Annotated in this window: 57 protein-coding genes (2 of these 57 running past the window's edge); 42 read left to right on the top strand and 15 right to left on the bottom strand. The window is 40.9% G+C overall.

Annotated elements, in window-relative coordinates; translation table 11 throughout:
- From gyrA to dnaA, 6 genes are all read right to left on the bottom strand, one after another.
- Positions 1 to 1,692 carry the 5' portion of a DNA gyrase subunit A gene (gene gyrA, locus CSV64_RS05405; RefSeq protein WP_099633759.1) on the bottom strand. It extends 843 nt beyond the left edge of the window, so the window shows 1,692 of its 2,535 coding nt (coding positions 1-1,692); it begins with the start codon at positions 1,690 to 1,692; its stop codon lies beyond the left edge, outside the window.
- 69 nt (positions 1,693 to 1,761) lie between these two features.
- Positions 1,762 to 3,684: a DNA topoisomerase (ATP-hydrolyzing) subunit B gene (gene gyrB, locus CSV64_RS05400; protein ID WP_199168423.1), complete on the bottom strand. Its 1,923-nt coding sequence runs from the start codon at positions 3,682 to 3,684 to the stop codon at positions 1,762 to 1,764.
- A gap of 48 nt (positions 3,685 to 3,732) precedes the next feature.
- A complete protein-coding gene (gene recF, locus CSV64_RS05395; protein WP_099633757.1) occupies positions 3,733 to 4,851 on the bottom strand; it encodes a DNA replication/repair protein RecF in 1,119 nt (372 codons plus the stop codon).
- Positions 4,841 to 5,080, bottom strand: coding sequence for a S4 domain-containing protein YaaA (yaaA, locus tag CSV64_RS05390; RefSeq protein WP_099633756.1), 240 nt, complete (start codon positions 5,078 to 5,080; stop codon positions 4,841 to 4,843). The genes recF and yaaA overlap by 11 nt, the downstream gene beginning before the upstream one ends.
- A 120-nt stretch (positions 5,081 to 5,200) precedes the next feature.
- Positions 5,201 to 6,337: a DNA polymerase III subunit beta gene (gene dnaN, locus CSV64_RS05385; protein WP_099633755.1), complete on the bottom strand. Its 1,137-nt coding sequence runs from the start codon at positions 6,335 to 6,337 to the stop codon at positions 5,201 to 5,203.
- A 171-nt stretch (positions 6,338 to 6,508) separates the two neighbouring features.
- Positions 6,509 to 7,858, bottom strand: a complete 1,350-nt coding sequence (gene dnaA, locus CSV64_RS05380; RefSeq protein ID WP_099633754.1) for a chromosomal replication initiator protein DnaA — start codon at positions 7,856 to 7,858, stop codon at positions 6,509 to 6,511.
- 505 nt (positions 7,859 to 8,363) lie between these two features.
- On the opposite strand from dnaA, the gene rpmH reads away from it, so the two are divergent.
- The 11 genes from rpmH to CSV64_RS05325 all read left to right on the top strand — a co-directional run bounded on the left by rpmH (position 8,364) and on the right by CSV64_RS05325 (position 18,662).
- Complete coding sequence (rpmH, locus tag CSV64_RS05375; RefSeq protein ID WP_029054388.1) at positions 8,364 to 8,498, top strand: 50S ribosomal protein L34; 135 nt, start codon at positions 8,364 to 8,366, stop codon at positions 8,496 to 8,498.
- Between the two features lie 119 nt (positions 8,499 to 8,617).
- Complete coding sequence (gene rnpA, locus CSV64_RS05370; protein ID WP_099633753.1) at positions 8,618 to 8,956, top strand: ribonuclease P protein component; 339 nt, start codon at positions 8,618 to 8,620, stop codon at positions 8,954 to 8,956.
- 94 nt (positions 8,957 to 9,050) lie between these two features.
- A complete protein-coding gene (gene yidC, locus CSV64_RS05365) occupies positions 9,051 to 9,827 on the top strand; it encodes a membrane protein insertase YidC (RefSeq protein ID WP_199168421.1) in 777 nt (258 codons plus the stop codon).
- The gene (gene jag / locus CSV64_RS05360; protein ID WP_099633752.1) at positions 9,824 to 10,621 is read left to right on the top strand and encodes an RNA-binding cell elongation regulator Jag/EloR; all 798 of its coding nucleotides are present in this window, start codon (positions 9,824 to 9,826) and stop codon (positions 10,619 to 10,621) included. The genes yidC and jag overlap by 4 nt, the downstream gene beginning before the upstream one ends.
- Before the next feature lie 453 nt (positions 10,622 to 11,074).
- On the top strand, positions 11,075 to 12,460 hold the full coding sequence (gene mnmE / locus CSV64_RS05355; RefSeq protein ID WP_099633751.1) for a tRNA uridine-5-carboxymethylaminomethyl(34) synthesis GTPase MnmE: 1,386 nt from the start codon (positions 11,075 to 11,077) through the stop codon (positions 12,458 to 12,460).
- A 30-nt stretch (positions 12,461 to 12,490) separates the two neighbouring features.
- Positions 12,491 to 14,380 carry a tRNA uridine-5-carboxymethylaminomethyl(34) synthesis enzyme MnmG gene (gene mnmG, locus CSV64_RS05350; RefSeq protein ID WP_099633750.1) on the top strand — a complete coding sequence of 630 codons (1,890 nt, stop codon included), beginning with the start codon at positions 12,491 to 12,493 and terminating at the stop codon, positions 14,378 to 14,380.
- A gap of 51 nt (positions 14,381 to 14,431) precedes the next feature.
- The gene (gene rsmG / locus CSV64_RS05345; protein ID WP_099633749.1) at positions 14,432 to 15,154 is read left to right on the top strand and encodes a 16S rRNA (guanine(527)-N(7))-methyltransferase RsmG; all 723 of its coding nucleotides are present in this window, start codon (positions 14,432 to 14,434) and stop codon (positions 15,152 to 15,154) included.
- A gap of 77 nt (positions 15,155 to 15,231) precedes the next feature.
- Positions 15,232 to 16,104: a nucleoid occlusion protein gene (gene noc, locus CSV64_RS05340; RefSeq protein ID WP_099633748.1), complete on the top strand. Its 873-nt coding sequence runs from the start codon at positions 15,232 to 15,234 to the stop codon at positions 16,102 to 16,104.
- A gap of 194 nt (positions 16,105 to 16,298) precedes the next feature.
- Positions 16,299 to 17,060 (top strand): ParA family protein, encoded by a 762-nt coding sequence (locus CSV64_RS05335; RefSeq protein WP_099633747.1) that lies wholly within the window; start codon positions 16,299 to 16,301, stop codon positions 17,058 to 17,060.
- The gene (locus CSV64_RS05330; protein WP_099633746.1) at positions 17,053 to 17,886 is read left to right on the top strand and encodes a ParB/RepB/Spo0J family partition protein; all 834 of its coding nucleotides are present in this window, start codon (positions 17,053 to 17,055) and stop codon (positions 17,884 to 17,886) included. The genes CSV64_RS05335 and CSV64_RS05330 overlap by 8 nt, the downstream gene beginning before the upstream one ends.
- Before the next feature lie 71 nt (positions 17,887 to 17,957).
- Positions 17,958 to 18,662 (top strand): DUF554 domain-containing protein, encoded by a 705-nt coding sequence (locus CSV64_RS05325; protein WP_099633745.1) that lies wholly within the window; start codon positions 17,958 to 17,960, stop codon positions 18,660 to 18,662.
- Here CSV64_RS05325 and yyaC read toward each other — a convergent pair.
- Complete coding sequence (yyaC, locus tag CSV64_RS05320) at positions 18,573 to 19,214, bottom strand: spore protease YyaC (RefSeq protein WP_099633744.1); 642 nt, start codon at positions 19,212 to 19,214, stop codon at positions 18,573 to 18,575. The genes CSV64_RS05325 and yyaC overlap by 90 nt on opposite strands.
- 113 nt (positions 19,215 to 19,327) lie before the next feature.
- On the opposite strand from yyaC, the gene CSV64_RS05315 reads away from it, so the two are divergent.
- From CSV64_RS05315 to ychF, 3 genes are all read left to right on the top strand, one after another.
- Entirely contained in the window at positions 19,328 to 20,263 is a 936-nt protein-coding gene (locus CSV64_RS05315; protein WP_099633743.1) for a mechanosensitive ion channel family protein, read from the top strand.
- Positions 20,244 to 20,441 (top strand): DUF951 domain-containing protein, encoded by a 198-nt coding sequence (locus CSV64_RS05310; RefSeq protein WP_083034454.1) that lies wholly within the window; start codon positions 20,244 to 20,246, stop codon positions 20,439 to 20,441. The genes CSV64_RS05315 and CSV64_RS05310 overlap by 20 nt, the downstream gene beginning before the upstream one ends.
- A gap of 94 nt (positions 20,442 to 20,535) precedes the next feature.
- Positions 20,536 to 21,636, top strand: a complete 1,101-nt coding sequence (gene ychF, locus CSV64_RS05305) for a redox-regulated ATPase YchF (protein WP_099633742.1) — start codon at positions 20,536 to 20,538, stop codon at positions 21,634 to 21,636.
- Positions 21,637 to 21,823: 187 nt separating this feature from the next.
- On the opposite strand, the gene CSV64_RS05300 is transcribed toward ychF, so the two are convergent.
- A complete protein-coding gene (locus CSV64_RS05300) occupies positions 21,824 to 22,366 on the bottom strand; it encodes a DUF3267 domain-containing protein (RefSeq protein WP_099633741.1) in 543 nt (180 codons plus the stop codon).
- A gap of 155 nt (positions 22,367 to 22,521) precedes the next feature.
- Here CSV64_RS05300 and rpsF point away from each other — a divergent pair, with 155 nt between their 5' ends.
- The 14 genes from rpsF to rlmH all read left to right on the top strand — a co-directional run bounded on the left by rpsF (position 22,522) and on the right by rlmH (position 36,642).
- A complete protein-coding gene (gene rpsF / locus CSV64_RS05295) occupies positions 22,522 to 22,809 on the top strand; it encodes a 30S ribosomal protein S6 (protein ID WP_029054372.1) in 288 nt (95 codons plus the stop codon).
- 48 nt (positions 22,810 to 22,857) lie between these two features.
- Positions 22,858 to 23,379 carry a single-stranded DNA-binding protein gene (gene ssb / locus CSV64_RS05290; RefSeq protein WP_099633740.1) on the top strand — a complete coding sequence of 174 codons (522 nt, stop codon included), beginning with the start codon at positions 22,858 to 22,860 and terminating at the stop codon, positions 23,377 to 23,379.
- A gap of 45 nt (positions 23,380 to 23,424) precedes the next feature.
- A complete protein-coding gene (gene rpsR / locus CSV64_RS05285; protein ID WP_029054370.1) occupies positions 23,425 to 23,661 on the top strand; it encodes a 30S ribosomal protein S18 in 237 nt (78 codons plus the stop codon).
- A 234-nt stretch (positions 23,662 to 23,895) separates the two neighbouring features.
- Positions 23,896 to 24,852 carry a DUF2232 domain-containing protein gene (locus tag CSV64_RS05280; RefSeq protein WP_099633739.1) on the top strand — a complete coding sequence of 319 codons (957 nt, stop codon included), beginning with the start codon at positions 23,896 to 23,898 and terminating at the stop codon, positions 24,850 to 24,852.
- Between the two features lie 11 nt (positions 24,853 to 24,863).
- A complete protein-coding gene (locus tag CSV64_RS05275) occupies positions 24,864 to 26,837 on the top strand; it encodes a DHH family phosphoesterase (protein ID WP_099633738.1) in 1,974 nt (657 codons plus the stop codon).
- The gene (gene rplI / locus CSV64_RS05270) at positions 26,837 to 27,283 is read left to right on the top strand and encodes a 50S ribosomal protein L9 (RefSeq protein ID WP_099633771.1); all 447 of its coding nucleotides are present in this window, start codon (positions 26,837 to 26,839) and stop codon (positions 27,281 to 27,283) included. Before CSV64_RS05275 ends, rplI begins: the two co-directional genes overlap by 1 nt.
- Positions 27,284 to 27,307: 24 nt before the next feature.
- Positions 27,308 to 28,657: a replicative DNA helicase gene (dnaB, locus tag CSV64_RS05265; RefSeq protein WP_369802918.1), complete on the top strand. Its 1,350-nt coding sequence runs from the start codon at positions 27,308 to 27,310 to the stop codon at positions 28,655 to 28,657.
- A 278-nt stretch (positions 28,658 to 28,935) separates the two neighbouring features.
- Positions 28,936 to 29,646 (top strand): response regulator YycF, encoded by a 711-nt coding sequence (yycF, locus tag CSV64_RS05260; RefSeq protein ID WP_099633736.1) that lies wholly within the window; start codon positions 28,936 to 28,938, stop codon positions 29,644 to 29,646.
- Positions 29,647 to 29,652: 6 nt separating this feature from the next.
- On the top strand, positions 29,653 to 31,476 hold the full coding sequence (gene walK, locus CSV64_RS05255; RefSeq protein WP_099633735.1) for a cell wall metabolism sensor histidine kinase WalK: 1,824 nt from the start codon (positions 29,653 to 29,655) through the stop codon (positions 31,474 to 31,476).
- Positions 31,467 to 32,801, top strand: a complete 1,335-nt coding sequence (locus tag CSV64_RS05250; protein ID WP_099633734.1) for a YycH family regulatory protein — start codon at positions 31,467 to 31,469, stop codon at positions 32,799 to 32,801. Before walK ends, CSV64_RS05250 begins: the two co-directional genes overlap by 10 nt.
- Entirely contained in the window at positions 32,788 to 33,600 is an 813-nt protein-coding gene (locus tag CSV64_RS05245) for a two-component system regulatory protein YycI (protein ID WP_099633733.1), read from the top strand. Before CSV64_RS05250 ends, CSV64_RS05245 begins: the two co-directional genes overlap by 14 nt.
- 11 nt (positions 33,601 to 33,611) lie before the next feature.
- On the top strand, positions 33,612 to 34,400 hold the full coding sequence (locus CSV64_RS05240; RefSeq protein WP_099633732.1) for an MBL fold metallo-hydrolase: 789 nt from the start codon (positions 33,612 to 33,614) through the stop codon (positions 34,398 to 34,400).
- A 106-nt stretch (positions 34,401 to 34,506) separates the two neighbouring features.
- The gene (locus tag CSV64_RS05235) at positions 34,507 to 35,751 is read left to right on the top strand and encodes a S1C family serine protease (RefSeq protein WP_099633731.1); all 1,245 of its coding nucleotides are present in this window, start codon (positions 34,507 to 34,509) and stop codon (positions 35,749 to 35,751) included.
- Positions 35,752 to 36,162: 411 nt separating this feature from the next.
- Complete coding sequence (gene rlmH, locus CSV64_RS05230) at positions 36,163 to 36,642, top strand: 23S rRNA (pseudouridine(1915)-N(3))-methyltransferase RlmH (RefSeq protein ID WP_029054359.1); 480 nt, start codon at positions 36,163 to 36,165, stop codon at positions 36,640 to 36,642.
- A gap of 199 nt (positions 36,643 to 36,841) precedes the next feature.
- Here rlmH and CSV64_RS05225 read toward each other — a convergent pair whose 3' ends face one another.
- The 4 genes from CSV64_RS05225 to CSV64_RS05210 form a co-directional block, all read right to left on the bottom strand.
- A complete protein-coding gene (locus CSV64_RS05225) occupies positions 36,842 to 37,693 on the bottom strand; it encodes a 5'-methylthioadenosine/S-adenosylhomocysteine nucleosidase (RefSeq protein ID WP_099633770.1) in 852 nt (283 codons plus the stop codon).
- Positions 37,694 to 38,580: 887 nt separating this feature from the next.
- Complete coding sequence (gene gshAB / locus CSV64_RS05220) at positions 38,581 to 40,842, bottom strand: bifunctional glutamate--cysteine ligase GshA/glutathione synthetase GshB (protein ID WP_099633730.1); 2,262 nt, start codon at positions 40,840 to 40,842, stop codon at positions 38,581 to 38,583.
- 241 nt (positions 40,843 to 41,083) lie between these two features.
- Positions 41,084 to 41,917, bottom strand: coding sequence for an S-formylglutathione hydrolase (fghA, locus tag CSV64_RS05215; RefSeq protein ID WP_099633729.1), 834 nt, complete (start codon positions 41,915 to 41,917; stop codon positions 41,084 to 41,086).
- A gap of 4 nt (positions 41,918 to 41,921) precedes the next feature.
- Positions 41,922 to 43,040, bottom strand: coding sequence for an S-(hydroxymethyl)glutathione dehydrogenase/class III alcohol dehydrogenase (locus CSV64_RS05210; RefSeq protein WP_099633728.1), 1,119 nt, complete (start codon positions 43,038 to 43,040; stop codon positions 41,922 to 41,924).
- 125 nt (positions 43,041 to 43,165) lie between these two features.
- On the opposite strand from CSV64_RS05210, the gene CSV64_RS05205 reads away from it, so the two are divergent.
- From CSV64_RS05205 to CSV64_RS05195, 3 genes are all read left to right on the top strand, one after another.
- On the top strand, positions 43,166 to 43,528 hold the full coding sequence (locus CSV64_RS05205; protein WP_099633727.1) for a winged helix-turn-helix transcriptional regulator: 363 nt from the start codon (positions 43,166 to 43,168) through the stop codon (positions 43,526 to 43,528).
- A 74-nt stretch (positions 43,529 to 43,602) separates the two neighbouring features.
- Positions 43,603 to 44,115: a YehS family protein gene (locus tag CSV64_RS05200; RefSeq protein ID WP_099633726.1), complete on the top strand. Its 513-nt coding sequence runs from the start codon at positions 43,603 to 43,605 to the stop codon at positions 44,113 to 44,115.
- Positions 44,116 to 44,166: 51 nt separating this feature from the next.
- A complete protein-coding gene (locus CSV64_RS05195) occupies positions 44,167 to 44,850 on the top strand; it encodes a peptidylprolyl isomerase (RefSeq protein ID WP_099633725.1) in 684 nt (227 codons plus the stop codon).
- Between the two features lie 131 nt (positions 44,851 to 44,981).
- On the opposite strand, the gene CSV64_RS05190 is transcribed toward CSV64_RS05195, so the two are convergent.
- Positions 44,982 to 45,770, bottom strand: a complete 789-nt coding sequence (locus CSV64_RS05190; protein ID WP_369823498.1) for a DUF817 domain-containing protein — start codon at positions 45,768 to 45,770, stop codon at positions 44,982 to 44,984.
- A gap of 121 nt (positions 45,771 to 45,891) precedes the next feature.
- On the opposite strand from CSV64_RS05190, the gene CSV64_RS05185 reads away from it, so the two are divergent.
- On the top strand, positions 45,892 to 46,668 hold the full coding sequence (locus tag CSV64_RS05185) for a TatD family hydrolase (protein WP_099633724.1): 777 nt from the start codon (positions 45,892 to 45,894) through the stop codon (positions 46,666 to 46,668).
- Positions 46,669 to 46,719: 51 nt separating this feature from the next.
- On the opposite strand, the gene CSV64_RS05180 is transcribed toward CSV64_RS05185, so the two are convergent.
- Complete coding sequence (locus CSV64_RS05180) at positions 46,720 to 47,208, bottom strand: hypothetical protein (protein WP_099633723.1); 489 nt, start codon at positions 47,206 to 47,208, stop codon at positions 46,720 to 46,722.
- A gap of 337 nt (positions 47,209 to 47,545) precedes the next feature.
- Here CSV64_RS05180 and isdC point away from each other — a divergent pair, with 337 nt between their 5' ends.
- The 9 genes from isdC (at position 47,546) to CSV64_RS05135 (ending at position 55,905) form a co-directional block, all read left to right on the top strand.
- Complete coding sequence (gene isdC / locus CSV64_RS05175) at positions 47,546 to 48,208, top strand: heme uptake protein IsdC (protein WP_233190406.1); 663 nt, start codon at positions 47,546 to 47,548, stop codon at positions 48,206 to 48,208.
- A gap of 2 nt (positions 48,209 to 48,210) precedes the next feature.
- The gene (locus CSV64_RS05170) at positions 48,211 to 49,617 is read left to right on the top strand and encodes an NEAT domain-containing protein (RefSeq protein ID WP_099633721.1); all 1,407 of its coding nucleotides are present in this window, start codon (positions 48,211 to 48,213) and stop codon (positions 49,615 to 49,617) included.
- An 89-nt stretch (positions 49,618 to 49,706) separates the two neighbouring features.
- A complete protein-coding gene (locus CSV64_RS05165) occupies positions 49,707 to 50,918 on the top strand; it encodes an NEAT domain-containing protein (protein WP_099633720.1) in 1,212 nt (403 codons plus the stop codon).
- Between the two features lie 48 nt (positions 50,919 to 50,966).
- The gene (gene isdE, locus CSV64_RS05160) at positions 50,967 to 51,845 is read left to right on the top strand and encodes a heme ABC transporter substrate-binding protein IsdE (protein ID WP_099633768.1); all 879 of its coding nucleotides are present in this window, start codon (positions 50,967 to 50,969) and stop codon (positions 51,843 to 51,845) included.
- A 33-nt stretch (positions 51,846 to 51,878) separates the two neighbouring features.
- Complete coding sequence (locus CSV64_RS05155) at positions 51,879 to 52,844, top strand: FecCD family ABC transporter permease (RefSeq protein ID WP_099633719.1); 966 nt, start codon at positions 51,879 to 51,881, stop codon at positions 52,842 to 52,844.
- Between the two features lie 6 nt (positions 52,845 to 52,850).
- Positions 52,851 to 53,621: an ABC transporter ATP-binding protein gene (locus CSV64_RS05150; protein ID WP_099633718.1), complete on the top strand. Its 771-nt coding sequence runs from the start codon at positions 52,851 to 52,853 to the stop codon at positions 53,619 to 53,621.
- 11 nt (positions 53,622 to 53,632) lie between these two features.
- Entirely contained in the window at positions 53,633 to 54,406 is a 774-nt protein-coding gene (gene srtB, locus CSV64_RS05145; RefSeq protein WP_099633717.1) for a class B sortase, read from the top strand.
- Between the two features lie 109 nt (positions 54,407 to 54,515).
- On the top strand, positions 54,516 to 55,136 hold the full coding sequence (locus CSV64_RS05140; protein WP_099633716.1) for an NUDIX hydrolase: 621 nt from the start codon (positions 54,516 to 54,518) through the stop codon (positions 55,134 to 55,136).
- Between the two features lie 19 nt (positions 55,137 to 55,155).
- Positions 55,156 to 55,905 (top strand): alpha/beta hydrolase, encoded by a 750-nt coding sequence (locus CSV64_RS05135; RefSeq protein ID WP_099633715.1) that lies wholly within the window; start codon positions 55,156 to 55,158, stop codon positions 55,903 to 55,905.
- A 92-nt stretch (positions 55,906 to 55,997) separates the two neighbouring features.
- Here CSV64_RS05135 and CSV64_RS05130 read toward each other — a convergent pair whose 3' ends face one another.
- The gene (locus tag CSV64_RS05130; RefSeq protein ID WP_099633714.1) at positions 55,998 to 56,420 is read right to left on the bottom strand and encodes an organic hydroperoxide resistance protein; all 423 of its coding nucleotides are present in this window, start codon (positions 56,418 to 56,420) and stop codon (positions 55,998 to 56,000) included.
- Between the two features lie 162 nt (positions 56,421 to 56,582).
- Here CSV64_RS05130 and CSV64_RS05125 point away from each other — a divergent pair, with 162 nt between their 5' ends.
- Positions 56,583 to 57,671 carry the 5' portion of a DUF4317 domain-containing protein gene (locus CSV64_RS05125; RefSeq protein ID WP_099633713.1) on the top strand. The gene runs 105 nt beyond the window's last position, so 1,089 of the gene's 1,194 nt are visible here — the first part of the coding sequence; the start codon lies at positions 56,583 to 56,585; its stop codon lies beyond the right edge, outside the window.

Here is a 57,671-nt window from a genome sequence, read left to right as displayed (position 1 = left end):
CCCTCTGCTCGTAAACAGTAAAATCGTGTCATGCGTAGATGTATTGAGTAAGTGCTCTACAAAGTCATCTTCATTCGTGCCCATACCTTGGATTCCACGACCACCACGTTTCTGACTACGATACGTATTAGCAGGCAGACGCTTAATATATCCTTGGTGAGTTAATGTCACAATGGAGTTTTCCACTGGAATTAAGTCTTCATCTTCAAGCATTTCAGAACCGCCAAGCATAATCTCTGTTCGACGTTCGTCCGCAAAACGCTCTTTAATTTCGCTTAATTCTTCACGGATAATTTCAATTAACTTCAGCTCATCCGCTAAAATCGCACGTAATTCAGCAATAAGTGTCAGCAACTCTTGGTATTCGGACTCGATTTTGTCTCGTTCCAGTCCAGTCAAACGTTGCAGACGCATATCTAGAATAGCTTGAGACTGACGATCAGATAGCTCGAACGTTTCCATCAAGTTCGCTTTCGCTTCAGCCGTTGTCTTAGATGCACGGATTAAGGCAATGATCCGATCAATATGATCAAGCGCTATACGTAATCCTTCCAAGATATGTGCGCGGTCTTCCGCTTTATTCAAATCGAATTGTGTACGACGGCGAATGACTACTTTTTGGTGTTCTAAGTAGTGATATAAAATTTCTTTCAAGGATAATACTTTTGGTTGCTTGTCTACAAGAGCTAGCATATTGATCCCAAAACTAGTCTGCAAGGCAGTTTGTTTATACAGATTGTTCAGTAATACGTTGGCATTGGCATCTCGTCGTACTTCGATAACAATACGCATACCGGTACGGTCTGATTCATCTGCCAAGTGTGTAATGCCGTCAATCTTCTTATCGCGTACGAGCTCGGCAATTTTCTCGATTAACTTCGCCTTATTTACTTGGAAAGGAATTTCATGGACAATAATCGTTTCACGACCATTTGCAGCCGTCTCAATTTCTGCTCTTCCGCGGATGATCAATGAACCTCGACCCGTTTCATAAGCACGACGAATACCACTACGCCCAAGAATCATACCGCCAGTTGGAAAATCGGGACCTGGAATGATTTCCATCAGTTCTTCAGTTGTGATTGCGCTATTCTCTGCCAAAGCAAGTACAGCGTCGATTGTTTCACCTAGGTGATGGGGTGGGATGTTTGTTGCCATCCCTACAGCAATTCCTGATGTACCGTTTACCAATAAGTTTGGATAACGACCTGGCAAGACGGCAGGCTCTTTTTCCTGCTCGTCATAGTTTGCCTGGAAGTCGATTGTGTTTTTATTGATATCACGTAATAATTCCATTGCAATACGGGACATACGAGACTCCGTATAACGCATTGCAGCTGCTCCGTCACCATCAACAGAACCAAAGTTACCATGTCCATCTACAAGCATGTAGCGATAACTAAAATCTTGAGCCATCCGTACCATCGTGTCATATACTGCACTGTCACCGTGTGGATGGTACTTACCAATAACGTCCCCTACGATACGTGCCGACTTTTTATGCGGTTTTTCCGCAGTGATGCCCAAATCATGCATAGCATACAAAATGCGGCGATGTACGGGTTTCAAACCATCTCGAACATCTGGAAGCGCACGAGAGACGATAACGCTCATCGCATAGTTCAGAAATGAGGTTTTCATTTCTGTATTAATATTTATTTCCTGCACTCCGCCTTTTGGCAAGTCTGCCATGTTGTCAAGCTCCTTTCACCACTTACGTCTATAAGTTCAATCGTTGCTAAATAATCTATTCACGTGTAATCAAGTATCGATATTTTGTACGTAAACCGCATTATCTTCAATGAACTTTCGGCGTGGCTCTACTTCATCACCCATTAGTTCTTCAAATGTTTCATTAGCTTCTACTGCATCATCCATACGGACCTGCAAGAATGTACGTTTATCAGGATCCATTGTTGTTTCCCATAGTTGCTCGGGATTCATCTCACCTAAACCTTTGTATCGTGTGATATCTGGCTTTGGTGAGGCAGGCATACTTCTTAGAATTTCCTGTAACGTCTCTTCGTCATAACAATACTCTTCTCTTTTTCCTGAACGTACACGATAAAGTGGTGGCTGTGCAATATATACATAGCCGGCTTCAATTAGCGGACGCATGAAACGGAAGAAGAAAGTTAATAGTAACGTACGGATATGGGCGCCATCCACGTCAGCATCTGTCATGATCACAAGCTTATGATAACGTGCTTTAGCCAAGTTGAATTCAGGGCCGATCCCTGTACCAAGTGCTGTAATGATCATACGAATCTCTGCGTTCCCAAGAATACGGTCCAAACGTGCTTTTTCTACATTGAGGATTTTTCCGCGTAATGGCAGGATTGCCTGGAAGTGACGATCACGACCATTCTTCGCAGATCCTCCCGCAGAGTCACCCTCAACGATATACAATTCGCTGATAGCCGGGTCCCTTGAAGAACAATCTGATAGTTTTCCTGGCAAACTGGAGATTTCCAATGCCGATTTACGGCGTGTCAATTCACGAGCATTCTTCGCAGCCATACGTGCTCTTGCCGCCATCGTACTCTTACCAACTACTTGACGCGCTACTACTGGGTTTTCAATTAAGAAACGTTGCAGTGCTTCGGAAAACAGTGAATTTGTAATTGTGCTAACTTCTGAGTTACCTAATTTTGTCTTTGTTTGACCTTCAAATTGAGGATCAGGGTGTTTGATGGAGACGATAGCCGTTAGTCCTTCACGTACATCGTCCCCCGTTAGATTGTCTTCTGACTCTTTCAGTAAGCCATTTTTACGTGCATAGTCGTTAATTACACGAGTTAATGCAGTTTTGAAACCTTGCTCGTGTGTACCACCTTCATACGTATGAATATTATTCGCAAATGACAATAAATTTTCACCGTAGCCGCTGTTGTATTGCATAGCGACCTCAACAGTAATACCATCGCGTTCGCCTTCTGTATAAATTGGATCTTCAAAGATCGGCTCTTTATTTGCATTCAAATGCTGGACGTATGATTTAATTCCGCCTTCGTAGTGGAACAATTCCGATACAGGTTCTTCACCACGTTCATCGGTAATGGTAATACGCAAACCACGATTCAAGTATGCAAGTTCACGCAAACGTGTTGCTAATATGCTGTACTCGTATTCCGTTGTTTCCGTGAAGATTTCAGAATCTGCTTTGAAACGGATTGTAGTACCTGTTTCATCCGATTCGCCAATGACTTCGAGCTCCTTTGAGACAGGGCCTCTAGAAAACTCAATTGCATATAATTTTTTATCCAGTTTAACATAGACTTCTGTCTTCTCTGACAAAGCATTGACGACTGAAGATCCTACGCCGTGCAAACCACCGGATACTTTATAACCACCGCCACCAAACTTACCGCCTGCGTGGAGTACAGTCATGATGACTTCAACGGCTGGTCTACCCGTTGATTCCTGAATGCCGACTGGAATTCCACGACCATTATCGGATACTTTAATCCAGTTGTCTTTCTCTATTGTTACTTCAATATGATCGCAATAACCTGCAAGAGCTTCGTCAATACTATTGTCTACTATTTCCCACACGAGATGGTGAAGCCCTTTTGAACTCGTTGTCCCAATATACATACCAGGACGTTTACGGACCGCTTCAAGACCTTCCAATACTTGTATCTGACTTGCATCATAAGCTGTCTGCGTATCCTTCTCTTCCATTGCCAAGGTGTTCACCTTTCCTTTCCAAAACTATCAAACCGCAACCATTTATTCTCGACGCAAAACCGATCCGTCATGCACTTCAAAAATAGCCGCTTCCTGGATCGTATTATGATCAATTCCCGCGATATTGGTTGTTGTCACAAATGTTTGTACTTGTCCTTGCATTGTACTCAGCAAATGTGACTGTCGGTAATCATCCAATTCCGATAACACATCATCAAGCAATAAAATCGGAGTTTCACCCACTTCTTGTTTTACTAACTCGATTTCCGCCAGTTTCAAAGAAAGGGCTGTCGTCCGTTGCTGACCTTGTGATCCGTATGTCTGAATATCGTACCCATTGACAAAAAACTGCAAATCATCACGATGTGGACCAACCAGTGTAAGTCCTCGTTCTAATTCGCGTCTTCGCACACTCTTTAACTGATCGGCAAAAATCGTCTCCATCTCTTGAGCAGTCTGCCCATAATGTAGGTCTTTTAAAGTCCCATACGAAACTTCTAGTGTTTCAAGACCACGAGAAATTCCTTGATGAATCGGATTTGCCCATTTCTGTAGCAATTCCATAAAATAAAAACGTTTTCGAATAATTTGAACTGCCACTTGAATATACTGCTCGGTGTAAATATCGAACATAACATCCTGGAGATCCAATTTACCTCGATTCGCTTTTAACAATGCATTGCGTTGCTTTAATATCTTTTGGAAATTGACCAAGTCATGCAAATAGACTCTCGAGATCTGCCCAATTTCCATATCTAAAAAACGCCTGCGCAGCTGTGGGCTGCCCTTTACGATATTCAAATCCTCAGGCGCGAACATGACTACATTCATCTGACCGACATACATACTTAAACGGTTTTGTTCCAAATGATTAACTCTAGCCTTTTTTCCCTTTTTGGAAATCGTCAGCTCTATCGGCATATATCCAAATTTGCGTTGGACATCCCCTTCTATTTTACCACACTCTTGTTCCCAACGTATAAGTTCTCGATCATTTGATGTACGGTGGGATTTTGCCATCGCTAATACGTAAATAGCCTCCATGACATTGGTTTTCCCTTGTGCATTTTCACCGATCAGTACATTCATCGTAGGAGAGAAGTTTAATTCCAGAGACTCATAATTTCGATAGTTTGTTAATTTAAGTCGATCAATATGCATCCGACTGTCCAGATTCATCCGCTGACAGTTTGAATTTTCCTGCACCCGGGATATTTACCACATCTCCGTCATATAATTTCTTACCGCGTCGTTGTTCTGGTTCACCGTTTACGTACACGACGTTTTCACCTAAAAACCATTTAGCCATTCCACCTGAGCTAATAACATTCGTCATTTTCAATAACTGGCCTAGCGTAATGTATTCTGTATTAAACTGTACTGTTTCCATTTTTTATTCAATCCCTCATAAAGTATTCTGTTCCTCTAGTTTACCTAACTTTTTGCAATAAGTAAAAAGGTAGCCAACATGTTGACTACCCTATTACGAGATATTTTCTATAGTTACAGATTAAAACGTTCTAACCGGTAAGATTAATTGTAAAATTGCTTCGCTATCAATTGACTTCAAGATGAATGGGCGCATGCTGCCAGTGAAATGAATCTTAAGATCTTGGCCATCGATTGCTTTCAAGGCATCCATCATATATTTTGCACTAAAAGAAATTTTCAAAGGTTCACCTTCGATATGCACAGCTTCTACCAACTCTTCTACATTTCCGACATCCGGCGAGTTAGAAGAGATTTGCACATGTGGACTACCGTCCGTTGAGAAGTGCACAATATTATTTCTGTCTTCACGAGCTAATAAAGACGCGCGGTCAATTGCTTGCAACAAATTTCGTCCATTGATCGTAATAGACGTTTTGTATTCAGTCGGGATCAGACGAGAAGTGTCTGGGTAATTGCCTTCCAGTAGTCTTGAATAGAACAAGACATTGTGGAGTTTAAACAATACTTGCTGATTCGCAATGAAAATTTCTACTGAAGTAGTGTCGTCAGGCAATATCTTGCTTAGTTCCTGAAGACTTTTACCTGGAATAACTGCATTGAATGGTGAGCTTGCTTGAATCTCGGGTGTCACAATCCGTCTAGCCAATCTATGACTATCCGTTGCAATACAATATAGCTCTTGTTCTTTCATAATCCACTGAACACCTGTCAGAACAGGACGTGTCTCTTGTTGGGATACTGCGAATACAGTTTCTCTAATAAGTGATTTCATCAAGTCTGCAGGCATTTCAAAACGCTCCGCATCTTTTACATCTGGTAAAATGGGATATTCATCAGCACTCTGGGCAATAATATGAAATTCAGACTGTCCAGAACGAATATGCGTTTTCATTCCATCACGTAATTCAATCATTACTTCATTTGTTGGGAGCTTACGAATAATCTCGTTGAATACTTTTGCTTGTAATACCAGTGTCCCTGGTTGGATCGTTTGAATGATTTGTGTACCATCCTCTTCTACTGGAATGAAAGTGGATATCGTAATATCCGAATCACTTCCAGTCATCGTCAATCCCTTTTCAGTAATTTCTAATTTGATACCTGTCAAAATAGGTGTTGTCACTTTTGAACTGATCGCTTTGATAACATCGCTCAATCCATCCAATAATCTATCTCTCATAATTTCAAACTGCATATCAATACCTCGCTTATATAATAATAATTAAGTAATTAAATATAGTAGTAATAGTAGTAGGGCCTGTGGATATGTGGAAAAGCCTTTTGAATGTATGAGAATCATAGTTTCCCACATGTGCATAACAAGTGGACGACCGTGCACTACTTGTCCACAGTTATCCACAGGTCATTAGGCTCTTCCTAAAACCTTTTTAATATCTTGGACATCTTGAAGCAATGCTTTGTCTACATCAAGCTGCTTGGAAATCTTCTCATGCGCGTGAATAACAGTTGAATGATCTCGGCCACCGAACTCTGAACCAATTTTCGGTAATGAGGAATCTGTCAGCTCTCTTGATAGATACATCGCAACTTGACGCGGAAATGCAATAGCTCGAGTTCTTTTTTTTGCTACAAAGTCTTCTAATCTAATATTAAAGTGCTCACCGACTGCCTTTTGGATGTCTAGAATGGATATAATCCGCGGTCGGGAATTTGGAATAATATCTTTCAACGCTTCAGCTGCCAAGTCAGTGGTGACATCTGCATTTACCAAAGAGGAGTAGGCAACAACGCGGATCAGTGCGCCTTCGAGCTCTCTTATATTGGTGTCAATCTGGTTAGCAATATACAGCATGACATCGTTTGAAATGTCGACTAGACCATCTGCTTTCGCCTTTTTGCGTAGAATTGCAATTCTAGTTTCCAAATCAGGCGGTGCTATGTCTGTAATCAGTCCCCATTCAAAACGGGAACGTAAACGATCTTCCAGTGTGGGTATCTCTTTTGGAGGACGGTCACTGGAAATGATAATTTGCTTTGACTCTTCATGCAATGTATTAAATGTATGGAAGAACTCTTCTTGCGTTTGTTCTTTTCCTGCTAAGAATTGAATATCATCAATTAACAGAACATCTACACTGCGGTAACGATCCCTGAAATCACCGGCTTTATTGTCTCGTATAGAGTTAATAAATTCATTCGTGAATTTTTCAGATGATAAGTAGACGACCTTTAAGGCAGGGTTTTGTTCCAGTACATAATGGCCAATCGCATGCATTAAATGTGTTTTTCCTAATCCAACTCCTCCATATATAAAGAGAGGATTATAGGCTTTCGCTGGCGCTTCGGCAACTGCCAGTGAAGCAGCATGGGCAAAACGATTACCTGATCCAATAACGAACGTATCAAACGTGTACTTTGGATTCAGCATACCTGCAGAGTTGACCATAGGTGCTTTCTCTACTGGTTTTGGCTGTGTTTTCGGTAATTTAATATCGTTCTCTGCCATGTCTTGTGGAACAATAAATTCAACGATTCGATCCTCACCTGTTAGTTCAGATAAAATCCCAGTGATCAAATGTACGTAATGTGTTTCAAGCCAATCCTTGGCGAATGAATTTGGAACAGAAATAGTTGCATGTTCAGCTTCATACGTTAATAATTTGGTCGATTTTAACCACGTTTCAAAACTAGGCTTCGAAACACGAGCTTCGATATTCTTTAATACTTGTTCCCATAAACTCGATAGATTTTCCAATCGTGTGCCTCCTTTACAATAAAATATTAAAAAGCCCGGAATCCGCTTATGCACAGTATCCAGGGCTGTGGATAAAAATTATCGAAACATGTTGAAAAAACTATCCACACTGTATTCACATATGTGGATAAGATTTTGGCTGTAAATTATATACACAACAAAAGCTTTTTAATTGTAACAGGGAAACTGAATATTGACAAGGAGTCCGATGATTTATGCACAATCCCATTAACTGTGCATAAAGTGGTTATCCACAGGGCTGGATATGTGAAAAACTTGTCGACAATTGCCGGATTAAAAAATCCGTAATTTTTACCATCAACAATTCATCCATAGGATAACTTTGCCGCTCTGTGGATAAGTATTGAGTGTGAATGAACATTATTACGTGCGGATCTGAAACGAAGAAATAGAAAAGCATTGACATTCTTTTACTGAATCGCTATACTATTCAAGACTGTCATAGTAGGAAAAGAGACAATCAAAGCAGGAGGTGTCTTACGAAATGAAACGTACATTCCAACCAAATAAACGTAAACGCGCTAAAGTCCACGGCTTCCGCCAAAGAATGAGTTCGAAAAACGGACGTAGAATTTTAGCAGCTCGTCGTCGTAAAGGAAGAAAAGTTCTTTCAGCATAAGGCCACTGACATCAGTGGTCTTTTTTTTAGCTATTAGAGCGATTCCAAGTGACTATCAGGTCTCTTCTATATAGTGGACCAGCAGATTATGACGGTAGAAAATTAAAGCAGGTGTAATTATGAAAAAAAACCAGCGAATTAAAAAAAATAAAGAATTTCAAACGGTATTTAAAAAAGGAAAGTCTTTTGCTAATCGACAGTTTATTGTCTATACCTATAAGAAGGAAGATCAGCAAGAGTTTAGAATTGGCCTATCCGTCAGCAAAAAAGTCGGTAATGCTGTTACACGTAATAGAATCAAACGCTATATCCGACAATCATTCCTAGAAATGAAAGATGAAGTTAAACCTGATTTAGATTATGTTATTATCGCGAGAAATCAAGCTGCCACGCTCGATTTCCATACGGCCAAAAAAAATCTGCGACATGTTCTAAAGATCGCAAAAGTGTTTAAGTGAAATTAAAGTCTTACTTAGATGTAGAACGAATAAAGCCATCATGTTACACTGAAAAAAACTTTTATAATGATCTTGCGACTGTTTGGGGGAAAAAATGTTGAAAAAGAAATTAGTGTTCCTTTCATTACTTGTTGTTGTCGCCGTCTTCATGGCGGGTTGTTCGGAATTTAGAGAGCCGATCACAGCAGAGAGTACAGGAATTTGGAACGAATATCTTGTTTGGCCACTTGTTACATTGATTATGAAATTTAAAACATGGCTAGGTACATACGGACTAGCGATTATCGTCGTTACGGCGATCATTCGTACTGCATTGCTTCCATTAATTATTCAACAAACAAAAAGTTCAAAACGTATGCAGGAAATTCAACCAAGACTTAAAGCGTTAAAAGAGAAATATAAATCAAAAGACGCTGTTACACAGAAAAAGTATCAAGAAGAAATGCAACAGATTATGATCAACGAAAAGATTAATCCAGTTGCAGGATGTCTACCGGTTATTATCCAGATGCCAATATTTATTGGTTTCTACCACGCGATCAGCCGGATGAATGCCACACCAACGATTGAGTTGGGCAACTTCCTAGGCGTCGCTCTTGGTTCACCGAGTATTTTATTTGCCGTCATCGCTGGATTGTTCCAATTAACGGTTCTACGTACAGGACCCGCAATGGATAACCCACAGATGAAAATGATGATGTACATCATGCCGTTTATGATCATGGTATTTGGTTCATTCTTGCCAGCAGCACTTGCTTTATACTGGATTGTCGGAAATATCATTTCACTGCTCCAAAACATTTTCATCTATAAGCCGTTCGATAAGCCGAAAAACGTCGAAGTAGTGAAAACAGGAGGGAAAAAGAAATGAAACAACTTACACAAAGGGCAGCAACCGTTGAGCTAGCAATTGAATCAGCTTTACAGGACCTGGGTGTAACAAAAGATCAAGTTGAGGTACAGGTAGTGGAAAATGGCAGGAAAGGTTTTCTTGGTTTTGGTGTGAAACAAGCAGAAGTGCTTGTAACTGTCTTAGAAAAGTCGGAGCCAACTCCTAAACCGGCAGATGACGGCGCAGTATTATCTCCTGTAACTGCGGCTACTGAGAAAACAGAAGTTGTTCAACAGCCTCAAACTAAAAAAGAGCAATCAGAAACCGTTATGGATGTACAGGAAGCTGAAAGAATACCTGAAGCCAAAATCTACAATGAAAAAGATGCTATTGAAGAAACAAAGCAGTATATTGAAGACATGGCCAAAGAAATGGGTATTGAAGATTTGGTCATTACGTACGAAACAAAAGGAAAGTACATCAACTTCCAGCTTGAAAGTGAAAAAGCAGCATTCTTAATAGGTAAAAGAGGACAAACGCTTAATGCGATCCAGCAATTAGCGCAACTTGTAGCCAATAAGGTAACAAAGCAATTCAAAATTGTTAGAATAGATGTTGCAGATTACCGTGAGCGCCGCGAACAATCGCTTGAGCAACTGGCAGACCGCATGGCAGACCGGGCAGTACGTACAAAACGTCAGGTCGCACTTGAGCCTATGCCTTCTTACGAGAGAAAGGTCATTCATAACGCATTGTCACTTAGACTCGATATTGAGACATTCTCCGAAGGAAAAGATCCATACCGACACATTGTCATCAAAGGAATTGAATAAGACTAACCTCGTAGAAACTTTCTGCGAGGTTTTTTAATGCATTTATGCCATAGAGACTTACCATCAACGTACAATACTGAATGTAAACTACTTTCTATGTAAGGGAGTCGAGAGGCTGGCGGTGACACAAGGTAGACTCTCTAAACGCGGCTGCATAGAGTGCGAATCTCCACCCTCAAATCACTTCCATATCTAGGCTCTATTTTCACACCTTAAATTTTTCTTTAAGAAACTTTCTACACTAGAAAGCCTGAAACGACAGTGTTCTTTGTCGACTGCTAGCACATGATAAATTACCGTGACGCTTGGTTCAAAATTCCTGAATTTATCCACATGTTTTAAATTCGTGTGCTAGGAGATTCCGACGATTTATGATAATATAGGTTGTTAGAAAGTAGTATTCGCTATAAAAGATATGCACATGTGCACAACGAAGCCAGGAAGGTGAAAAACTTGCATTTTGATACGATAGCCGCCATTTCCACTCCCATGGGAGAAGGAGCGATTGCCATCGTTCGTCTGAGCGGCGATGACGCATGGAAGATTGCAGACCGTATATTCCAGTCACCAGCGGCGAAACCACTCTGCGAACAACCATCGCACACAATTCATTATGGACATTTGCACGATCCCGCCACTGAAGAATTAGTGGAGGAAGTCATGGTGTCGATCATGAAAGCACCAAAGACCTTCACGCGCGAAGACATTGTGGAGATCAACTGTCACGGAGGCATCACTTCAGTCAATAGAGTACTCCAATTGGTATTGACAGAGGGGGCTAGATTAGCAGAACCCGGCGAGTTTACTAAACGAGCATTTCTTAATGGCCGGATTGATTTATCCCAGGCCGAAGCAGTTATGGATTTGATTAGGGCCAAAACAGATAAAGCCATGAACGTTGCACTCAATCAGATGGAGGGGAAACTATCTCACTTGATTGGTGAATTGCGACAGGCACTACTCGAAACGCTTGCACAAGTGGAAGTTAATATAGATTACCCGGAGTATGATGATGTAGAAGAAGTGACGATTCCTTTGATGATTGAAAAAGGAACGTGGGTAAAGAATGAGATCGATGAGTTATTGCGTACATCATCACAAGGAAAGATCTTGCGTGAAGGATTGTCTACCGTAATAGTAGGACGTCCGAACGTTGGAAAATCATCATTGCTTAATAGCTTAGTGCAGGAAAACAAAGCGATTGTTACTGATGTCGCGGGCACTACCCGTGATATTATAGAAGAGTATGTCAATGTCCGTGGCGTTCCTCTGCGTCTTGTCGATACTGCTGGAATCCGGGAAACGGAAGATATTGTCGAGCGGATTGGAGTGGAACGTTCAAGGAAGGTACTAAAAGAAGCGGATCTCATACTCTTAATGGTGAATAGTTCTGAAGCGTTAACAGATGAGGATGAGCGATTGTTTGAAGCCGTTGCTGGAATGGACATGCTTGTCATCGTCAATAAAACAGATTTACCAACAAAGATTGATCTGGAGCGAGTTTATGAAGTAGCAGGAAGAGATCGAGTTATTACTACTTCGATACTGCAAGAGCAAGGTATTACCGAATTGGAAGAAGCGATTGCTGCACTGTTCTTTGAAGGTTCATTGGAATCCAATGACCTGACGTATGTATCCAACGCGCGTCACATTTCATTACTAAAGCAGGCACGTAATACGATTGATGATGCGGTACAAGCAGCACAAGTAGGAGTTCCTATCGACATGATTCAAATAGACGTTACACGCACATGGGAAATTCTTGGTGAAATCATCGGAGATACCGTTCAAGATAGTTTAATTAAAGAGTTGTTCTCAAAGTTCTGCCTCGGAAAATAATGATTTTATAAATGGGAAGGATGAACGAACATGCCACAATTTGAAGCAGGCACGTTCGATTGTATCGTCATTGGAGCTGGACACGCAGGCGCAGAAGCAGCTTACGCATCAGCGAAGATGGGCGCATCGACACTAGTATTAACAATGAATTTAGACATGATTGCTTTCATGCCATGTAATCCTTCATTAGGAGGACCTGCAAAGGGTATCGTAGTGCGGGAAATAGACGCACTTGGCGGCGTGATGGCAAAGGTCATAGACAAAACACATATTCAAATGCGTTTATTGAACACAGGGAAAGGTCCGGCCGTGCGTGCTTTACGTGCACAAGCGGATAAAGTACTGTATCAGCAAGAAATGAAGCGGATACTGGAAGAAGAACCAAATATGACACTTCGTCAAGCAGTTGTCGAGAAATTGATCGTAGAAGATGACGAAATAAAAGGCGTAGTGACACAGATTGGTGCCATTTTCCGTGCAAAGACTGTCATTATTACAACAGGTACATTTTTACGCGGGGAAGTCATCATCGGAGATCTCAAATACTCGAGTGGACCGAACAATCAAATGCCATCCATTAAACTGGCGGAACATTTGCAAGAACTTGGTTTACAGACGGTTCGATTTAAAACAGGAACACCGCCACGTATTAACAGCAATACGATCGATTACAGCAAGACAGAAATTCAGCCAGGAGACGATGTACCGCGATCATTCAGCTATGAAACGACTGAATTCATTACGGATCAGCTGCCATGTTGGTTAACGTATACAACTCCGGAAACGCATGAAATCATCAATGAAAACCTTCATTTATCTCCGATGTATTCGGGCATGATTAAAGGAAAAGGACCTAGCTATTGTCCATCCATTGAAGATAAAATTGTACGTTTTGCGGACAAGTCACGTCACCAGATTTTCCTCGAGCCTGAAGGTCGTAATACAAGAGAAGTATATGTGCAAGGATTGTCAACAAGTCTTCCCGAACATATACAGCATCGTTTAATTGCGAGTGTACCGGGGCTTGAGAAGGCTGAAATGATGCGTGCTGGCTATGCTATTGAGTACGATTCTATCATTGCAACACAATTATGGCCTACGCTGGAAACGAAAAAAATCAAAAACTTGTACACGGCTGGCCAAATCAATGGAACTTCTGGATATGAAGAAGCCGCAGCGCAAGGATTGATGGCGGGAATCAATGCTGCATGCAACGTACTTGGCAAGGAAGAGGTCGTTCTTGGACGTAGTGATGCGTACATCGGTGTACTTATCGATGATTTGGTCACTAAAGGTACAAGTGAACCCTATCGTCTCTTGACATCAAGAGCGGAATATCGTCTCTTGCTTCGTCATGATAATGCTGACATGCGCTTGACGGAGATTGGTTATCAAAACGGAATGATTAGTGAAGAGCGCCACACGAAGTTTTTGGCGAAGAAAGCACAAATCGACGCGGAGATTGATCATTTACGTAAAGTAACAGTGAAACCTACCGAAGAGATCCAGGAGATCATCGCCGCAGTGAATGGAACAGCACTCCGAGAACCAATGAAGGCGGCTGATTTACTGAAGCGGCCGGAAATGAAGTATAGCGAATTGTGTAAAGTGGTTCCACCTCTTGAAGAAATTAACGAAGAAGTGGCGGAACAAGTAGAGATATTCATTAAGTATGAAGGATACATCGAAAAGTCCATGCAGCAAGTGGCGAGAATGAAAAAGATGGAGAATAAGCGGATTCCAGAAAACATTGATTATGATGCGATTTCAGGCATTGCGAAAGAAGCAAAGGCAAATCTCAAAGAGGTACAGCCATTGTCGATTGCGCAAGCATCACGTATTTCTGGTGTCAACCCTGCAGATATCTCAATCTTGCTTGTCTATATTGAACAAGGGAAAATCGCAAAAGTATCCGGTTGAGTCTATGACTGGCGCTTAGTAGCGTCAGTCTTTTTGAAAAGGAATGAGAACATGACGGAACAACAGTTTTACGAAGCTCTGCAAGAGAAAGGCTTTGAATTGTCCGATACACAGAAGCAACAATTCAAACGCTATTTTGAAGTACTAGTTGAGTGGAATGAAAAGATGAACTTGACGGCAATTACAGATGCGCCGTCCGTATACCTAAAGCATTTCTATGATTCCATTACAAGTGCATTTTACGTGGACTTCACGAAGTATGAATCTGTTTGCGACGTAGGTGCTGGTGCAGGTTTTCCAAGTATCCCGTTGAAGATTATTTACCCACATCTCCACGTGACTATTGTAGATTCATTGAATAAACGTATTACATTCTTAAATCATTTGGCTGGGGAATTAAAGCTTGAAAATGTGGCGTTTGTCCATGCAAGAGCAGAAGAATTCGGTCGTAACCCGAAGTACCGTGAACAGTTTGATGTAGTAACTGCACGCGCGGTAGCACGGTTATCGGTATTGTCGGAGCTTTGCATTCCTCTTGCTAAACAAGGAGGGCTCTTTGTTTCTATGAAGGGTGCAGCTGCATCTGAAGAAATGAAAGACGCTACTCGTGCTGTAAAACTACTTGGGGCAGTTTTACAGAATGAACATGAATTCTTATTACCGGAAGAAAATAGTGAACGTCACATCTTTGTATTTGAAAAGAAAAAGCAGACACCTAAGAAGTATCCTAGAAAACCGGGCGTACCTAATAAAACACCGATTACAGCAGACTAACTGTGGGAAATGTTTCACGTGAAACAATTTTTTAGAAGAGATAAAAAGGGAATAGTTTCGAAAAGGTGGTGCAGAGGTTGAAAAGTACTTTTTCGCGTTTTTTTGGTGGGGGAGAAAAGATGACTACGATTGAAGAAGTGAAAGTTCATCATCTGGAGAAGGTAGCACAAATTGCAATTGATTCAATTACAGCGAATCAATATCAGCCACGGGCAATTTTTAATGAAGAAAAAATTGAAGAACTAGCTAGAACAATTCATACACATGGCGTTATTCAACCTATTGTCATTCGAACAAAAGATGACGGATCATACGAAATTATCGCAGGGGAACGAAGATATCGGGCGATGCGTAAGCTAGGTTGGACCGAAGTACCGGCAATTGTGCGGGATTTGGATGATAAAGAGACCGCCTCAATTGCTTTAATCGAGAACTTGCAGCGTGAAGAATTGACGGCAATTGAAGAAGCACATGCCTATGAACGTTTGTTAGAGCTACATGAATTAACACAAGAAGCATTGGCACAACGACTCGGTAAAGGACAGTCTACAATTGCGAATAAGATGCGTTTGTTGAAGTTACCTGAACCAGTTCAAACGGCAATTTTACAGAAAAAGATATCTGAACGTCATGCACGTGCATTGTTACCGTTAAAAGAACCAATTCTTCAGATGGAAGTGTTGGAAGAAATCAAAATAAATCAATATAACGTCAAAGATTTAGAAGCTAGGATTAAAGAAATCATGTACCCAACGGAATCAGTTGAGAAAGTGCAGCCTGCAAGAAGACGCGGGCCCCGACAAAAAGCCGTGAGTAAGGATGTTCGTATTGCGGTAAACACGTTGCGAGAATCTCTTGCACTGATATCTAAGAGTGGGATTGAAGTAGCATCTGAGGAAATGGATTCTGAAGAATACTACACCATTACGATAAAAATAAGTAAAAAGTGACGAATGAAAACTCTTGCTGATTTACTAGCAAGAGTTTTCTTATATATCAATAGAGTTCGTACAGTGAAGATGATAAACTGAAATAGACCACATAGAAGATATTCTTTGTCAGGTATTTCAAACATAGGAAGCAACCAGTAAAACTTTGGTATACTAGTAAGACAATCGAAATAGGAAAGAAAGCAGGTGCAAGAGTGGGTAAGATTATTGCTATAGCAAATCAAAAAGGAGGCGTCGGAAAAACGACGACTTCTGTAAACTTAAGTGCATGCCTTGCCCATTTAGGCAAAAAAGTGCTCTTAATTGATTCAGATCCACAAGGAAATGCGACGAGTGGAGTCGGTGTTAACAAAGGTGATGTACAAGACTGTATTTATAATATGTTAATTGATGATGTACCCGTACGTGACGTGATTCTGCCAACCGAAATTGAAAATCTCGAAATCGTTCCTGCCACCATTTCACTTGCAGGAGCTGAAATTGAGCTAGTTTCTACGATATCACGTGAGGTTCGTATGAAACACGCGATTCAAGATATTAAAGATGACTATGACTACGTCATTATTGATTGTCCTCCATCTCTTGGCCTTTTGACGTTGAACGCATTGACGGCTTCGGATTCAATCATTATTCCTGTACAGTGTGAATACTATGCGCTCGAAGGACTTAGTCAATTGCTCAGCACGATTCGACTGGTCCAGAAACATTTAAATGAATCACTTTATATTGACGGGGTATTACTGACGATGTTTGACGCTAGGACCAATCTAGGCATTCAAGTTATTGAAGAAGTAAAGAAATACTTCCAAGACAAAGTGTATAAAACGATCATTCCGCGTAACGTCCGTTTAAGTGAAGCACCGAGTCATGGTAAACCAATTATATTATATGATCCACGATCTAAAGGTGCGGAAGTGTACTCAGAGCTGGCAAAGGAAGTGGTGGAGAATGAGTAAAGGTCTAGGTAAGGGTCTTAATGCATTATTTCCTCGTGAAACATTGGAAAAGGTAGAGCTTATTCGTCTGAAAAGCATTAAAGTTAATCCGTACCAGCCGCGTAAAGAGTTCAATGAAGTGTCGTTGAATGAATTAAGCGAATCGATTAAGGAACACGGTGTTCTGCAACCCATCATCGTGAGAAGTGTTGGTACACAGTATGAAATCGTTGTAGGGGAAAGAAGATTCCGTGCTTCCGAACTAGCAGGCAAAAAGGAAATTCCAGCTGTTGTACGTGATTTAACAGATGAACAATCAATGGAAATGGCTATTCTTGAAAACTTGCAGCGTGAAGACTTATCTCCTATTGAAGTAGCAGAGGCATACCAAAACCTAATGGAAAGTCTGAAGTTAACACAAGAGCAACTTGCCTTTAGATTAGGCAAGAGTAGACCGCATATCGCTAACCATATCCGTTTACTCGCGTTACCCGAGAAAGTTTTGAAAGACATTTCCCACGGAATACTTTCAATGGGACACGGTCGTACACTTCTTGGGTTGCGTAAAAAAGAGCAAATCTTGGCTATTGCCGAAAAGACCAAGACGGAAGGGTTAAATGTTCGTCAATTGGAGAAACTGGTTCAACAGTTAAATGAAGATGTTCCACGTGAAACGAAGAAGGAAAAGAAAAAAGATATATTTATTGAGGCACAGGAAAACACTCTGCGTGAACAATTTGGTACAAACGTAACTATAAAGAAGACGAAGAAAAAGGGCAAAATCGAAATCGAGTTTCACTCAGATGAAGATTTTGAACGTATTCTCGAATTATTGAACGCTGAGTAATGATACACAAACCTATTTTGCTTTCAATGCAAAATAGGTTTTATTCTTGAAGAGAACTTGGACGTGACTACATGATATTGTTTGGTTCACTGTTTAATGTATTGACGATTATAATCGGTACATTAATCGGAAGGTTTTTATATGGAATACCTGAACGAATGAAGGAAACCATCATGTACGGAATAGGGATGGCTGTAGTAGCAATCGGATTACAAATGACATTTGAAACAACACAAATTGTCATTGTCATTCTTAGTATTGTGATAGGCGCAATTCTTGGTGAATGGATTGATCTTGATCAAAAAGTTAACCAATTGGGGCACTGGATTGAAAAGAAGTTACCGGCTAAAAAAGAAGGGCAGGGAATAGCACAAGGATTCGTTACGGCTACGCTGTTTTTTTGCGTAGGTTCCATGGCTATCATTGGAGCTATTGATAGTGGGCTCCGCAACGATCATAGTGTGTTAATAATGAAAGGAATATTAGATGGATTCACTTCAATCATCTTTAGTTCCACATTAGGTATTGGTGTTGCATTTGCAGCAATTCCTCTATTAATTTACCAAGGTAGTATAACCTTTCTTTCCACCATACTCAGTCGGTTTGTTCCAGATGAACTAATGCAGTTATTTATTTCTGAAATGACGGCTACAGGTGGCTTGATGATTGCGGCTATTGGATTAAATTTAATCGGCTTGACGAAAATTCGGGTAGCCAACTTTATCCCAGGTATTGCGGTAGTTGCGGTCATCGTTACGATTGTATATGCTTTTTGAAGGTTGACGATGATGTGCTAATTGTAAGGCTCTACCAATCATACGACTCATTTCGAACGGTAGATGAAGACGAGTGCTTTGTAAAACTGCTTGCTCCATGAAGCCGCCTACGTTGACGATTCCTTTAACAGATACATCACCAACTAGGGGAAGTTCTTTTCCTACGGCTTTCCCTGGTGCAATCGGACCGCTATGAAACAATAGATCACCAACAGAGTCCTTTTTACTTAGACAGGCATCGATCGCCACTACAAACGCTTCGGGGTATAATGTGCTTGTGAGCTCCATACGTTGTTGTAGATTCAGAGCGTGTAGTGGCTCTTGTAACGTGCCGACTACTGTATAAGGGAAGAGACTTAGCTCTGACAAGTAGGAGCCTGTCAAAGGACCGAGAGAATCGCCAGTGGAACGATCAGTTCCGATGCAATAAAAAATGATTGGTTGTTGTTTAAATGGGATATGTTGCATGAAATAAGTGCTCAATTTCCACACGACACCGGTTTCTTTACTAGAAATTCGGTAATGATAAGAAGAGGGTTCGGCTGTATACATAGGGAGACACCAGTCCTTTGTGTTATATTTACGCTGAAATTCATACTGCGCATGTATTGCTGTGCAGTATATCCTGAGGGGTAAGGGTTTATACGAAAGGAGGATTTCTTTCAATGGCATCTACTTCTGCTACAGAAGAAGCGAAAGAAAGCCTAAAAGGTTTAGAAGCAGCAATTCAACAAGTAAAAGATACGATATTCAGTGCTGACTTTTGGCTCTCTACCGGAATTTTTGCTATTCGCATTCTCTTGATTATTGTGGTGGCAGGCGTGGTAGTAAAAGTAGGGCAAGTATTAATAAGGCGATTCTTCGCTATTAAGTTGAAAAGTCCGATGCGCAAAACAGAACGACGTGAAAAGACCATGATCAAACTTTTAGAAAACGCATTGAAATACATTGTCTATTTCTCCGCTATACTAGCCGTTCTGACAGAGTTCAAGATAGACGCAAAAGGTCTACTTGCAGGTGCAGGTGTACTAGGTCTAGCCGTCGGTTTTGGTGCCCAGAGTTTAGTAAAGGACGTCATTTCTGGTTTTTTCATTATTTTTGAAGATCAATTTGGAGTCGGCGACTATGTGCGTATTAATTCAGGTGAAGGTACGGTTATGGAAATCGGTCTTCGCACAACGAAAATTGCATTATATGGTGGCGAGTTATATACAGTACCTAACGGTCAAATAGGTGAAGTCGTCAATTACTCCGTCACGAATTCCATGGTTTTGCTTGATCTAGCATTATCCTACGAAACAGATATCGACCACGCAGAGGAATTAATCAAAGGATTCCTTGGGAAATTACCGAGAGAGCGCTATTCAGAGGTGATCGGCGTACCGGAAGTGTTGGGCGTACAAAGTATGGAACCATCAAGGATCTTGCTGCGTATTGCCGCGGAGACTGAGCCGGTTGCTAATTTTAACGTAGGTCGTAAACTTCGACAGGACTTAAAGAAATTCATGGATTTGAATGGAATTGAAATGCCTTATCCACGAATGGTAATACGTGAAGAACATAAGGAAGGGGATTCATACGATGGCGGACAAAGAGTTTAACTTGCATGACGTGGTGGAGATGAAAAAACAACACCCATGTGGCACAAATGCTTGGAAAATCATCCGAATGGGCGCGGATATTCGAATAAAATGCGAAGGCTGTGGACACAGCGTCATGATCCCACGTAATGAATTTGCTAAGAAGATGAAAAAAGTTCTGCTGAAGAACGAGTCTTGAGAACACGTGGACAATACACCGCATTATCCTTATAATGAAGTGGTTGACTAACGAATAATGTAAGCTTTGGATAGATAAGAAAGGTGTGGGAATAATGGCGTTAACAGCTGGGATTGTAGGTCTTCCGAACGTAGGGAAATCAACTTTATTTAATGCGATAACAAAAGCAGGAGCAGAGGCGGCGAACTATCCGTTCTGTACGATTGACCCGAACGTAGGAATAGTTGAGGTACCAGATGAGCGTTTAGACAAATTGACTGAGCTCGTCACACCGAAAAAGACAGTGCCAACTGCATTCGAATTTACCGATATTGCGGGGATTGTAGAAGGTGCAAGTAAAGGTGAAGGTCTTGGTAACAAGTTCCTTTCACATATTCGTGAAGTAGATGCGATTTGTCAGGTAGTCCGTTGTTTCGTAGATGAAAACATTACACACGTATCAGGAAAGGTAAATCCAATCGACGATATTGAAGTCATTAACTTGGAATTGATCTTGGCAGATATGGAAAGTGTAGATAAGCGTTTAGCCCGAGTTTCCAAAATGGCGAAGCAAAAAGATAAAGAAGCGATGGTAGAAGAGCCGATTCTACTCAAATTACGTGATGCATTTGAAAATGCAATGGCTGCCCGTTCTGTAGAATTAACAGTTGATGAGTTGGATGTAGTCAAAGGCATGCACTTGTTAACGATTAAACCGATGTTGTATGTAGCGAACGTTTCAGAAGATGAAATTGCAGATGCAGATAACAATCCATACGTCCAACAAGTTCGTGATTTTGCAGAGAAGGACAATGCAGAAGTAATCGTAGTTTGTGCGAAAATTGAAGAAGAGATGGCGGAGCTTGAAGACGACGAGAAGGAAATGTTCCTTGAAGAGCTAGGCATCAAAGAATCCGGTCTTGATCAATTAATTAAAGCAACGTACAACTTACTTGGATTTGCTACGTACTTTACAGCAGGCGTACAAGAAGTTCGCGCATGGACATTCCGTAAAGGTATGAAAGCACCACAATGTGCCGGCGTAATCCATACCGACTTTGAACGCGGATTCATCCGTGCGGAGACGGTAGCATACGACGACTTAGTCGAGCACGGTTCCATGACAGCGGCAAAAGAGGCTGGTAAGGTCCGTTTAGAAGGTAAAGAATACGTCGTTAAAGACGGCGACGTTATGCTCTTCCGTTTCAACGTATAATACAAACAAAGGCTGATTCTCCTCGTGAGAATCAGCCTTTTTCTTGATTTGAAAGAGGTCTGGTTGAAGACCTGCAGAGGAAGTGAAAGAGTAAGTTAATGGGTGAGTACGAGGGGATTGCAACTCGGAAAAGCGTCCCCTCCGAAGCGCAAACCCCCATTCCAATCCTACTGCCAGCTTTTTTATTTTATTGAGCAGGATAAATATACAACTTAGGTAACTCCGGATCATCCTTCACTAGTGCATCATCCGGAAACTTCTTTAACTCCTTGTACATCGCAAAATCTCCTGCTGCTCCGCCGATTAGCATCGCACCTAACAGCAACAGTACGCCATCATTGAAATACAACGCAAGAATAGCAGGCAACACACCCGTCATCCAAAACGGTAACAATAATGCTTTGCGGATTCCTTTATTGTCCATCAACTGATCCGTGGTAGCGTAGGCAACACCCATCTTCAAATTGACACCATACGCCATGTTCTTCCACGGCACATTACAAAAAATACGAAAACCAAGCAAATGGAAAAACTCATGTATAACAATCAATAAAATGTATCCAACCAAAGTATAGACAACATACCACACCGAAAATGACATAGATAATCCTCCTTGTAGCAGACCACGAATTATCAAAAGTGCTATAAGCGGTAGGAAAGTGAGCCAAAGACTTTGCTTCGCTATTTTCTGTAAATCGAGCTCAACAATCACAGGCTGTTGTTCTTCCATGCGAAATCACCCCTTAATTCACTTAGTATAGTATATTGATGGTTGATATTCCAATTGAGATGTGATAGTATGTACTGATGTGAGTAATATTAAATTTACTTACTCCTTGCCCACTTGTAAAAGTAGGGCCCAAGTCCATAAGGAGGTGACTATTGATGAGAAAGTACGAAATTATGTACATTATGCGCCCAACTCTTGAAGATGACGCGAAAAAAGCGTTGATTGAACGCTTTGATACTGTCCTAACTTCAAACGGAGCGGAAATCATCGAGTCGAAAGAGTGGGGCAAGCGACGTCTTGCTTACGAAATCGACGACTTACGTGAAGGTTACTACCAATTAGTAACTGCTAACGCTGGTGCTGAAGCAATCGATGAATTTACACGTCTAGCGAACATCAACGAAGGTATCATTCGTCATATGACAATTCGTGTAGATGCGTAATCTGATATAAAATCTAATAAATTTATGATGAGGGAGGTTTGATTCTGAATGATAAACCGTGTCGTTTTAGTTGGCCGATTAACAAAAGACCCTGAGCTGAAGTATACACAAACTGGAATTGCTGTAACACGTTTTACACTGGCAGTGAACCGTGCGTTCGCTAATGCCCAAGGAGAACGGGAAGCGGATTTCATCACGTGTGTAGCTTGGCGTAAACAGGCTGAGAATATCGCGAATTACTTACGAAAAGGAAGTCTAGCCGGAGTGGATGGCCGTATACAGACGGGCAGCTTCGAAGGTCAAGACGGTAAGCGTGTTTACACGACAGAAGTTGTTGCGGATAGTACTCAATTCCTGGAACCAAGAAGTGCCAATACAGAACGTCAGCAAACGCCATCTTATGGTGGTGGAGCTCCTTCTTATAACGCACCTTCTCAAGACCAAGGACAAGGATACAATAACCAGCAATCCTACCAACCGAATCAGCAAAATATGACACGTGTTGATAATGATCCATTCCAGCCAGGCGGCGGTCCGATTGAAGTAACAGATGACGACTTGCCATTCTGATAGAACGGTTCATTTAATACGTAAATAGGAAGGAGGACAACAATTATGGCACCACGTCGTGGAGGTCGCAAACGCCGTAAGGTTTGCTATTTTACTTCTAACCACATTACTCACATCGACTATAAAGATGTAGATTTGTTGAAGAAGTTTATCTCTGAGCGCGGAAAGATGTTGCCTCGTCGAGTTACTGGTACAAGCGCTAAATACCAACGTAAATTGACGGTCGCAATCAAACGTGCACGCATCATGGCACTTCTTCCGTTCGTATCTGAAGAGCGGTAATATATAAACCGCCACTGACTGAGTTACTCAGTCAGTGGCGGTTTTTTATTTATCTGGAAAATCATACAATCCATAGTCCATTGCGCATCCACTTTACTGGAAACCGCAACTGCCTGTATTTTTGATTTCACGTCGAATCGTGATACAATTAGAAGGATGATTGCAGCTTTATATGAATTAAGGAATGCAACACTTTGTCCCTTTATAATCAATAGGTGGCAAAAGAAGCAGTGAATGAATTGGGGCGTGGATATGCAAGATCAAGCAAGTAGAATTACGTACGGTGCGATGATGGTAGCACTCTTCGCCATATTACTGGCAATGACTTTATACGTACCATTACTCGGCTTATTGACATTGTTACTCGTTCCATTGCCCATTACGATTTATCGTTTGCGCTATGACCGTGTCTCTACGCTGATGGTCGCGATGTGTACATGGCTTATCACATTATTGATTGGTGGCTTGCTTTCCATACCAGCAGCAATTGTCTTAAGTGCTGTTGGATTCGTTATCGGTGATACCGTACGAACAGGCAAGACGAAACTTTATGTATATATGGCAACCGGTGTCACATTGCTCATTTCATTGAGTCTATTGTATCTAGGCACTGTGTGGTTCATGAAAATCAACCCCATTGAACAGTTGATGCAACAATTTTCAGCTATACAGCAGGAAGCACTTGTCATTCTATCCGGAATGGGAAATTCAACAAGAGAAATTGAGCGAACTGTGGCCGAGGCATTTACGTATTACCAAACCATTGTGCCTTCTCTGTTCATCTTGTCTGTTTTTGTAACTGCCTACATGTTTGTTATGCCCATTTTGGCGGTTGCAACACGTTTACGTTTTGAAGTTCCTAAGTTTGCTTCCTTCCTTAACATGCGTCTTCCATTTGCAACGGTACTAGCCTATCTAGCATTACTGTTGATTTCCATTTTGTCGCAGCCGGAACAAGGAACGACGTTTTATCTAATGGAGGCAAATGCCATTCTCATCTTTAGATTCTTATTCTTCTTACAAGGTTTGGCGTTAATTTACTATGCATTGCGCAAGATGAAGCTTCCAATAATCGTCAACGTGCTAGCTACATTATTCGCCATGTTCCTCAGTCCCTTCACCGTAATGTTGGGTGTTTTGGATATCGCCATTAACATTCGTACATGGATAGATAAAGACAAGAGAGCGTAGGAGATGAGATATTGAATTTATTTTATAAAAAACGTGGGATACGAATTCCGTTAGCATTCTTGTCTCTACTTGGAGCGGTAGGTTCCGTACTACTAATGTTATTAAACTTTTGGGTAGGACTGTTTTTTGCAGTTGCTTATGCGCTTGCTCTAGGTACCGCTTGGAAAGTAGAGAATGAGAACTATCTGGAAACAGAGAAATATATTGAAACCTTATCCTACCGGATGAAAAGGGTAGGAGAAGAAGCGTTGCTGGAATTACCAATTGGGATTATTTTGCTGAATGATAAGCAATTAGTAGAGTGGGTCAATCCATTTATCAATTCGATATATCCCGACAAGACTTGGATTGGTTCACAGCTCTACGAAATGAATGAAGCATTTCGTCAAGTCATTAGAGAAGACAGTGAGCAAGATGTCATCGTATTGAATGATCGCTCGTACCGCGTGTACTATAAACCGGAAGAGAAATTGATCTATCTATTTGACGTAACAGAACGCTTAAAGATACAATCCCTTTACTATGCTGATCGAACGACGATTGGGATTTTATTGGTCGATAACTATGATGAATTGTCTCAGACAATGGACGACCAGACACGAAGCCAGATGAACTCACTCGTTACCTCATTGGTCAATCAATGGGCAGATGAATATGGGATCTTCGTAAAACGAATTTCTTCTGAGCGCTTCTTGGCTGTTTTCAATGAAGGTACACTAGAACTATTGGAGAAGACTAAGTTCGCGTTGCTCGATACGATTCGTGAGAACACATCTAAACACAGTGTTTCACTTACGTTGAGTATTGGGGTAGGGACAGGTACTACGTCGCTTACAGAGCTTGGTGAGTTAGCTCAGTCGAGCCTGGATCTAGTTCTAGGGCGTGGCGGTGACCAAGTAGCAATTAAACACCATGATGGGAAACTGAAATTCTATGGTGGTAAGACAAATCCTGTTGAAAAACGTACACGTGTACGCGCACGTGTCATTTCACACGCACTACGTGATTTAATCCAAGATAGTGACCGTGTGTTCATTATGGGTCATAAAATGCCTGACATGGATGCGATAGGTGCATCGATTGGTGTACGTAAGATGGCAAGGATGAACGGCGTTGAAGGCTATGTCGTCGTTAATTTTGATCAGCTCGATGCTAGTGTTAGCCGTTTGATGGATGAAGTACAGCAAGATGAAGAATTATATGACCATATGGTGATGCCTGAAGAGGCGTTGGAATTGATGACGGAGCGTTCGTTGGTCGTTATTGTCGATACACATAAGCCAAGTATGGTTATAGATGAGCGTGTACTGGATAAGGCCCAGAAGGTTGTATTAATTGACCATCACCGACGAGGCGAAGAATTCATTAATAACACCGTGCTCGTTTATATGGAGCCTTATGCATCTTCCACAGCGGAACTTGTGACGGAATTACTGGAGTATCAGCCAAAGAATGAGAAGTTGACAATGTTAGAGTCGACAGCGATGCTAGCAGGTATCGTAGTGGATACGAAGAGCTTTACACTTAGGACAGGTTCTCGCACATTCGAAGCCGCTTCCTATTTGCGAACGAATGGTGCCGATACCGTACTAGTACAGCGTTTACTAAAAGAAGATATTGCGACATATATTGAACGATCAAAACTAATTGAAACCGTAGAATTTGCGGGTAATGGAGATATTGCGATTGCGAGAGGTCTAGAAGATGTTGTTCATAGCTCCGTACTGATCGCGCAGACAGCTGATATCTTATTGACTATGCAAGGTATTTCCGCATCATTCGTCGTAGCAAAGCGTGATGATGGAAGAATTGGTATTAGCGCCCGCTCATTGGGCGAATTGAATGTTCAAGTCATTATGGAAGAGTTGGGTGGTGGCGGTCATTTAACAAATTCTGCTTGCCAGTTAAGTGTAGACACGATGGATGAAGCAATTACTATGTTAAAGGACGCACTAGATCAATACGTAGAGAGGGGAAATGAATGATGAAAGTTATTTTTTTAAAAGATGTTAAAGGAAAAGGTAAAAAAGGTGAAGTGAAAGAGGTCTCAACTGGATATGCACAAAACTTTTTATTGAAAAATAATGTAGCAGTTGAAGCGACTCCAGGTAATTTAAGTAAATTGCAAGGCCAGAAGGATCGCCAGAAAAAGGATGCAGCTGCAGAATTGGCAGAAGCTAAAGAATTAAAAGAGCAAGTTGAAAAGTTGACTGTAGAGCTACAGGCGAAAACGGGTGAAGATGGTCGTCTGTTTGGTTCTATTACGTCCAAGCAGATTGGACAAGCGTTAGAAAAGCAAAACAAAATTAAAGTAGATCGCCGTAAGATGGAATTACCTGAGCCAATTCGTGCACTTGGTTTTACAAATGTTCCGATCAAATTACACCCTGATGTAACAGCTACACTTAAAGTGCATGTTACAGAAGAATGATAAGGAGATAATAGCTTGAACCAGATGATCGAGCGCACACCTCCGCATAACAACGAAGCAGAGCAGTCGGTTCTTGGTGCAATATTTTTAGAACCACAGGCACTGATAACCGCATCTGAAATATTGATGCCGGAAGATTTCTATCGGATCGCGCATAAAAAGATTTTTGAAACTATGCTTGTATTGAATGACAGAGGTCAGCCAGTCGATTTGGTGACAATCGCCGAAGAGCTCAAAGTAAAAAATGAGCTCGAAGACGTCGGGGGCATTTCGTATATTACAGAGCTTGCCAACGCAGTTCCGACTGCTGCAAACATCGTCTATTATGCAAATATTGTTGATGAAAAAGCTTTGTTACGCAGATTGATCCGCGTTGCAACTGACATTGTGGAAGACGGCTACACACGGGAAGACGAAGTAGAAGCCTTACTTGGTGAAGCCGAGAAGAAAATGATGGAAGTGTCCAATCGGAAAAATGCGGGTGACTTCCGTCATATTAAAGATGTATTAGTGGAGACGTATGACAATATTGAATTATTGCATACACGTAAAGGTGATGTAACAGGAATTCCAACCGGATTCCGTGACTTGGATAAGATTACGGCAGGCTTCCAGCGTAATGACTTGATTATCGTGGCGGCTCGTCCTTCTGTTGGTAAAACCGCGTTTGCGTTGAACGTAGCGCAAAACGTGGCAACGAAGACAGAAGAGAACGTCGCGATCTTCAGTTTAGAGATGGGTGCCGAACAGCTTGTCATGCGTATGTTATGTGCAGAAGGCAACATTGACGCACAAGTACTGCGTACAGGAAACCTTGAAGCTGACGACTGGCGCAAGTTGACAATGGCTATGGGGTCGTTATCAAATGCAGGAATTTTCATTGATGACAGTCCAGGTCTGCGAGTGAATGAAATCCGTTCGAAATGTAGACGTCTGCAACAAGAACACGGTCTCGGTATGGTGATGATTGACTACATGCAGCTGATCATGGGAAGCGGCCGTGGCAGCGACAATCGCCAGCAAGAAGTATCTGAGATTTCCCGTTCATTAAAAGCATTAGCTCGTGAACTAAAAATCCCAGTCGTTGCGCTGTCCCAGCTATCACGGGGTGTAGAGCAACGCCAAGATAAGCGCCCTATGATGTCTGACCTTCGGGAATCAGGAAGTATTGAGCAAGACGCCGATATCGTCTCCTTCCTCTACCGGGAAGACTACTATGATAAAGAAACCGAAATGCAAAATATGATTGAAATCATTATTGCCAAGCAACGTAACGGCCCAACTGGTACGGTAACGTTAGCATTTGCAAAGGAATACAATAAATTCCTTAATATCGACTGGAGTCAGCACGAATCGCCTCCGTCTTATGAATAAAACAGCGCGCTCTTCTTCTACCACCGTAGAAAAGGACGCGCTGTTTTTTCATCGTTCCAAGCAAGCCGCCCCCATCTGAAAAAGTGCGATTTTACACAAATCGTGATAGAGTTAAAGGATATGGAAAGATATATTTCAGCTTTAGAATCAGGCTGTAACCATAGAAGAGATAGATTAGTGTTCCATGTACCACACAATTTCACATTACTTAATTTAGTCATGGAAAGAAAAAATAGCTGAAAATTTAATCGCCAATTACGGTGAGAAAGGAACAAATCATGCAAAATAAAACGATATTTATTGTAGACGATGAGAAACCCATCGCAGACATCATAGAATTTAATTTGAAAAAGGAGGGCTTTAACGTCTTTTGCGCATACGACGGTGAAGATGCTATCAACCGTGTAGAAGAGATCCAGCCAGACCTTATGCTACTTGATATCATGCTCCCTAAACGAGACGGCATGGAAGTCTGTAGAGAAGTACGGAAAAAGTATGATTTCCCTATTATTATGTTGACAGCCAAAGACTCGGAAATCGATAAAGTCTTAGGACTTGAACTAGGCGCAGATGATTATGTCACTAAGCCATTCGGCACAAGAGAATTAATTGCTCGAGTTAAAGCCAACCTGCGTCGTCACGCAAGAACTATAGCGGAAGACCAGGAAGAAGAAACAAACGATATCACGGTAGGTCAACTTGTTATCCAACCTGATGCATACTATGTTCAAAAGCGTGGAGTTACAATTGAACTGACGCATCGTGAGTTTGAATTACTGTATTACCTAGCTAAACATATTGGTCAAGTGATGACACGTGAGCATTTACTACAAACCGTATGGGGCTATGATTATTTCGGAGATGTACGAACAGTCGATGTAACGATTCGACGTCTTCGTGAAAAGATTGAAGACACGCCGAGTCATCCAAGCTGGATCGTCACGAGACGTGGTGTAGGCTATTACTTGCGCGATCCGGAACAGGAGTAAGCCTTTATGCATAAGGTAGGTTTTTTTCGGTCGATTCAAGTTAAATTTGTTTTGATTTATGTCCTGCTTATACTTGTGTCCATGCAAATTATCGGGCTGTATTTTGCTCGTGAATTGGAACAAACATTAAAAGATAACTTTACGAATTCGATTGTAGACCGTATGAATTTAGTCGAGTTCAGTGTGCGGGAAGAGATTACAAAAAAACGTAAAGACAGTGATCCCACACTAGAACAAAGCTTAAAAAATGTCTTGGTCGAGTTCACTTCAGATGACATTATTGAAATACAGGTTATAAACCCCAAGTATCGCATTCTGGCGACATCTTCATTCGACAATCAAATGAGGGTAGGCCAACATTCGACTAATGATAATGTAAGAAAAACTATTACATCAGAGACGATGAAAGATGTCGTGATGGTTGATCCACAATCTCATAATCGCGTCCTTTCCTTAGCCAAACCGATCTTTAACGGCAATGAAATTGTAGGGTCGCTCTATGTGGAAGCCAATATTGAATCGGTTTTTCAACAAATTGAAGAAATCAATCGAATATTGGCAGGGGCGGCCGCTGTGTCTCTAACTATTACAATAATAGTCGGGATCTTTATTGCCAGGGCATTTACCCGACCAATTTCAGACATGCGGCGACAAGCTCAGGCAATGGCCAAAGGGAACTTCACACGAAAGGTTAAAGTGTATGGATCGGATGAGATGGGTCAGCTGGCCATCGCATTCAATCACTTAACTAACCAGCTGCAAGAATCGCAGTCCACTACTGAGAGTGAAAGGCGAAAGTTAGCCTCGGTTCTAGAAAACATGACAGATGGTGTCATTTCAACTGACCGCAAAGGACGAGTTAGCTTAATTAACGACTCGGCATTACAAATGCTCGGTGTAACGAATGACCTTGTCATCAATCGACCTATCGCTAGCATTCTGGGTATAGACGATGAGTATACGTTTGAGGAATTGATCCAGATGAGAGAATCGATTCCACTGGACTTTAGTACAGAAGATCAAGCATATATTTTACGGGCAACTATTTCTGTTACCCAGCGCGAAACAGGATTCGTAAACGGCTTAATTGTCGTATTGCATGATAATACGGAGCAAGAGAAGATTGATATGGAACGTCGTGAGTTCGTTTCAAATGTTTCACATGAACTGCGTACACCACTTACTACAATGCGTAGTTATCTTGATGCATTGGCGGAAGGGGCTTGGCGCAATGAGGAGATTGCTCCGAATTTCTTACATGTTACGCAAAATGAAACCGAGCGAATGATCCGTCTTGTGAATGACTTACTAAAACTTTCACGTATGGACAGTAAAGAATATGAATTGAATAAAGAATGGGTGGAATTTAACCGGTTCTTCAACGCTGTTATTGAGCGCTTTGAGTTTTCGAAGTCGCAAAATGTACGATTCACACGGAATTTGTATTCAAGTAGCCTATTCGTGGAGATCGATACCGACAAATTAACGCAAGTACTAGACAATATCATTTCTAACGCCTTGAAGTATTCGCCGGATGGCGGAGAAGTTCGCTTCGGTGTAACGGTCTCAGGTGATTATATTAAAGTAATGATTTCGGACGATGGAATGGGGATTCCTAAATCCAATGTCAATCGAATTTTCGACCGTTTCTATCGTGCAGATAGAGCTCGTTCCCGTGCACTTGGTGGAACTGGCCTCGGCCTTGCTATTGCTAAAGAAATGATTGTGGCACATAAAGGAGATATTTGGGCGCAGAGTGAAGAAGGAAAAGGAACGACGATCTTCTTCAAGTTGCCATTTGAACAACAAGAGGACGGTGAGTGGGATTGAAATACATTGAACCAATTAAATCCATCGTATTGTTGTTGCTTGTCTCACTGAGTGTCCTATTCACTTTTGCAATTTGGAACTATTCACCGAATTACGAGCCAATGGAAAAACTACAGACTGTCGATATATCCATTTCTGAGAAGAAAACAATCGATGAAATCATTAAGCCATATAAAATCATCACGAATTTAAAAGATCAGATACTGGGCTCTACGGATACCGAAAAGATTGACAGGATCCTGACAGAAATGAATACATGGGATTTATCTGATCTTGAACTAGTAAGACAAGACATGAATAAGTTTGATATTGCACAAATCTTACGGCAACCAAGCCAAATGACGTTCTACTTCACGGGTGAAGTACCCATGCAAGTATATGACAATGTATTATTAGTAGATGACATAAATATTCCAGAAGCCAGCTTTAATCGTCTAATCATTGATTGGAGTCAATCGACTCAAGCACCAGTTATTCATTTACTCAGTGAAATGAGCGGCTTACATTATCAGATGCAAGTGACGCTACCGAATAAAACTAGCTTCCTGCGCAACGTAGTGGATGTCGGTCAATCATTCGATGAGTATACGGAAATCGATCGTGGCAACGCACCATTTCTTGCTGTACCAAAAGATCCTATCATCGCTATAGGGAAGACGTATTATCAAGAAGAGATCAAACCATTACGTTTCCGTGATGCGTTATTCAGTGACCCCAATGCTGTACGGCGTAATCAAGTCGACTCAACGCATGAAGAATATGGAGATGATCATGCTTTCATGAATATCGATACCGAGATCAAAAGGTTGAATTATGTCATGCCGGCAGTGGAAAGTCAGGATTTCATGCTCCCTTCAGAATTGTTATTGAATACTATCGATTTCATTAATGAACATGGTGGTTGGACGGATGAGTTCCGCTATGCCTATATGAATCCATATTCCCGCTATGTCCGTTTCCAGCTATATGTCGATGGTTTGCCCGTCTTTAGTGATCAATCAGGGATGAGTGAAATTACGGAGACATGGGGAGATGATCGCGTCTTCAAATATATACGCCCATACTACACTTTAGATGTGGAAATTGAACAGGAACAAAAGAAGCTGGAACTACCTTCAGGAGTAGAAGTGGCGAATGCTTTACGAGAATCAGAAGAACTAGATTTTGATATGATCGAGGAAATCACTCCAGGCTATTATATGATTCATGATATTGATGATGAATTAATTATTTTACAGCCTTGCTGGTATTATCTCATTAAGGATAACTGGTTACGCTTCACTCCAGAAGAATTGCAAGGAGGTGGTATGATTGGATTGGAATAGAACCAAAACAATCTTTATCATCGTCTTTTCAATTCTCAATGTCTTTCTGTATTGGCTGTATTTGGACAGGCAAATGGGTGTCGGAAATATGCAGATTCTCGGTAAAACTTCAGTTGAAGAAACCTTAGCACTAGAGAATATTACGTATGATCCTATTCCTTTCAATAAGAAAGATGTTTCGTATTTGTCGGCCCATCTTGCCACCTTTCCTACTGAGAAATTAGAAGAGTTAAGTGATCAATCGGTTGTCTTAATCGAAAAATCACGATTACTATCCCACATGAAAAAAGATGTAAAAGTAATTGAGGAGAAAGGCGATTATGATTTTGATGAGTTCTTAAAGAAGTATGTGCTCAATGGCCAAGATTACGTGCTCTGGGAAGTGGACGAAGAAGAGCGGAGCGCCGTATTCTTTCAACGGGTAAAGAACGAAACCATCTTCTACAGTCCAAACGCCATGCTCATCATACACTGGGACAAAGAAGGCGAAGTCACGCATTACGAACAACGTATGCTCGACGAGTTCTTGAGTTTTAATCATAAAAAGGATTTACTGTCGCAAGACGATGCGGTCTCCTCACTTGTTACACGTGGCTATCTGAAACCCGATTCCACTGTTATGCAAGTCAAATCGGGTTATTCGACACTTGTTCAGCTGACAGAAACTCAAGTATTTGCACCGACGTGGAATGTTCAGGTAAAATTGAAGGATGGAACGATAGAACATTACTTCATCAATGCGATTGAAGGAAAAGTCATTGAGTTCCAAACGGATATGTTAGAAGAACCAACAGAATAGGAGTTTTCCACATGCGATTTAGCATTTTGGCGAGTGGTAGTACAGGCAACTCGCTATATATAGAGACAGAAGAGCACGCTTTTCTCGTAGATGCCGGCATGAGCGGTAAGAAAATTGAAGGTTTGCTTGGATCGATCAATCGCTCGATGAAACAAATTGACGGCATTTTCGTCACACATGAACACAGTGATCATATTAAAGGAATCGGCGTACTCGCCCGGAAATATAAAACGCCTATTTATGCCAACGCTAAAACGTGGCAGGCGATGGACGGACTAGTAGGAGAGATTCCCGTTGATCAGCGTTTCCATTTTGACATGGAAACGGTGAAAACATTTGGCTCACTGGATATCCAGTCATTTGCTGTATCCCATGACGCAGCCGACCCAATGTTCTATACGTTCAATGAAGGCGACCGCAAACTGGCGATTATTACGGATACAGGCTACGTCAGCGACCGTATGAAGGGTCATATCCACGGAGCTGACAGCTTTGTATTCGAAAGCAATCACGACGTCAGCATGCTGCAGATGGGACGTTATCCATGGTCTATCAAACGTCGTATACTAAGTGACGTAGGCCACGTATCGAATGAAGATGCTGCTGTCGCAATGAGTGAAGTAGTAACTCAAAAAGAAGCGCATATTTATTTAGCTCATCTTAGCTTAGATAACAATATGAAAGACTTGGCGCGCATGAGCGTAGCACAGACCCTCGAAGATTGCGGCATTCGTGCAGGGGAATTTGTTCACTTGCATGATACGGATGCATCAGAATCTACAGAGCTTGTGCTAGTCTGAAGTAAATGCGAAAAGCCTTGCTAAATTAGTGAGGCTTTTTGCATTTACAAAGAGTTATTGGGGTACAGTACATGTAGGAATACTTACCGATAAGGAGGAAATGCGAATGGATGATGAAAGAAGAGAAGAAAGAAAAGATGAAACGGAATGGCAACAACCGATTCCACCGGTAGAACCGAAACGTAACCCAAAACGTAGAGGCAGTTTTTGGCCAGGCTTACTTGGCGCACTATTGGGTGGGTTTATCGTGTTTTTAGTCACGATGTACGCAACTGGCTCATCAAGTAACGTCGATGTTGCAACGTCTAAACAAACGAAAGACACGACTAACTCGGAACATGCGCAAGTATCAATGGACATCTCAAGCGAAATTACCGATGTGGTAGGTGACGTCGCAAATGCGGTTGTTGGTATTACAAATATCCAGACAGTCCAAGACTTCTGGTCTTCCACAACGTCTACTCAAGAAGCCGGATCGGGTTCTGGTGTCCTGTATAAAAAAGAAGGCGACAAAGCATATATTGTTACCAATCACCATGTCGTAGAAAATTCCGAACAACTCGAAATTAGTTTTGATGATGGTACGAAGGTTGAAGGGAAATTAATCGGCAGTGATCTATGGACGGACTTGGCTGTAGTCGAGATTGATGCAGAGCACGTCGATACAGTGATAGAATTCGGTGACTCAGATGCATTAAAACGTGGGGAATCAGTTATTGCAATTGGTAACCCATTAGGACTTGGTTTTGCAGGATCCGTTACGGTAGGTGTAATCTCTGGAAAAGACCGATCCATTCCAATGGATCTAAACAAAGATGGAAATGTCGATTGGCAAGCAGACGTCTTACAGACAGATGCTGCGATCAACCCAGGTAACTCCGGTGGTGCTTTAATTAACATGGCAGGTCAATTGATCGGAATCAACTCCATGAAGATCTCTGAAGCAACAGTAGAGGGAATCGGACTGGCTATTCCAATCAACATTGCATTACCGATTATTGAGCACTTAGAAGAAACAGGACAAGTAAATCGTCCGACAATGGGTGTATCGTTACTTGATCTCCAACAAATCCCCATTCAGCAACAGCAACAGACGTTGAAGTTGCCTGAAGAAGTAACGGAAGGTGTCGTCGTAACAGATGTCATGCCGAATTCATCTGCAATACAAGCTGGCGTGAAGAAGTATGATACAATTGTTCAGCTGGATGAAGAGAAAGTGACGGATATGGTCAGTCTACGTAAGTATTTGTATAATAAAAAAGAAATTGGCGATCCATTGAAAATTACAGTCTATCGAGATGGAAAGAAACTGGACTTGGAAATGGTATTGAAAGACGGAAATACATTCTAAGAGAAAGTACATTGTCCACATAGTGAATAACTTTCAGTCCACATCAGGCATCTAGCGAAAATGCGCTACGATGCCTGATTTTTTTATGAAGTTATCCAATTGTGGATAAAATCGAAATAATGTGTATAATATTGTGTAAAAGAAAATGTTTCAAAAATAATAAATAAAACTAAAGTGACAAGGGTTAATCCCTTACAGGTCAATAGGTTGGGGTATTTTCATTTTTTCTGGGAATTAGATAAACCTCTTCAAATTATAAAGCAGATAAAAAGTTATCCACAAAAGTGTGATACAATAATCAGAGAAATTGACATGTAGTACAGAACAAATAATCGGACACAATATGTAGATAAGATTGTGGATATGTGTATAAGTATTGTGCATAACATTCAGAGGGCGAGTGGATAAACTGTGAATATATCAATTGTGACCGTGGGTAAGTTAAAGGAGAAGTATCTGAAACAAGGAATAGAAGAGTATACAAAACGTTTGAACAGTTATGCAAAAATGCAATTAATCGAAGTAGCAGACGAAAAAGCACCTGAAACACTAAGCGAAGCCGACATGGAAATCGTTAAAAAGAAAGAAGCCGATCGAATTTTAGCGAAAATTGCACCAGACGCGCATGTCATTGCACTAGCAATCGATGGGAAAATGAAAACTTCCGAGGAATTCGCAGCCAGTATCGATTCATTGATGACTTATGGAAAAAGCAAGATTGTCTTTGTGATTGGCGGATCGCTCGGCTTACATAGTAGTGTATTGCAGCGTTCGAATGAGAAATTATCGTTTTCTAAAATGACGTTTCCACACCAGTTGATGAAGTTGGTATTGGTGGAGCAGATTTATCGCGGGTTTCGGATTATTAAGGGAGAGCCTTATCATAAATAGACATCAAAAAAGTTGAAGATTAGGTTATGGAATTAGAAAATCACATACTCTCATTCCAATTCGCTTTTTATAGCAGGATATGTATACATCTCACACTTTTTGATTATACTGCCTGAGCTATTTAAACGCTAAAAACTAGAAGAGAAGGGTCTATGGAACAAACCCTTCTCTTCTAGTTTTACTTACATTTTAGAATCATCTATTTTAAATTGGAGATATATTCTTTTAAAACGAGATATACATAGTCTTGATTGGCTGAAGCAGTTTCTGGATTATACTGACCGTTATTAGTTTTATTATTTGAAAGAATACGTATACCTAAAAAAGGAACATTGTAACTATCCGAGATTTGTGCTGCGGCAGCACCTTCCATTTCTTCAACAGAAGTACCGTACTTTTCATGGAACCAGTTTATGCGGTCGACTTCGTTATTCCAAAGATCCGCAGATCCAATAGTACCTTCAACAACTTTACCTTTTTTATATTGGTCTTTAACCGCATTGGCTGCTGCTAATAATTCATCGTCGCCGTCAAAGTAGCGAATCTTCTCTGCATCAGGATCCTCTCCGGCACTGCCTTCAGAAGCCATAAGGTCCATCGGCTTCCATAATGATGGATTCATTCCTTCGTTTTCTTCGGCAGACTCAGTCTTCATAGAACCAATATTGACGGTTCGTTTTCCCAAGACAATGTCAAATACATGTAAGTTCGGATCATGTCCGCCTGAAGTTCCCTGATTAATAATAGCAATTGGGTCGTACTTTTCAATTGCTAATGCAGTAGCGGCTGCAGTGTTTTCCATCCCTTTACTAGTCTTAGTAACAATTACAGGGTATTCATCGATAGTTCCTTTATAAAAAATAAAGTTCCCCGACTCTTCAACTTCCATGTCGCTTAATTTTTCAGCAAACTTCTCAGCTTCAATAGGCATGGGTCCCTGCACAATGATCGGACGTTGTTCAGTATCTGCTGTACTAGTAGTAGCCGAGTTACAGCCCGAAATTATTGTCGCTAGGAAAACCATACATACAATAAAACCAACTAACTTCATGTTCTTCAAAGAAAACTCCTCATTTCTGAAATAATTTCAATCGAATAGTATTCCTTAGCTATCTACTTTTCCCTGTGCATTATAGATTTTATTAGTCTAACTAGTAACAAATAGTGGTTAAGGTATGACGATATAAATGAACTATGTATTAGTAGAGTCTTATTATCTATTGCCTTTTTTATGTGGAAGGTAGTAAAAAGTGCTATTACAATGAATACGATTTGATTATATCAAAGGTTTTTTATGCTTTCAATCAGTATACGAACATTTATTTAATTAATATTTCAATTGTACGTCATCGGGTGATTTCCTGCTCTCAAAAATTGTATATTTACAAGAATATGTTATAAATAACGAACGATTCGAGTTAAATTACTATCATTTGTATACAACTCCTAGTGAAATACTTATGTAGTAGGAGGATTTTTTCTAGAATTTTTTAAACTGAAAAGTTAACAACTCGTATAGGGGACTATTGGTACGATTATAGGAATTTACTTTGTTGTAGCGATGATAATGGGTTTAATTTAATTATATAAATCATTAATCGGTGGTGGAAATTGTCGGCTCACTGTTTACAGTTGGGGGAGTAGTGTTATCAACATGGAAAGCCAAAGACACAAGAAATAACGAAGCGTGCCGTAAGAGAATTTTAAGTTATGCTGTATGTAAAATTATCCCGAAAAAGTAATTTTAGAAGATAACTGAAAAAAAGAGTTATATTACTTGGCTTTGCATGAACCTGCATCAACCCAGGTCCCGTGGTATGGAAATATTTAGAGAACCGTATCCTAAGTGAATTACTCTTTATACGAAAAACGACCTCTTTCTATATTGCAGACAGATGTTCTGCAAAAGGAAAGGGGCCGTTTCATTTTGTATGACTTTTAAGTCAGTTCAGGGAATAAGTAATATAATATATCTGTCGTCACTCGACGTGTTTCACCTTTATAAGGGTAAATATGCATATACATCGAAGGATTAAAGTTCGCTTCAATGATGCCATACGCACCTGGATTCGCTGCTGGCACATCGAGGTCTTCAATGATGAAATCAATTCCGCTGATTTTTGCGCCTAGAGCGGCTACTGCCTCTACTGCAATCTTCTTATAATCATCGGAAAACAGATCGGTTACATCAATTGAGTCTCCACCAGTACTAACGTTGGAGTTTTCACGTAAGTAGACAATTTCACCATCTTTAGGGATTGAATCCAGTTGATAGCCTTGACCTTTCAGCATGAGAACTTCTAGTTCGCCCAGCTGAATAAGTTCTAATGGCGTACGGTGGTCTGTACCTCTTAGTGGATCACGGTTCTTTTCTTCAACCAGTTCCTTAATCGAGTGTGTGCCGTCTCCTGTGACGTTTGCAGGAACGCGGAGCATAATGGCAAGGACTATATCGTGTAGCACGAAGAAACGGTATTCTGTGCCGTCTAAGAACTCTTCTACCAAGACAGACGAGTCTTCATCGAATGCAAGTGTGATGGCTTGCTCGTAGTCCTCATAACTGGCGCCATCTTTAAAGATAGATATGCCGATTCCGTAGTTCGTTGTTTTTGGTTTCACAACAAATGGTGTCTTAGCGAACATCTCATAGGCACGCAAAGCTTCCTCTATATTACTGAACTCGTCACCACCTGGCACACGATAACCTTCTTGATGAAGAATTTTCTTCGTGACCGTTTTATTTTCCATAATCAAAGTGGAGACATACGTATCTTTACTTGTCATGTTACCGTTTTTGACAAATTCTATATGGTCCCGTAATTTCAGCTTCAAGAACTGATCTTGACGGTCTAAAATCTCTACTTCGATACCATGTTGAAATGCATCAAACATGAGGATTTGCGTAGACAATTCCATATCCGTAAAGCCCGTTAACTCATACGGTTTTTCCCATAGATTGGCGTAGGTTTCTCTTGCCATTTCCAAAGCTACTTGATGTTGACTACTTTTTTGGCTTTCCGTATACAATCTACCGGCTAGGGTCTTCGAAGGATCTTCTAGCATAGCTCTCAAATTGCTAAATAACGAGTCGGAAACAGGGATGCCCAATTCTTTAGCCATATTTTCCATACCATCAACTAGCTCATACGCTTCTGCTTCAAATGTTGTATGTGATAATGGGTGCTCAAGCGCAACGACATCATTCCGCGCATCGCCTATCTTTCCATACTCATCACTTTCTGGATGTTCATCTTTCTGTAGAAGATACAGGGAGAAAATATGTAAGAACTCCGCTTGTTCATAGCTGATTCCATTTGTCTCAAAAGGATTCAAATCAATATTTCGTAGCTCTACATAACGAACACCTTCAGTCAAGAACTCCTCTACACGCTCGCTTCCACGTAAGCGCATTGCGGTATAGAATTCTTTTTCTTCCACAAGCAAACCTCTATTTACAACACAAGATAAATCCTCAATATACCTCTCTATTGAGCTGAATGAAACTTTCACTTCATCGTGATTCACATAGCCAAATCTACTGCTTCTAATACTTCTGACCGGTTCATTAGGCTGGTCATCACAACCATAGAAGTTCTCATCACTAGTAGGGGAGGCACCGTAAAAGTACGTCACAAGCCAGCGGTAGTATAAGTAATTTCTAGTGAGCTTTAAATAAATGTTTGTTTTGAAGTACTGATAATTATCGATCTCGGACTGTAAATCAAATAGCTTCTCGAGCAATTCATCACTGAATTCAAAGTTAAAATGGATCCCGCAAATCATTTGTTTCCGGCGACCGTATGAATTAGCCAACGAGCGTCGATACAGAACATTTTCGAAGTTTTCCAATTTGGCAATCTTGATATCTTCCTCTTTTTCGGGAAGTGCAGGTGGCATGCTTAATGGCCATAACATTTCACCCTTGCCCATGGAGCGGTATGCCACGTCATGGATAGCTGATAGATAATTAAATAATTCGTCCCGTGTGTTCAGGACAGGCGTGATCAATTCCATTTGCGTTTCCGAGAAGTCGCGCTGAATATACGGATGTTCATCTGCCATTCCAATGCTTGCAGGATGATCTGTCTTCGCTAAATTTCCTGCCAGATCCACGCGTTGGCCTTCTTTTTCAATACCGTACCGAGCTTTCAGAACATACGGCTTCACACGTTCATCGGCTAACATTTTCTTTAGATCCATCGTAACTGTCCCTCCTATGTAATAGATTTTAATACGTTCCTTCTATCTTAGTTCATATGCTCTTAAAAACAAAAACATCCACATCATAAATAATGTGGACATTCGTCAATGTAGGTGAATGCAATAGGAAGATGTAACGTTGATAGACACTGCAGGGGGACGCATTCCCATAGGCGTGGCTTACCACGGCCTATAGTAAGCACCCCCTTCTACAGTCTTCAACTATCTACATGAATTCAAGTTATCCCAAGTTCTTCATATGGAAATCAAAGTGTTCTTCCAAGAAAGAAGAGATGAAGAAATAGCTATGGTCATAGCCATCTACTTTGTTATATTCCACTGCCTGATTATGCTGCTTCGCATTTTCCAGGAACGGTTTCTCATTCAATTGCTCGGGATAAAAGCCATCTGCAGTTCCTTGCGTAATAAGAATGGGGGGAATACCTGCTTCCTTCACTAGCTCAGCAGTATCCCACTCTTTCCAGGTCGCTTTGTCTTCGCCTAGGTACGTCGTAAATGCTTTGATTCCCCAAGGAACATCACTTGGACTTGAAATCGGAGAGAACGCGGAAATCGCTTTAAAACGATCTGCATTCTTCATTCCAATCATCAATGCTCCATAACCACCCATCGAGTGACCCATGATGCTTTCGTTACCTGAGAAGTTAGGCACAAGAGTAGCAGCAAGTTCACTTAACTCCTGCGTTATATACGAATACATTTGATAATGCGTTGCCCATGGCTCTTGTGTTGCGTTTAGATAAAAGCTTGCACCTTGTCCTAGGTCGAATGCCTCATCATCTGCTACGTCTTCTCCGCGTGGTGATGTATCTGGAATTATTACTGCTGCTTGATGTTTTTCAGCCAAGCTCTGGAAACCACTTTTTTGACTGAAGTTATCATCCGTACATGTTAATCCCGATAAAAACCAAATGAGAGGTATTTCTTTTTGCTCTGTATTTGACGGTAAGAAGATACTAAATGTCATATCACACTTGAGGACTTCTGAATAATGGTTGTACTTGTTTTGTTCCCCACCAAAAGATCGTCTTTGCTCAACGCGTTCTACATTCATGATCTCACTCTCCATATGTTAGTATTGATCGAATTGATTCACCTTTATGCAGTAAATCAAATGCTTCATTGATATCGGTAAAGTTTAGTTGGTGTGTAATGAACGAATCTAAATCAATTTCACCGTCCATGTAGTCATCAATCATCCCTGGCAATTCAGTTCTTCCTTTTACTCCGCCAAATGCAGATCCGCGCCATACGCGACCTGTAACTAGTTGGAATGGACGTGTATGAATTTCTTTACCGGCACCCGCGACACCAATGATGATGCTCTCGCCCCAACCTTTATGGCAGCATTCAAGAGCAGCTTTCATGACTTCGACATTACCGATACATTCGAAGCTGTAATCTACACCGCCGTCGGTCATGTCTACAATGACTTCTTGAATTGGCTTGTCGAATTTAGAAGGGTTGATGAAATCGGTTGCGCCCATCTTCTTCGCCAGTTCAAATTTATCTTCATTGAGATCGATTGCAATGATGCGGCTTGCTTTAGCTTGCTTTAGTCCTTGAATAACGGCTAAACCAATAGCTCCTAGACCGAAGACAGCCGTAACAGCACCTTCTTCTACTTTCGCTGTTTTATGAACAGCTCCAATACCCGTAGTGACGCCACATCCGAATAGACACACTTTATCAAGAGGTACGTTGTGGTCTTCTACTTTCACTAGGGAGATTTCAGACACGACAGTATACTCACTGAATGTACTTGTTCCCATGTAGTGATAGATAGGCTCTCCGTTGTAAGAGAAGCGTGTAGTACCGTCAGGCATTAATCCTTTACCTTGTGTTTCACGAATTGCGCCACATAGGTTAGTTTTACCGGATAGACAGAACTTACATTTCCCACATTCAGGTGTGTATAGTGGAATCACGTGATCACCAGGTTTAACAGAAGTGACACCTTCACCTACTGAAACTACGACACCAGCGCCTTCATGACCTAAAACAGCAGGAAATACTCCTTCTGCGTCATCGCCGGATAATGTATATGCGTCTGTGTGACAGACAGAAGTGTAAAGAATTTTGACTAATACTTCATTAGCTTTTGGTTCTTCTACATCGATTTCTACAATTTTAAGTGGTTCTCCAGGTTTGAATGCTACAGCTGCTCTACTTTTCAAATGAAGCCCTTCTTTCTTTTACTTTATAGTGTTTACATTTCTATCATTACATATTATAATTCACCATGCAATACTGACTCTTTTGTCACTATGAACATGAAAAGTATAGAAAGAAGTGAAGCAATATGGTCATTCATTATAAAGATAAGCAGTATTTCACTAGTAAGGATTTAGCTTTATCCGTCATAGGCGGACGTTGGAAAATTGCGATTATCTGGTGCTTGCTACACGAATCGCCATTACGACTAAGCGAGATGCAGAAAAAGCTTCCTGATGCGAATCAACGTATGCTAATCAGACAGTTACGTGAATTAGAAGAGGACAAAATCATTACACGCTACGTCTATCCTGTTGTGCCACCGAAAGTGGAGTATAAATTAAGTGATATCGGTTTATTATTGGAACCAGTCGTTACATCAATTTGTGATTTCGGTGATCAGTTTATACAAACAATTGAAAATGAGGCAGAAGCAACTTCAATCGATTGAATGAAGACAAATTCTAACGAATCAGGCTATACTAAGAATCACAGCAATAGACTAGAGAGGATACAGGTGATTACATGAATAATAATGATATTTTAAGTAGATTACGCTATGCGTTGGATCTAAAAGATTCAGCAGTTGTAGAAATGTTTGCGTTAGGCGGACTAAAGACAAACAGAGCAGAAGTTAGAGAGATGTTAACGAAAACAAATGAGGATAGCACGGATGAAATGCAGATGAATGAATATGCCAAGGAAATCGACAATATCACGTTAGAGTCATTTCTGAATGGTTTAATCAGCTCCAAAAGAGGAGTACCGGAGAATGCTGAAAACGGTCCGCAACCATTCCTCATGTCAGAGGAAGGCCATCGGAATGTCAATAACATTTTGCTGAAGAAAGTTAAAATTGCATTATCTCTCACAAGTGAAGATATGCTCGATATATTAGAAAATGCAGGTGTTACGATTTCTAAAAATGAATTGAGTGCTGTTCTTCGTAAAGAAGGCCACCGAAATTATAAACCGTGTGGCGATCGATACGCTCGAAACTTCCTAAAAGGATTAGCATTACGCTACCGTGAGCAGTAAATGATTTATAGGTAATTGCAGATATAAAATAATAGGGAGTGTTAGAAACATATGTTTAAGCGTAATAAAGCATGGTATTTCCTAATAAGTGTGATGGCATTGGCCATTTTTCTAGTAGGGTGTGGCAAAGCAACTGAAGAAAAAACAGCGGAGACACCAAAAGAAGAACCTACAGAGCAACCTAAAGAAGCAGCGGTTGATTACTCGGCAGATATAAAAGAGAACCCTATCGTGACAATCACGATGGAAAACGATGAGCAGATCGTCTTAGAACTAGAGCCGACTGTTGCACCGAATACAGTAGCAAACTTCATTTCTTTAATTGAAGATGGCTATTACGATGGTTTGATTTTCCACCGTGTAATTCCAGGCTTTATGATTCAAGGCGGAGATTCTTCAGGTGATGGATCAGGTGGACCAGGATACTCTATTGATGGGGAGTTTTCTTCAAACGGTTTTGAAAATAATATGAAGCATGAGCGTGGTGTCATTTCAACTGCACGTACGCAAGAGCCGAACTCTGCAGGGTCACAATTCTTTATCATGACGGACGACAACACTTCACTTGATGGCGAGTATGCAGCTTTCGGTAAAGTGACGGAAGGCATGGAGACCGTGGATGCTATTGTAGCTAATGAAACAGATGCTATGGATAAGCCTATAAAAGAGCAGAAAATGAAGACAGTTGAAGTAGATACAAAAGGCTTTGACTACCCTAAACCAACTACACATTAATCAGTAACGAAACGCAGTAGGCTATTGAGCCTGCTGCGTTTTTCATAGTGCATATTCATTTATTTCCCGTGGAATACACTCTTCCGAGAGAATGTACATAGAGAAGTATTAGCCTGTTACTATATACATATCTATTTCTTTTTTATTTGTTTTAACGTGGCTACGATGAGGAAGCTGACGATGACTAATAATAACCAAGAACTTAATTTACCTATACCAACGAGGTGCCATGTCTCGCTTTGATTGGGATAGGTCCAAGCCCCGAAGAAAGTAGCAATATTTTCAGCTACCCAAACGAAAAAGCCGATTAATATAAATGATAGAGATAAGGGCATACGGTACTGTGTTCCGCATACCCAATAACTAACCGAAGCACGCCAAAAAATAATTAATACGAACGCGGACAACCACCATCTAATATCGATCCAATAGTGATGTGTGAAGAAGTTTCCATATATTGCGATGGCAAGCGGAACAACTGCCCAGAGCGGTGGCCATTGAATTAGGGTGACGTGTAATCTTCTCCAAGCTTGGCATAAATAGCTTGCCACACTCGCATACATGAAGCCGCTGTATAAAGGAACACCGAAAACTTTGAAAAAACCTTCTTCAGGGTAAGACCAGGAACCCATATGTACTTTAAATATCTCTAAAGTTAGACCAATGATATGAAATAACGTAATCACTTTCAGTTCATCACGTGTCTCGATTCCAGATCGTACCATCCACCACTGAGTTCCGATAAAAATGAGGAGTAGCCAGTCGTATCGTGGCAGGAAAGGTAAAGGTATAATTTGTGTAAGTGCCAGTGAGATGAAGATGATAACAGGAAAAATGCAAGCTAAAGCTTGTTGCCATCCGAAATTCAAGAGTTGTCGGGTAGTGTTCATTGTTTTCAAATGGAATGTATATACCTTCATATGTCACCGCCTACTTATTCATAATGGAAATTAGTATGACGCTCAGATAATAGTTTAGGTTCATTTAAGGATAAATGTTTCACGTGAAACATAGCAGTATAGTGGAAGCGAGTGATCAGTTTTGAGTAGACAGATAATTGATGCACATATTCATTTGGATATGTATGAAGAGGAAGAGCGGCTTCAAATTTTGAGCGAATTAGAAGTACATGATGTGACGGCAATAGTTGCGGTATCAAATGATTTTACATCTTCCGTTAAGCAAATGGAGTTTGCAAAAAGAGATAGACGCATCAAACCTGCTATAGGTTATCATCCCGAACAAGCTCTTCCGAGTGAAAGTGAGCTTTCAGCTATTCTTCGATTGATCGATGACCATGCAGGTTGTCTCACGGCAATTGGGGAAGTGGGGCTACCTTATTATTTGCGACAAGAACAACCTAATGTGGACGTAGCGCTATATAAAAATATGTTGGAATACTTTATTCGGAAGGCGGCTGAATATAACTTGCCAATTACATTACATGCCGTTTATGAAGATGCGGATAGGGTGTGTGAGATGTTAGAGCGGTATTCAATTACGAAAGCACACTTTCACTGGTTCAAAGGAGACGATATAATATTGCAGCGAATTGTTTCGAACGGTTATGTAGTTTCGGTAACTCCGGAAGTTACGTATCGTGAAAAGATTCAGCATATTGTTAAACAAGTTCCGTTAACTCAGTTAATGGTAGAGACAGATGGACCGTGGCCTTTTGAACATATTTTCAAAGGAAAGTTAACACATCCTTCTATGATCCACAGAAGTATGCATAGGATCGCTGAAATTAAAGGTATACCTGTTGAAGAAGCATATAAAAAAATCCATAAGACGACACAACAATTCTTTTCCATATGAAATAGAGACACGCGTCAAGCCGCGTGTCTCTATATTCTCTAAGTACAAAACTCATAAACAAATGACAATGATTTTATGTGGTGTAGTTTGTGGAGGGATGCTTTTTGTAGTGGCCCCATATATAACTATCAAGTTTCGCTCTGCTATATTTCCTGTGAAATACTGGCCGTTCGTCGAAAGTATTTCAGTTTGTGGAGACAGGTTAAGTTGAAGCGTTCCATCACTACTTTGCAAGCGACGATTGAAGTAGTCGACTTTGACGTTTTCACGCCTAGAATCTTTGGACATAACCACCGCTCTAAATTGAGGCGGATAGATCATTGGTGTGGCAGCATCAGCATCATAAAATCCTGTAACGCGATCACCTACATGAACTTTCACGTGATTGACGAAATAAGTTGTCGGCTCCACTACAAAGTTGACGACATTTCCTTGACCATTATCTACTGTCATCAATAGGTAGCAACCCGCGTCACTAGTTTGCCCCGTATAGAAATCATTTATTACCATGACGACACCACTAAAAGACTGAAGATTCATCGTAATACCCCTTTCGTCCATAAATCATATCTATCTAGACTATGCAGGGCTTTCAATTTAGTGACTAATGGAAAGATACACAGTTCAAATTGAAATAATTTTCCAAAAATCGATTGACATTACTGACAAAACAGGATATATTAAATGATAATTGTTCTCATTTGTATGTTATAAACGTCACATGTTTGTCATAATCTACTAGATGGTAAGTTGCTATGATTCATGTATGGGGCAATTTATGAGATAATTTAGAAGTGGAAATATATCCAGTGGCTGGAAATCAATCGGTGGATTTATGTAGTATGAAAATGAACAAGTGAGAGGGGATTATGTCCAAGTGAGAAAAGCATTTTTATACTTTTTAGTTGTAAGTTTTTTCGTGCTGACAATAGGTCTGCCGCAAGCATCCGCTAAAATAGCAGACGGTACCCAGCAATTAAATTATCAAGTCAATCAGCCGGACAGCACTAACGCATCTATTGCGAATGATTACTTCCAAAAACCGGCACTCGTAACGGTAACGAATGGTTCTGCCATCGTACAGCTTACGCTGAAGAACAGTTCTTGGATTACGAAGTTTGAGCCTGCAGGCGGAGCAGAAGTAGTCAATGAAGATCTAAAGGCAGATACACGTGTTGTAGAGTTTAGCGTAAGTGATATTTCAAAGCCAGTGAAGATTCCAATGAAAGTGGACGTAGAGCATATTAATTACCACCACGAGTATACAGTTGATTTAGTATTCGAGGACAAGAGTGCCGTGACACCACCGGCAGTAAAACCACCTGCAACTACTACTACCCCACCACCTAGTACTAACACGAACACAAATACAAATACCAACACTAGTACCAGTACAGTCACAAAAAAACCAACTACTCAAGTACCAGTTAAGAATCCACAAACCAGTGACTCAACGCCGTACCTATTAATCTTTGTATTAGCAGGTTCTGCATTTTTATTGTATAAAACTAGATTCCAGAGAAAACAGGGGGAACAATAATTATGACGAAAAAAACTTCATCTCGCGCAACGAAAGTAGTACTTGCTTCATTATTAGCAGCTTCAATCGCTATTCCAACAGCAGCATCGGCTAACCCGATTAGCACGAGCGACCGAGCGGCATCGGCTTTGACACAGGCAGTAGCAGTGGATCAAGTGATTGATTTGCACATATACAAAACTGGAACAACCACACCTGAGCCAGCAATTAGCGGACACCTTGTACCACAGGGGACATTAGTAGAAAAAGATGGAGTGTCATATGCGAAGGTAACGGTTGCGGCTAAATCCGCACCTATGATTGCAGGTCTTCAGACGAAACAAGGAGAAGAGTTCGCTGATGCGACGGTAGTTAAAAATACGGATGGCACAACGACTTATACTTTCCCAGTAGTAGCGGATAAAGTATATCCAGGCAAAATCCATGTAGTATACGCACCTGCCAACATGGACAAGTGGTATGAATTTGACTTTAAGGCAACAGTTGCTAAAGCAGACATTGGTACAGAAGAAATTAGTAAGATTGGCGTAAAAGTGTATAAAGATGGAACAAAAGAAGATTCGATTATGAATGATTATATGTCACCAGTTGCAACTTCAAAAAAAGTAGAAAACGGTAATGAAGTGACAGTGAAATTCCCTAAAGGCAGTTACATCCATGGTTTTAAAATTGCCGGTAAGGAAGTACCTGTTGCAACAGATGATAAATCAACAGGCTTGCGAACATATAAATTTAATGTAGCTGACCTAACAAAATCATTGAATGCTGAAATTCACGTTATTGTAAATGAAGGACCTATCAAATACGATTCAAATCATAAAGTACAAATTGCATTCAGTAAAGAGGCAAATCCATTTAAAGATATCGATAAAGACGGCAATAAAGCAGCGATTCTTGCTCTATTCGATAAAGATATCGTTAAGGAAGCAACTAACTTCAATCCACGCAACAACATCACTCGTTCACAGTTCGCATTGATGGTAGCGCGTGCACTAAATCTCGACACAACTAAAGACGTTGGATTTAAAGACTTAGGTAAAATTACAGATAAAGAGCGTATCAGCGCAATCAATGCTCTTGCAGAAGCAGGCATTGTACAAACAAATGAAAAGTTCAACCCGAACGATACATTGACTCGTCAGCAAGGAGCTTTGATGCTATACCGTGCGATTCAATTTGCAGAAGGTAAAGAGATCAAAAAAGGGGATACAACTCTTCCGTTCTATGCAGATGGAAAAGCAATTACAGATCCTGAAGCGAAGCAAGCATTTGCATTATTATATGCAGAAAAAATCATGACAGGTGCTCCTCAGTCAAACGGTAAAGTCTTGATCAGCTCAGGCAGTTCATTACAACGTACACAAATGGCTAAAATTCTATATGGTTCATTAGAATTTATGAATAAATAAGATCAAATACAGATACTTCCTTTCGCTTTTCAAAAGCGGGAGGAAGTTCCTGTCGTTTTACATGATATGTAAAGGAGTGTACGTCTGAAATGAAAAGAATGGTTTTGTTTCCTCTACTTTTGCTACTCATCTCTGCGTGGCTTCCTTTTCATTCTGTAACCGCAAACGAACGGAAAGAAGTCGTAAATGATGTGTATCAAGTTGAACTAAGTTTTTTATCACATGAAGCCGAGGATACAAATGTTTTATTTACTAAGCAGGCTACGTTAACTGTTAAGGAAGATCGCTATACATTATCCATTGCGGCGAAGAATGATCACATCCTAACGCAAATCACTGCCGTGCAACAAGGAATCAAAACGAGCACGCGACTGGATCGAGCAGAAAACTTAGTTCAGTTTGATATAGAGGATGTGCAACACAAGATTGAACTTACGGGCACATATCGTTTGCCTAAAGAACATGCACTGCAATCCTTTTCATATGAAGTGTTGATCGAGGAGCAGTCCTTACCGGCATTTGAACACGTTCAACCAGTGAAGTCCATTCAGTCAGGTGATGATACGATACACTACCGATTGCTGTCAGACGGTAAACCTTCGGCAATGAATGAATACGTCAATCCAGTACTGCGCATTGTAACACGTGACAATCAATATTTTGCCCAGTTAGAGATTATTCAACCGAGTAAGGTTAAAGGCTTCACAGTAGAGCAACAAGGGAATTTAGTAGAACCAAAAGTGATATCGCAAAACAAGTCACGTATTGTGGAGTTTGAAGTAGAAGATTTCCAGAAAGGGACCCGTATCTGGATGAAAGTGAAGGAGTCTGAGAACTCGCATGTACAGGAAGAGTTTTTACAAATTGCTTACAGTCAGCAACAGATAGCGAAGTATTTGAGCAAAGTACCTTCAGATAACAAAGCAATATCTTCATTGACTAAGCGAACTGAGCAACCTGAAAAAAACACTACTCCAACTAAACAAACCACGAATGAAAAAGAAAAGAAGATAGAAAAGTCGACCGTAGAAAAAGTACAAAAGCAAGACGAGTTACCGCCTCTTCTTCCTGAAGTGCAATTGGAATTTGATCGTACGGTGGATGATGTGAAGGAAGAACCAGCTGAGGTCGTCACGCAAGTAGCAAGCGAACCGCAAGAACTGGAACCCCCTGTACAAGATAAACAAACGATTCCCTTTGATATAATGAAAATGGGAATACTGTTCACATTATGTAGTTTGTCGGGTGTCTTATTGATACGTCGACTACTGAAGAAAAATCATGTTATGCGTAATGAATAATGAGTGGAGGATTACATCGTGCAAAAAAAGTGGAGATATGTATTGCTAATGTTGGCAGTTATGACAGCAGCAATAATCGCAGGGTGCGGCAATGATAAAGAAGAGAAAGCTGTTTTAGCAGATACTGCGGAGAAAAGTGAAACCGCAGAAACTAGTGATCAGCGAATTATTGCGGGCACTGTAGTCATCGCAGACATTCTAGATAAGTTAGATATAGATGCCATCGCCATTCCTGAAACAGAAAAACAAATGGCGAGCCGCTTTGATGGGCTTCCAACTATCGGTAATGCTATGACACCGGATATGGAAATTGTGAAGTCAATGGATCCAACAGATTTTTTATCCGTATCTACATTGGAATATGACCTCGAAGCGGGATTTGAACAATTGAATATCCCGACAACATTTTTAAACTTCCAAAGTGTGGACTCGATGATACAAGAAATCCAAGGTCTTGGAGAGCGCTATGATCGTACAACTCAAGCGGATAAATTAGTAGGGGACTTACAGAAAAAGATTGAAGCGGCCGAAGTAGTGGCGGCAAATCGTAAAGGACCAAGTGTATTGATATTATTAGGTATCCCAGGCAGTTACTTAGTCGCGACGGAAAACTCCTATGCGGGTGATCTCGTAAAACGTGCGGGTGGAACAAATGTCATGGAAGGTCAGGATCCTGAGTACTTATCGTCCAATACTGAGTATCTTCATAATAGTAATCCAGATATTATCTTACGTTTATCGCATGGTATGCCAGATGAGGTCGTGGAAATGTTTAATGAAGAGTTTCAAACAAATGATGTATGGAAGCATTTTGACGCGGTGAAAAATGGTAAAGTCTATGACTTGGAAGAAGAGCTATTCGGCACAACGGCTTCATTGCAAGTACCTGAAGCATTAAGTGAGCTAATGAAGATTTTCTATCGATAACTCGATGAATTTCATTTGAAAAGGAAGGCCGTCATGAGAAAAAGAATTGCTAGTTATGTAATCGTTTCCCTGCTGCTTGTTGTAACCATCGTATATTCGGCTACGACAGGCAGTATTAAAATGGGATTCTTTGAATTTTTCGGTGCGCTTTTTGAACAGGACAACAGTCAGATAGAAGCAATTCGTGACTTGCGCTTTCCACGAATGATAGTGGCAATTTTTGCAGGCGCGGCATTGTCGGTATCGGGTGTCTTGTTGCAGTCTGTCATGCGTAACCCCCTTGCGGATGCGGGGATTATCGGGATATCTTCCGGTGCGGCATTTGTGCAGTTATTCATTATTTCGTTCTTTCCGGCGCTCTTTTTCATGACGCCTTTATTTGCGTTTATGGGTGGGGCTTTCGCTTGTTTTCTCGTCTTTGCATTGTCATGGAAATCAGGTCTTAGCCCGTTAAAATTAATTCTTGTGGGAATTGCGATTAACGCGATGTTCACAGGTCTCACCGAAGCGTTTATTAGCTTTGGGGGTTCGTTGAATGTCTCAGCCTCAAGTGTGATTGGTTCGAATTTAACGATGCGTACGTGGAGCGATGTATCGACCATTGCGACATATGGAACTATCGGATTGGTTCTGGCATTTGCATTGTATAGCTGGTGTAATTTATTAGTGCTACAAGATAAGACGGCAAAAAGTATTGGCTTTCATGTCGCGCGTGCCCGTTTACTCATTGCGGCAGTGGCAGTTTTATTAGCAGCGATTTCGGTCGTAGTGGCGGGTGTGATCTCATTCGTCGGATTACTTGTACCGCATATTGCCCGCAGATTAGTTGGCTATGACCATAAGGTGCTCATACCGTTCACAGCGCTTTTAGGGGCGTTGATTATCTTGCTGGCTGACACGCTCGGTAGAACGATTGTGGCTCCGCTTGAAATACCTGCTTCGACGCTGATGGCGATCATCGGTGGACCGTTCTTAATATTCTTACTGCGAAAAGAGTGACCTATTATGGAAATGAAGCGCATTATTGTATCGCATGATAATATCACCAATCACTTGGATGATGTCTCGACGTCTATTTCTAAAGGGAAAGTGACGACAATCATCGGGCCGAATGGTTGTGGAAAATCGACATTACTCAGTGTACTTTCACGAAGTAATATGCCGACTTCAGGAACGGCTTCACTGGAGAATCGTGATTTAGTGATGTTTAAGCCAAAAGAATTTGCGAAGAAATTAGCGATTGTGTATCAGCAGAATGAAGTGCCAAAAGATTTGACGATTGAAAAACTAGTCAGCTTTGGTCGGTTGCCACATAAAACGTTATTACAGCGGAACCAGGAAGAGGATCGTAAGGCTATAGATTGGGCGTTATCCGTGACGAATCTAACTGACAAACGCCATAATGACTTAGAAGCATTATCGGGTGGAGAGCGTCAGCGTGTATGGATTGCGATGGCACTGGCACAACAGTCAGAAATACTGTGCCTGGATGAACCAACAACTTATTTGGATATATATTATCAGATTGAATTATTGGAGCTCGTGAAATCACTAAATGAAGACTATGGATTGACGATTGTCATGGTGTTGCATGATATCAATCAGGCGATTCGATACAGTGATGAGATTATTATGATGAAGAATGGTCGAATCATTGCAGAAGGTCCGCCGCGTGAAATCATTACAAAGGATATCATCAAAGAAGTATATGGAGTCAACGCTATCTTCAAGGAAGATGACGAATTAGGTCTTTATATGATGTCGCTTGGTATTTAGGAGGTAAGCTGATGAAAAAACGCCTGTCGAAACTGATGCCTTTCATTTATCTGGCAGTCTTTCTCTACTCAGGCTATTTACTCGTGCAGTATGTATATACATACGTGGAATCAGCCAGCTCATTGAAGGAAACGCAAGAGATGTATGAGACGGCGTTAGAAAATACAGCTCAGGTTGCGGTAACGGGAGACGCCAAAGAAGATCTCTTGGAAGATGATTCGATGCGTCCACAGTTTGAAGAATTAAATAAAGTGAATCAAGATATCGTGGGTTGGATTTCAGTGGAAGGTACCAATTTGCATAACCCCATCTTGCAGGCTACAGACAACGACTTTTATTTAAATCGTAACTTCGCACGAGAAAGTAGTCGTGCAGGCAGTGTCTTCATGGACTACCGGAATGATATTACGAATATGAGCCACAACACGGTCCTTTATGGTCATGCGATGAGAAACGATACGATGTTTGGTAGCTTGAAGAAATTTGGTGATCAAGACTATGCAGATGAACATCCGGTTATTTACATGGATACATTGTATGAGGGGTATGATATTGAAGTGTTTGCAGCATACGAAACGACGATCGACTTTTATTATATTGAGACAGACTTTCAGACGACCGAAAAATTTTCAGAATTTCTCGGGGAAGTCGAGTCACGTTCTCTGATTGATATGCCAGTTGAAGTAGGGGCGGAAGATCGAATTGTTACATTATCGACTTGCAATAACTCGGTGAATAGTAAAGATAAACGCTATGTAGTGCAAGGCAAATTAGTGAAGCGCTAACGTATATGGATAGAATGAGGAGTTGCTCTTACAGGGTAGCTCCTTTAATTTCTTTAACGATTCGTCTGGTAATGATACGATAGGATAAAACGATGAGGTGGGGGACTTCATGGACTTGGATCGACTGCAAAATAAATTGTATGAAAATAAATCTTTATTCATTGGAGAAGATACTGCGTTCCGTTCCGCTGTAATTATTCCATTAGTAGAAGCGGAAGGCGAATGGCATGTGCTGTTTGAGGTACGTGCTTTCACGATGAGGAAACAGCCGGGCGACATCAGTTTCCCTGGTGGAAAAATCGACATAACGGATGCATCACCTATGGAAGCAGCTTTACGGGAGACGCATGAAGAGCTCGGAATTGATCCGAAGACGGTACAGATGATAGAGGAGTTAAGCCCATATATTGCATCGCCTTCATTCGTCGTCTATCCGTTTGTGGCGGTCATTGACTATCATGAAATTATTCGAAGTTATAATAAAGAAGAAGTGGAAGAGGTGTTTACCATTCCGCTCAAATGGCTGATGGAACATGAGCCATATATGCATTTGGTATCGATTGAAATAGCCCCGCCAGATAATTTCCCTTTTGAAAAAATTATGAACGGAGACCAGTATAAGTTCAGAAGTCATTCGCTTGAAGAATGGTTTTATGAATATGGTAATTATACAGTTTGGGGATTAACGGCTAGAGTGTTAAAACATTTCATTGATATCGTGAAGAAATAAACCGGAATGAGGATCAAGTATGAAACAAAAGAGGACGTGGAAATTCAAGCTGTTCGTCGGGCTAGCAATTCTCCTGTTAATGAGTGCAGTTGGTTTCTTCCTATTCGCTAGTTCTTATTATACCGCGCAGGCTTACGCGAAAGAAAATATACCATCAGATTCAGATGTAACCGTTGAGAATGGTAAAGAGCTGGTGTTTGAACCTACTTCAAATAAGAAAAATATAGGTTTTATTTTCTATCAAGGGGCAAAAGTAGAAGCTGAAGCATACGCACCATTGGCCAAGGAAATTGCTAAACAAGGCTATACTGTAATCATTCCTCACTTGCCGCTCAAGATGGCCATATTCTCGCCTGATCGAGCAGATAAGGTAATACGTAATCATCCTGAAATAGATACATGGTTAATAGGCGGTCACTCTTTAGGCGGCGTGACGGCATCGGATTATGCATCCCGTCATGAAAAGATTTCCGCGCTCGTGCTGCTGGCTTCTTATCCTGGGAGTCATACGGATTTGAGTGAAACGTCGGTGGATATTTTGTCGATTTCGGCGAGTCGGGATGAGGTGGCAGATGCGAAAGCCATTCAGGCAGCCAAATCTAGTATGCCTGAAAATGCGAAGTTCATCGAGATAGAGGGCGGTAATCATGCAGGTTTTGGTGATTATGGTGAGCAGAAGGGTGACGGTAAAGCCACTATATCGAATGAAGAGCAGATGATGCAGACTTCTGCTGCGATTGTGGAATTAATTGAGGGTTTGAAAAAGTAGAAAGTATCTTCTGCTGAATTAAAAGGCTGTGCTAGAGGTCGTGTCTTCACGATTTCCAGCACAGCCTATAGCGTTATTTTTAGACTATGAAATTAAAGTACTGTTAGTGTCACTTCAATATTGCCTCTAGTTGCTTTGGAATATGGGCAGACGTGGTGTGCTTTTTCAACTAGTTCTTCTAGTTGAGCCTTTTCGATATCTGTACCAGTTACTTGTAAATCAACTTCTAGTTTGAAGCCGCCGTCTGTTTCATCTTTGCACAGGCTGACGTTTGCTGTAACTTCTGATGAAAACTTAACGCGTTCTTTGCTTGCGACAAGTTGAAGTGCGCTGTCGAAACAAGCTGCATAACCTGCAGCGAATAATTGCTCAGGGTTAGTAGAGTTCTCTAATTCTTTCGCTCTTTTTGTACCCGGCATTGCCGTATCGAATTCGACTACTTTGTCGGAGGAAACTACATGGCCTTCTCTTCCTCCGTTAGCAGTTGCTGTGGATGTAAATAATTTTTCTGACATGAAATCACTACCCCTTATCTAATTTTTTAGTCTCACTTCATTGTGTACCCGAATATTGGATAATTATGTGTGAATTCTATAATCTTTTATGCTCGTGTATGGTAACGTCATCTAACGTAGTCAATACGTTTAGTTAAATTAGTTAGGAAGTGGGAACACGATATGAACAAAAATGATATTGCAGATATTCGTAAACGATTTAAATTAGATACAGATCTTTTGACGATTACTGATATTTACCATGTCTATATTAGGCAGGAAAGTAGTGAGATCTACCACGAAGAGAGTCAGGCTTTTGCATTGCTAGACCGTGAGCAACAAGAATTGTTCATGACGAACTTCAAAAAGGTGCTAGGTGGTAAACTAGGCATGAAGTTATTTGAAGTGAAGTTTGAACGTCAGACTGAAGAGAATAACGAGGGTCACGCACAAAAGCTTTTGTATGATGGGTTGCAGGTGGAAGAAACCGAGGATTGGAAAGAAGAGATGCAACATCTAGCACTAAAAATGGTGAAAGATATCCAATATGAAAAGGATCTCGTTGTGACATTTATTCGTGGAAACTACTTTAAAAAGACTAAGCGTAACAGTGAAGAAACAGAAATTGATATGCGGGATGAAGTGTTTACGACACCGTTTATTCTGTGCAGTATGAATCATACGGACTTGCCGAAGCGCTCCATCGTATTTGATTTCCAAGAGCGTGAATTCAAATCGAATACGATGCTCGATCCTATCATTAATCTTGCGTCACCGATAGGCGGCTTTTTATTCCCTTGCTTTACAGACAACTCAGCTGATGTAAATCATGTGTTGTATGCTGCTGGTAGAGCGAATAAGCCAGATTATGCATTCATAGAGAATGTTCTGAATGGAGAAGAAGTGGTCACTGCTGCGGACGATAAGGCTGTTTTCGAGGAAATCGTCAAACAAGTAGTCGGTGGTGAAGTAGATACGGAAACATTAGGAAATGTATATGAAGCTATCTACCGATTAACTGTAGCGGATGACGAAGAAGAAGAACCGGAAGAACCACCTGCAATTGATGCGAAGCAAGTAGAGCGTGTGTTGAAAATGAGCGGCGTCGATTATGTGAATACAGAAGCTGTAGAAACGGCTTTCCAGACTGTAGTGGACGACACCTCTTATGAAATGAAAGCAACTCACATCGTACCAAGCTATACGTCGAAGTCGATTAAGATCGAAACCAAAGTAGCAAATATTTCAATCAGTCCACAAGACTTAAAGTAT

The sequence above is a fragment of the Sporosarcina sp. P32b genome (assembly GCF_002743335.1).
In the GTDB taxonomy this organism is placed as follows: Bacteria; Bacillota; Bacilli; order Bacillales_A; family Planococcaceae; genus Sporosarcina.
Note: the sequence above shows the minus strand (reverse complement) of the source record. Positions and strands in the feature narration are given on the sequence as shown.

Excerpts from the sequence above, each read along its gene's own strand:
- rpsF (WP_029054372.1), top strand. The coding sequence starts at position 22,522 with ATGAGAAAGTACGAAATTATGTACATTATGCGCCCAACTCTTGAAGAT.
- rnpA (WP_099633753.1), top strand. The coding sequence starts at position 8,618 with ATGAAAAAAAACCAGCGAATTAAAAAAAATAAAGAATTTCAAACGGTA.
- CSV64_RS05135 (WP_099633715.1), top strand. The coding sequence starts at position 55,156 with ATGAAACAAAAGAGGACGTGGAAATTCAAGCTGTTCGTCGGGCTAGCA.
- mnmG (WP_099633750.1), top strand. The coding sequence starts at position 12,491 with ATGCCACAATTTGAAGCAGGCACGTTCGATTGTATCGTCATTGGAGCT.
- CSV64_RS05195 (WP_099633725.1), top strand. The coding sequence starts at position 44,167 with ATGTTTAAGCGTAATAAAGCATGGTATTTCCTAATAAGTGTGATGGCA.
- CSV64_RS05190 (WP_369823498.1), bottom strand. The coding sequence starts at position 45,770 with ATGAAGGTATATACATTCCATTTGAAAACAATGAACACTACCCGACAA.
- CSV64_RS05325 (WP_099633745.1), top strand. The coding sequence starts at position 17,958 with ATGATATTGTTTGGTTCACTGTTTAATGTATTGACGATTATAATCGGT.
- yycF (WP_099633736.1), top strand. The coding sequence starts at position 28,936 with ATGCAAAATAAAACGATATTTATTGTAGACGATGAGAAACCCATCGCA.
- CSV64_RS05155 (WP_099633719.1), top strand. The coding sequence starts at position 51,879 with ATGAGAAAAAGAATTGCTAGTTATGTAATCGTTTCCCTGCTGCTTGTT.
- CSV64_RS05165 (WP_099633720.1), top strand. The coding sequence starts at position 49,707 with ATGAAAAGAATGGTTTTGTTTCCTCTACTTTTGCTACTCATCTCTGCG.
- CSV64_RS05140 (WP_099633716.1), top strand. The coding sequence starts at position 54,516 with ATGGACTTGGATCGACTGCAAAATAAATTGTATGAAAATAAATCTTTA.
- CSV64_RS05315 (WP_099633743.1), top strand. The coding sequence starts at position 19,328 with ATGGCATCTACTTCTGCTACAGAAGAAGCGAAAGAAAGCCTAAAAGGT.
- rplI (WP_099633771.1), top strand. The coding sequence starts at position 26,837 with ATGAAAGTTATTTTTTTAAAAGATGTTAAAGGAAAAGGTAAAAAAGGT.
- CSV64_RS05225 (WP_099633770.1), bottom strand. The coding sequence starts at position 37,693 with ATGAAGTTAGTTGGTTTTATTGTATGTATGGTTTTCCTAGCGACAATA.
- srtB (WP_099633717.1), top strand. The coding sequence starts at position 53,633 with ATGAAAAAACGCCTGTCGAAACTGATGCCTTTCATTTATCTGGCAGTC.
- CSV64_RS05300 (WP_099633741.1), bottom strand. The coding sequence starts at position 22,366 with ATGGAAGAACAACAGCCTGTGATTGTTGAGCTCGATTTACAGAAAATA.
- CSV64_RS05205 (WP_099633727.1), top strand. The coding sequence starts at position 43,166 with ATGGTCATTCATTATAAAGATAAGCAGTATTTCACTAGTAAGGATTTA.
- CSV64_RS05240 (WP_099633732.1), top strand. The coding sequence starts at position 33,612 with ATGCGATTTAGCATTTTGGCGAGTGGTAGTACAGGCAACTCGCTATAT.
- walK (WP_099633735.1), top strand. The coding sequence starts at position 29,653 with ATGCATAAGGTAGGTTTTTTTCGGTCGATTCAAGTTAAATTTGTTTTG.
- recF (WP_099633757.1), bottom strand. The coding sequence starts at position 4,851 with ATGCATATTGATCGACTTAAATTAACAAACTATCGAAATTATGAGTCT.
- rsmG (WP_099633749.1), top strand. The coding sequence starts at position 14,432 with ATGACGGAACAACAGTTTTACGAAGCTCTGCAAGAGAAAGGCTTTGAA.
- CSV64_RS05130 (WP_099633714.1), bottom strand. The coding sequence starts at position 56,420 with ATGTCAGAAAAATTATTTACATCCACAGCAACTGCTAACGGAGGAAGA.
- rpsR (WP_029054370.1), top strand. The coding sequence starts at position 23,425 with ATGGCACCACGTCGTGGAGGTCGCAAACGCCGTAAGGTTTGCTATTTT.
- yaaA (WP_099633756.1), bottom strand. The coding sequence starts at position 5,080 with ATGGAAACAGTACAGTTTAATACAGAATACATTACGCTAGGCCAGTTA.
- fghA (WP_099633729.1), bottom strand. The coding sequence starts at position 41,917 with ATGAATGTAGAACGCGTTGAGCAAAGACGATCTTTTGGTGGGGAACAA.
- CSV64_RS05330 (WP_099633746.1), top strand. The coding sequence starts at position 17,053 with ATGAGTAAAGGTCTAGGTAAGGGTCTTAATGCATTATTTCCTCGTGAA.
- dnaB (WP_369802918.1), top strand. The coding sequence starts at position 27,308 with ATGATCGAGCGCACACCTCCGCATAACAACGAAGCAGAGCAGTCGGTT.
- ssb (WP_099633740.1), top strand. The coding sequence starts at position 22,858 with ATGATAAACCGTGTCGTTTTAGTTGGCCGATTAACAAAAGACCCTGAG.
- ychF (WP_099633742.1), top strand. The coding sequence starts at position 20,536 with ATGGCGTTAACAGCTGGGATTGTAGGTCTTCCGAACGTAGGGAAATCA.
- rpmH (WP_029054388.1), top strand. The coding sequence starts at position 8,364 with ATGAAACGTACATTCCAACCAAATAAACGTAAACGCGCTAAAGTCCAC.
- CSV64_RS05180 (WP_099633723.1), bottom strand. The coding sequence starts at position 47,208 with ATGAATCTTCAGTCTTTTAGTGGTGTCGTCATGGTAATAAATGATTTC.
- CSV64_RS05280 (WP_099633739.1), top strand. The coding sequence starts at position 23,896 with ATGAATTGGGGCGTGGATATGCAAGATCAAGCAAGTAGAATTACGTAC.
- CSV64_RS05235 (WP_099633731.1), top strand. The coding sequence starts at position 34,507 with ATGGATGATGAAAGAAGAGAAGAAAGAAAAGATGAAACGGAATGGCAA.
- yyaC (WP_099633744.1), bottom strand. The coding sequence starts at position 19,214 with ATGTATACAGCCGAACCCTCTTCTTATCATTACCGAATTTCTAGTAAA.
- CSV64_RS05170 (WP_099633721.1), top strand. The coding sequence starts at position 48,211 with ATGACGAAAAAAACTTCATCTCGCGCAACGAAAGTAGTACTTGCTTCA.
- jag (WP_099633752.1), top strand. The coding sequence starts at position 9,824 with ATGAAACAACTTACACAAAGGGCAGCAACCGTTGAGCTAGCAATTGAA.
- CSV64_RS05200 (WP_099633726.1), top strand. The coding sequence starts at position 43,603 with ATGAATAATAATGATATTTTAAGTAGATTACGCTATGCGTTGGATCTA.
- isdE (WP_099633768.1), top strand. The coding sequence starts at position 50,967 with ATGTTGGCAGTTATGACAGCAGCAATAATCGCAGGGTGCGGCAATGAT.
- CSV64_RS05310 (WP_083034454.1), top strand. The coding sequence starts at position 20,244 with ATGGCGGACAAAGAGTTTAACTTGCATGACGTGGTGGAGATGAAAAAA.
- yidC (WP_199168421.1), top strand. The coding sequence starts at position 9,051 with ATGTTGAAAAAGAAATTAGTGTTCCTTTCATTACTTGTTGTTGTCGCC.
- gshAB (WP_099633730.1), bottom strand. The coding sequence starts at position 40,842 with ATGGATCTAAAGAAAATGTTAGCCGATGAACGTGTGAAGCCGTATGTT.
- CSV64_RS05150 (WP_099633718.1), top strand. The coding sequence starts at position 52,851 with ATGGAAATGAAGCGCATTATTGTATCGCATGATAATATCACCAATCAC.
- dnaN (WP_099633755.1), bottom strand. The coding sequence starts at position 6,337 with ATGCAGTTTGAAATTATGAGAGATAGATTATTGGATGGATTGAGCGAT.
- gyrB (WP_199168423.1), bottom strand. The coding sequence starts at position 3,684 with ATGGAAGAGAAGGATACGCAGACAGCTTATGATGCAAGTCAGATACAA.